Below are 57,258 nucleotides of genomic sequence, written 5' to 3' on the forward strand. Positions count from 1 at the left end.
GGTCGACGCGGGCGATCAGCGTCGCCTCATCCGCCAGATCGGCCACCCGAATCGAGCGGCGACCGACCTTGTCCTCGTAGGCCGGGCCGATGCCACGGCCGGTGGTGCCGATCTTGGTACCTTTGCTGGCGGCCTCTTCGCGGGCGCGGTCAAGTTCACCGTGGATAGGCAGGATGAGCGGTGTGTTCTCGGCCACCATCAGGGTTTCGGGGGTGATGCTGACACCCTGTGCGCGGACGGTTTCGATCTCGTTCACCAGATGCCAGGGGTCAAGCACGACGCCGTTGCCGATGACGCTGAGCTTGCCGCCGCGCACCACGCCCGAGGGCAGCGCATGCAGTTTGTAGACGGTGCCATCGACCACCAGCGTGTGCCCGGCATTGTGACCGCCCTGAAACCGCGCAATCACATCAGCGCGTTCACTCAGCCAGTCAACGATCTTGCCTTTTCCCTCGTCACCCCACTGGGCGCCCACGACGACGACATTTGCCACGGCAGTTCCTCTTCGAATTCCGGATAAACCCGCGCCCGTATACCGGTGCGGCGGCACTTGTGAAACACCTAAATCGCCGGAAGCACTGGACAGCGGTCGGGAGATTTGAACAGTTTGACCTATCGGACAACTAGGAGGCTCAGAATGGGATTCGCGCTTCGCTGGCTGGTAGCGTTTCTGTTGCTGGCCGCAACTTTCAATCCGACCAAGTGGAATTATGTCAGCTGGGCACGGTTAAATTTCGACGACCAGATGTCGATCACCGTGTTTCTGGGGCTGTTGCTGATGGTGGGCTACATCATCTATCTGCGTGCTACACTGCGGTCGATCGGAGGGTTTGGCATGGGCCTTGTGCTGGCGCTTGTGGCGGCATTGCTGTGGGTTTTGTTCGATTTTGGCTGGCTTAGCCTGGAAAACCAATCCTTCAATCTATGGCTTGGCATCCTGGCCCTTTCACTGGTGCTGGGCGTTGGCCTGAGCTGGAGCCATGTCCGGCGCAATCTGAGCGGCCAGGCCGATATGGATGATGTCGACGAATGATCGCATCCAGCGGATTCCCGCTAGTACGAAGCCTTTGATCCTCGCATCATAAACAGAAATATAAGCCATTGATTTTACGAAATATACCCGCCTGAAGTCGACTTGGACTTCCTCACCATCACGCTAAATAACGCGTTCGTTATCGATGTTGAGTTAACCGTCATTAAATATCTGCGTTGAATTAACCGTCTGTTTACCACGCTCGGTGAGTTTCGGCGGGCATCGAAATTTGTATGGCTGATTCAATTATGTCCGACGAGATTTTGTTCAAAAATGCTCCCGTCGGTATCGCCCGTGTTGGAACTGACGGGACATTTCTCCAGGTCAATCAGCGGTTTTGCGAAATTCTCGGGCTGTCCGAGGAAACCTTGGTATGTCTGCGGCTTCATCACATCACCCATCCCGGAGACATAGAATCAGCCGCGTTGCATATGAGACGGCTACTCAGCGAAGATCACGGCAGGTTCAACATGGCGAAACGCTTCATCCGGGGCGATGGCAGCATCCTGTGGACCGATCTGAATGTCAGTTTCCTGCAACGGAATGAGCGTCAGGACGCGCACTTTATCGTCGTGATTCAGGACATGACGAAAACCCGCAGCCATATCGACGTGCTTGAGCACAAGCTGCGTCACGATCCGCTCACGCGTATTCGCAACCGCGCCGGGTTCATCGAACACCTCAGCAGAGCGTGCCGCAGGTATCAGCGCAACGGCAGCAGTTTCGCGCTGGCCTATCTGGATTTGGACAATTTCAAAGAGATCAACGATACGTTGGGCCATGTGACCGGTGATATCCTGCTGCGTGAAGTGGCCACTCGCCTGCAGCGCATGATGGAAAATGACGGCACTGTTGCCCGGTTGAGCGGGGACGAATTTGCTGTTGTCCTCACCAACATCACCACGCCCGAGATGCTGAATGCCGCACTCTACCGCCTTCACTCGGTTTTCGGCGCGCCGTTTGAGGCAAATCAAGCGCAGGTCGATATCTCGGCCAGTATCGGATTGGCGCATTGTCCGATGGACGCCCACACTGTTCGCGGGCTCATGCAACATGCCGACAAGACGATGTATGCCCAAAAGAATGCTTCGGCTTCGGATCGGTCCGACGAACCGCAACAGCGGATGGGCGCCATTCAGTAAACGGCTTACGTTGGACAGCAGATCTCTTCAGAGGCTGATACCGGTCACCCGACCGCGCAGCGCATCATCGCCGGGGGCTGCCACAGCACGCGGATCGCACGAAAGGCGTCACCGAAAACACCGCATCGCGGGCATACCGGCCAATATAACGCCCTATCCTGACGGGATAGGTTGCTATTGGCGGGTTGCGGGACGCGTGCGAATTGCATAGATAGCGCCTTGATCCAACCTAGACAGGCCGCATCCCATGGAAAACGTCGTCCTTACCATCCACCTTCTTCTGGCCCTCGCCCTGATCGGCGCGGTGCTGCTGCAACGCTCGGAAGGCGGCGGGCTGGGCATGGGCGGCGGTGGCGGTGGCGCGATCTCGGGTCGGTCGGCCGGAACCGCGCTTGGCAAGCTGACCTGGATTCTGGCGATTGCCTTTATATGCACCTCGATGACGCTGACAATTATCGCCGCCAAAAACGCGGCAGGAAGCTCGGTTCTGGATCGGATCACCGACGCGCCTGCACCGGCAGAGGCCCCGGCGGTAGATCTGGGGGACGACAACCTGCTGCCACCCTCTGCGGACGAAAACGCGCCCCTGACGCCCACCGCGGACTGACCACTATCGCTTGAGGCCCGAAAGGGTTAACGCAACATCATCTTGCGGCCGTCTTGCGCGATTGCTGCGAATCCTATATATGTCGAGTCCCGTGGTGCTGCGGTCTTTTTGACCTGCTCAGGGCCTCATTTTGAGCTGAATATCACGGGAGTAGCCGCGCCTATGGCACGTTTCATTTTCATTACCGGTGGCGTTGTTTCTTCCCTTGGCAAAGGGCTGGCCTCGGCCGCGTTGGGGGCGCTTTTGCAGGCACGGGGATTTTCCGTGCGGCTGCGCAAACTTGACCCTTACCTGAACGTCGATCCCGGCACGATGTCGCCCTTTGAGCATGGCGAAGTGTTCGTGACCGATGACGGCGCCGAAACCGATCTGGACCTGGGCCATTACGAGCGCTTTACCGGGGTGCCCGCGCGGATGACCGACTCGGTCAGTTCTGGCCGCATCTATTCCACCGTGCTGGAACGTGAACGCCGTGGCGATTATCTGGGCAAAACCATTCAGGTGGTGCCGCATGTCACCAACGAGATCAAGGAATTCATCTCAATCGGCGAGGATGAGGTTGATTTCATGCTGTGTGAAATCGGCGGCACCGTGGGCGATATCGAGGGCCTGCCGTTCTTCGAGGCCATTCGCCAGTTCAGCCACGACAAGCCACGCGGCGAATGCATTTTCATGCACCTGACGCTGCTGCCGTATCTGGCCGCCAGCGGAGAGCTGAAAACCAAACCCACGCAGCACAGCGTCAAAGAACTGCAATCCATCGGTATCGCGCCGGACATTCTGGTGTGCCGGTCCGAACAGCCCATTCCTGACAAGGAACGCGAAAAAATCGCACTGTTTTGTAACGTACGTAAAGAGGCTGTCGTGGCCGCCTATGATCTGGCGTCGATCTACGAGGCACCGCTGGCCTATCATCGCGAAGGGCTGGATCAGGCGGTGCTGGACGCCTTCAACATCTCACCCGCGCCACAGCCCAATCTGAGCGTCTGGCAGGATGTCTATGACCGCATCCACACCACCGATGGTCAGGTCAATGTGGCCATCGTCGGCAAATACACCCAGCTTGAAGACGCCTATAAGTCGATCAAAGAGGCACTGACTCATGGTGGCATGGCCAACCGGGTGAAGGTCAATGTCGAGTGGGTCGATGCTGAGATTTTTGACACCCAGGACCCTGCCCCGCATCTTGAAGGTTTCCACGCCATCCTCGTGCCCGGCGGCTTTGGCGAGCGGGGCACCGAAGGCAAGATCAAGGCCGCCGAATTCGCCCGCACCCACAAGATCCCCTATCTGGGCATCTGTCTGGGCATGCAGATGGCGGTGATCGAGGCCGCGCGCAACGTCGCTGATCTGCCCGATGCCGGATCCGAGGAATTTGACCATGAGGCCGGAGAAAAACGTTTTACACCCGTGGTTTATCACCTCAAGGAATGGGTACAAGGCAATGAAAAAGTCAAGCGCAAGGTTAGCGACGACAAGGGGGGCACCATGCGCTTGGGCGCCTATAACGCCACGCTGACCGAAGGGTCAAAAGTGGCCGAAGTCTACGGCACCACCGCGATTGATGAACGCCACCGCCACCGCTACGAGGTTGACACCAAATACCGCAAGGCACTGGAAAAACAGGGGCTGCAATTTTCCGGCATGTCACCGGATGGTCGCTTGCCCGAGATCGTGGAGTGGAAGGATCATCCGTGGTTCATCGGCGTGCAGTTCCACCCCGAGTTGAAATCGAAACCGTTCGAGCCGCACCCGCTTTTCGCCGATTTCATCCGCGCGGCGGTCGAGACCTCGCGTCTGGTCTAAGAACGCCGCTCAAAACTACAATGCAGCACCCGCTGAGACCTTTATGGTAAATGGATGCAAATCCAAACCAGAGAGCTTGCCGGAAACAATGTTTCCAGATTTCTGGCACACGCATTTTCTCGGATAGGCCTTAGAGCGCCATGCGAGAATTCGTTCCTCCTGGCAAACCCATCAGTGGCAACTTTGCAGACGAAATGGACGTTCGCTGTCGGTACAAAATGAACGATGTTTTCCCAAAAATTCAGTGAATTAGCGTGGACAGATGAAAGTGTGTTAAAAGTTCCATGCCTACGGCAAAAGTGAATGGTAAATTCATGAATTAATATTGGCCACACATTTGGGGGGAAACGTGATGGACGCAATTGGCAAATTTTTTCTAGCTCGTCCGTCTTGGTTATTCGCTCTAGTCGCGAGTGCGTTAGTGGCACTGCCCATTGCAATCTGGCTCGATCTCAAAAGTCTTTCGGACCAGAATATGCTGCGGCAGGCAACAAGTCTGAACAACATTATTACAAGCGTGAGATCCTACTACGCTCAAAATGTTGTCGGTCGGGTTCTGGCGGCTGACGGACAAACCAAATTGCTGCACAACTACGAAGAAGTCGTTGGAGCAATCCCAATCCCGGCAACACTTTCCATCGAGCTGGGAGATGCGATTGGAAACTCCGAAGGTGACGTGAAATATCGTTTTGTTTCGGATTTTCCTTTCAAAAGCAGACCGCGCCACCGGCTTGACCAATTTGAAACAATGGCTCTGGAGAGATTTAGGTCCAATTTTGGTGCTGATGTGCTGGTACAAACGACGGGTAAATTATGGGACCAGACAATCACGCTTGCGACCCCTGTCATCATGTCCGGCGCCTGCGTTTCTTGCCATAACACCCATGTTGAAAGTGCGAAATCCGACTGGAAAGTGGGTGACGTCAGGGGCCTACAATCCGTTACGATACGGCAACCCATCGCTTTGAACATTTGGACGTTCAAATGGGTGCTCGCTTACTTGGCCGTGGCAGGCACGATGGGTATGTTATTTGCGATAGTGCAGTATAGGCTTGCTGGAAAATTTTCCCTATTGAATGACGAACTGGCCGCAAATAACTCGTTTCTTGCCGATGTTTCCGCAAAAATATCAAAGTACCTTTCACCACAAATATACAAGTCGATATTCTCTGGCGAAAAGGACGCGTCAATTTCGACGGAGCGGAAGAAATTGACTGTGTTTTTCTCAGACATCAAGGATTTCACAGCAACAACTGAGCGACTGCAACCGGAAGAATTGACAGATTTATTGAACAATTATTTTACCGAAATGGCAAAGATCGCCGAGGCGCACGGTGCGACGGTCGACAAGTTTATTGGTGACGCAATTGTGGCCTTTTTTGGCGACCCGGAAACCAAGGGAACGGGTGAAGACGCCCGAGCGTGCGTGCGCATGGCATTGGATATGCAACGTCGATTGCAGGAGCTGGAAAAAACCTGGCACGAAAAAGGCTTGGAGCACCCGTTCCGCGCTCGCATGGGGATAAATACCGGCTATTGTAATGTCGGGAATTTCGGATCAACAGATAGGATGGATTACACGATAATTGGTGCCGAAGCTAACTTAGCAGCTCGACTGGAAAGCATCGCTGAGCCCGGTGGAATTGTGCTCAGTTATGAAACCTACGCGCATGTGAGGGACATCGTCAGCGCAACACAATTAGAGCCAGTTTCTTTCAAAGGCATTGCTCGCGAGGTGATGCCTTATCAAATCATATCTGAACACTCCGCACCGTGCATCGGCGCAATCCAAGAAAGCCGCGACGGGAATCAATTGACGGTTGACCTGCAGATTTTGGACGAGAACACCCGTAGAAAGCTGCGCGAGGCAATACAAAGGTTAGTACGCGACGCAAACTCGACCGCGAGCTAGTGATTTGATCCATAGCAGGTCGAACCAAGTCGAGACGGGAAGAAGTTATCAATAGTAAGTCACTGTAAATCTTTTTCCAGGCGGTAACGAGCTTCGTCTGGACAAATTCTTTACTGCCTTTTCGACATCGTTTTAGAGCAACCACTTTCGGATCAAAACGGTCTTTGAACACAGTTCACAGACACAAACGGAGCGTGTTTTATTCCCTGGGTGATGACGAAACTCGATCGATTTATGATGATCGTGTTGCCAACGACTGGCCCTTCGCAGGTTCAGGTTCGTCCTCGATCACGCGTTTCGTGGCCAGGTCGATGGCCGGGCTGAGGATATCGTAGAGCAGGCTGTGGTTCTTTTTCTGTTCTTCCGGCACCTCGATGCGCAACGTGTTCTTCAAGAGCGGCTCTAGAATGTCTGCGTCCAACTGCCAGCGCCCTGAACGCCCTTCGGCATCGTCTTCGGCCTGATAGGCAAGCCATTTATTGATACGTTTGTGATCAGCCAGCATATTGTTGGGGTCAACCAGGTAGAACCCGCTATTGATCCGCAGGCAGATATTATCGAGAAGCCGGACAATCCCGCGATATCCTTCGGGTACGTCCCGCTTGGGCATGTAGTTGAACCGTTCAGGCTCACCGTTCAGAAATGCAGCCAGTGCCGTGCCCAGATCGACACATTTCTGCGCCATAACCCAGCCCAGCACAGTTTCAGGATGCTGGTACCAGTCGTAGCAGCGGGCAAGCGCGCAAAGCTGGCCAGCACTCCCCTGCCGGGCCATCGCCAAATGCTCTTCTGCACTGCCCAACACCCAATCGAAATCCTCGAAATCCTGCATTGCCTGTCTCTGAACCTGTACCATCTCCGCTCTCCGTTACAGCCTGATCCATCATCGGGTACATTCTTGGGTTGAAATGTGACGCTCGCGTGGCGATCCGGCATTGATCGCAGATTCGGCGGAAACCTGCCGTTTCCAGATCGTGAAAAGACCAACATGAAGAGCAAAAAAACCGATGCATGACTTTTAGTTATTTTATTTAATAACAAATGGATACAATCATACCCTGAAGCTCGTTCCAGCTTATATCCAAAACGCGAATTGCCCACACGGGTCACGGCCGAAGCAGGCGCTATCACCGCTCGCTATGATGGCGAGCCCCAACACAAATCCGTCCGGAACCCGTACCAGCACCGGAAAGAGTTTCGGGCGATAAAAATCGCTTGGCCAGAGTACCAAACCCATGCTTAATCTGCGCCTATGCTGTCACGTATCCTCAACGCCTTTTCCACCCCCACACCCGAACCTCTGCCCGAGCCGGATCAGAAGCTGGCCCTTGGCGCATTGATGGTACGCGTGGCGAAATCTGATGATCACTATCAATTCGAGGAAATCAGCCGTATCGACCGGTTGTTGACTCGCCTGTTTGGGCTAAACCCGGTCGAGGCGGCCAAAACCCGCGCCATTTGCGAAAAGCTGGAACGCGAGGCCCCGGAGACCGAGCATTTTGCCCATGTCATTCGCTCTTCCACCACCTTTCAGGCACGAGTCGAGGCGCTTGAGGCGATGTGGGAGGTTTTATTGGCGGATGGCGAGCATCACGAAGCCGAAGAAACGGTGATCGAGGCCACGCGTATAGCCCTGGGGCTGAGCGATTCTGACAGTGCCACAGCCCGCGCCACGGCCGAGGGTTTATGAGCATGCCAGGGCCTGTTCACAAGCCCTAGACCTTTCCAACGACAGACCTATAGTCAGACCTCATGTTCTCTTCTCTGCTCAAGCACCTCATCCAACCTGAACCGAAACGACTGAGCGAGGTGGATGCCCGCGTGGCCCTGTCGGCCCTGCTGGTCCGTGTGGCGCGCAGTGACGGGGATTATGCGACTGAAGAGAAAGACCGCATAGACCGGATCATTGCCGATCGCTACAGCCTGTCGCCTTTCGAAGCAACGGCGCTGCGCGGGCGTGCCGAAGCGCTTGAAAACGAAGCCCCCGATACGGTTGTCTTTACCGAAGCGATCAAGCAGGCGGTTGATTATGATCATCGTCTGGCAGTGGTCGAAGCGCTGTGGAAAGTGGCCCTGGCGGACGGGGAGCGTGACGCGCAGGAAGATGCGCTTTTGCGGCTTGTCTCAAAGTTTCTGGGCGTTAGCGACATGGACAGTGCGCGGGCGCGGCAACGGGTGGCGGGCACGGGCTAACACTGGCGGGAAAGAAGACAATGGCCCCTCTTAGCGATCTCTACGGCAATGCCCTGACCACCAGCAGCGCCCGCGCGGCCGAGGATTATTCAACCGGCCTGCATCGCCTTTTAGCCGCACAATGCGATATGGTTGCCCCGTTTGAGGACGCTATCGCCGCCGATCCGCAATTTGCTCTGGCCCATGCGGGACACGCCCGCGCGTTGCAAAACGTTAATGATGCCACGGGCGCCCGTGCCGCGATCAAGACCGCAAGCGCCCTGTCCGAGGGCTGCACGGAGCGCGAACAAAGCCACATCCATTGCCTTGGCCTGTTGATCACCGGCAAGACCGCGGACGCCTATGCCGCGATCCGGTCACATGTCGAGAGCTATCCACGCGATGCCATGGTGGCGCAGACCTGCAGCTCGATCTTCGGGCTGATCGGGTTTTCCGGCCAGCCGGGTCGCGAGGCCGAGATGCTGGCCTTTAACGCCGCCCTTCTACCGCATTACGGCGAGGATGACTGGTGGTGCCTCAGCCAGTATGCCTTTGCACTTTGTGAAACCGGCAATCTGACCAAAGCCGGCCGGGCGATCGACCGGTCGCTGGCGCTGAACCCGGATAACGCCAACGGCGCGCATATCCGCTCGCATATCTGGTATGAGGCCGGCGAGACCAAGACCGGCACCGATTATCTGACCCATTGGCTATCGGGCTACGACCGTCGCGGCATGATGCACGGGCATCTGTCGTGGCATGTGGCGCTGTGGTCGCTCGAACAGGGCGATACAGCGCAGATGTGGCAGATCGTCGATGCCGACGTCGCCCCCGGTTCCGCGCTTGGCCTGCCGATCAACGTGCTGACCGATACCGCCTCGATCCTGTTTCGGGCCGAAGTGGCGGGAGAAACGGTCGCCCCCGAGCGTTGGCACCAGATCAGTGCCTATGCCAGCCGGTTCTATCCCAAATGCAGCAACGCTTTTATCGACATGCATGCAGCCCTGGCCCACGCCATGGCCGGACAATCCGAACCTCTGCACGAGATCATCCACAACCCCGCCGGACCGGCTGCTGATCTGGTGCCCGACGTGGCGCGCGCCTGCCAGCATATCGCGGCACAGGAGTGGGCTGCGGCCGCGCATCATCTGACGTGCTGCATGGCTGATCATGCCCGCATCGGCGGCAGCCGCGCGCAGCGCGATTTACTGGAACACGCTTTGCTGACCTGTTTGCTCAAACAGGGGCAATCACAGGAGGCGCGCCAGATACTGGCGCTGCGACGGCCCCTGCTGGCCGCGTCGAGCCCGTGGCGCGGTCTGGCGGACGTAAAGGCGTAGCCATCTACCCAGGATCAGAGGAAACAGGTCTGAGAAAGTCTGCTGACGTGTCAGGGCTGAGGCCGGACAGGCAGCGACATCCTTTTCCCGGCGAAGGACGTTTTTCGCAGGTTGAACTGCTTTGATCCGCCATATTGCATTGACGGGCATTAGCGCTTCAAACCCGTTTCTGCTTGAATACACTGCGTGTTGAGGGGTCAAGAAATGACGAAACAGGTTCGCGTTGCGGTTATCGGCGGCGGCGTTGTCGGGGTCAGCGTGCTTTATCATCTGGCAAAACTGGGCTGGAGCGATTGCTGCCTGCTGGAGCGCACGCAACTGACCGCCGGGTCGACCTGGCATGCGGCGGGGCTGTTGCCATTCTATTACCCGAACCAGACGATGAGCCTGATCAACAGGCACTCGATGGATCTTTACGCGCGACTGGAAAAAGAAACCGGTCAGCCGTCGGGCTTTCATCAATGCGGGCAGCTGCGTCTGGCAACCAGCAATGACCGTCTGGATGAATATCGCGCCTATCTGAGCTTTGCCCGCGCCTTCAGGATCGAATGTGATCTGATCACCCGGGAAGAGGCGCAAAAGCTGTGGCCCTTGGCCAGTCTGGATGGCGTGATCGCCGCACTTTATCACCCGGCCGATGGGCATATCGCCCCGGCCGACCTGACTCAGGCGATGGCAATCTCGGCCCGGAGTATGGGCGCGAAAATCCATCTGGAAACCGAAGTGACGGCGATGGCGCAGACGCCCTCTGGGGAGTGGCGGATCACCACGACAAAGGGCGATTTTCTGGCCGAACATGTGGTCACCGCCACCGGCAATTATGCCCACCAGACCGGTGCCATGGTGGGACTGAACGTGCCTTCAATCCCGGTGATGCACCAGTATGTGGTGACAGAAAGCATCAGGGAATTCGAGGATTACAACAAGGCGGGCCTGCCTGAAATGCCGGTTCTGCGCGACGACAAAACCCGGTTCTACCTGCGGCAGGAAAACGATGGGCTGATCCTCGGCCCCTATGAACCCAACCCACAAAGCTGGGCGATCAACGGCGTGCCCGAGGGCTTTGGCGCCGAGTTAATGACGCCAGACTACGATATCCTCGAGCCGTTCATTGAGGGCACCATTGGGCGTGTCGCCTCGTTCGGGAAGGCCGGGATCAAGACCGTGGTGAACGGCCCCATTGCCCATACGCCTGACGCCTATCCGCTGGTCGGTCCCGCGCCGGGGCTGCGCAATTACTGGCTGGCCGAGGGCATGGTGGCGGGCATCTGCTATGGCGGCGGCGTGGGCCGGTACCTGGCCGAATGGATCACCGAAGGCGCGCCGACGATCGACATGTGGTCGGTCGATCCGCGCCGCTTCAATACCCATGCGGGCAAGATCCACACCCATATAAAAAACGAGGAAACTTACGGGCATATCTTCGACATCCACTATCCCAATCTGGAAATGCCCGCCGCGCGCCCGGGCAAGACCAGTCCGTGTTATGACCGGCTGACCGCTGCCGGTGCGGTCTGGGGCGTGGCTGGCGGGTGGGAGCGCGCGCGGTGGTTTGACGTCGACGGCTTCAACGCGCCTGAAACCCTCACCTTCCGTCGTTCGAATTCCTTCGAAGTGATTGGCGAGGAATGCCGCGCCATCCGCGAGGGCCTAGGGCTGATCGACTTCACCAGCTTCGCCAAATGGGAGGTCACTGGCCCGGGCGCGTTGGCGTTCCTGAACCGTGCGCTTGCCAACACCATGCCCACGCGCGATGGCCGCGTGACGCTGGCCCATGCACTTGATGAAAACGGGCGTTTCCGTGCCGAATACACCGTCGCGCGGCTGGCCGGGAACCGGTTTTACCTCTGCGGTCCGGCGTTTTCGGAAATGCATGACGAGGATGTTCTGCGCAGCCGGCTGCGACCCGAGGATGACGCCACCATCACCAATATCAGCATGGGCTGGGGCTGTTTCACCGTCGTCGGGCCGAAATCTCGTGAATTGCTGACGCGCATTGTTGATGGACCGATGGACAATGACAGCTTCAAATGGTTCGACGTGCAGGAGCGCGAGGTCGGCTGGGCCCCCGGCGTGCGCGTCATTCGGGTCAATTACTGTGGCGAGCTGGGCTGGGAACTGCACCACCCGATCGCGTATCAGCACCACATCCTTGATCAGCTTGAACGGTTTGGGGCCGACCTGGGCTTGCGTCATGTGGGCTTCCGCGCCCTCGACAGCCTGCGGATGGAAAAATCATATCGTGCGGTGACACAGGAACTAACCAGCCAGAATACTTTGAGCGAGGTCGGTCTTGGCCGCTTCATCGGCAAGGGCAAGACCGGGTTCATTGGCGCAGAGGCGGTTGCGGCGAATGCCGGGAACGAAACCGTTCGACTAGTCACACTTGAGGTCAACTGCGAAGAAGGCAAAGTTGAACCTGCGATGAACCAGGCGGTGCGCACCGGGGAAGACGTGATTGCTCTGACCACCTCGGGCGCTTACGGCCACTATCTGGGTAAGCATCTGGCAATGGCCATCATTCCAGCGGACTATGCCGCTGAGGGAACGAAACTGACCGTCGAAATCCTCGGTACGCGCTATGAGGCGGTTGTCATCCCGGACAGCCCGCACGACCCTGAAAACCTCCGCCCCCGCGCGTAGGGGGCACATCCAGCCATTTCATAACTGGTTAGAGTAGCTCTTGATCAATGCTAAATGCTGGCTTGATGACAACTCAAACATCCCTCCAAAACGGAATGACCCGGCGTCAATTCGGCAGCTAACTTGGCAATGCATCCGTTTTGCAAGTTGCATTATGCCAAAAATTCGGCCCTATTAACGACCTGACATTATAGAAACCTTCAGGATCGCCCCTTGACAGAACAGACGCCCGTCATCGAAATTCGCAATCTGCACAAAGCCTATGGCGCGCTTGAAGTGATCAAAGGCGTCGATATCACCGCCCACAAAGGCGACGTTGTTTCGTTGATCGGCTCATCCGGTTCTGGCAAATCCACCATCCTGCGCTGTGCCAACCTGCTGGAAGAAAGTCAGCAGGGCGACATCCTTTTCAAGGGCGAGCCGGTCAAATGGCGGGGCGAAGGGCTGAACCGGCATCCGGCGGACCAGAAACAGGTTCTTCGGATACGCACCAACCTGTCGATGATCTTTCAACAGTTCAACCTCTGGGCCCATATGACCATCCTGCAAAACGTGATGGAAGCACCCGTCACGGTGCTGGGCCGCGACCGTGCAGATGTCGAAGACAAGGCCCGCCATTATCTTGACAAGGTCGGCATCGGCGACAAATGCGATGTCTACCCCGCGCAGCTTTCCGGCGGCCAGCAACAGCGCGCGGCCATCGCGCGCGGCCTGTGCATGGAGCCCGAGGCGCTGCTTTTCGACGAACCGACCAGCGCGCTCGACCCCGAGCTTGAGCAGGAGGTCGTCAAGGTGATCAAGGATCTGGCCACCGAAGGGCGCACCATGATGATCGTCACCCATGATATGAAAATGGCCGCTGATGTCTCGGACCACGTCGTGTTCCTGCATCAGGGGTTGATCGAGGAAGAGGGTGCGCCGGACACGTTGTTTGGTGCGCCGAAATCGGAGCGGCTGCAGCAATTCCTCAGCTCGACCATGGCCGCTTGAGGATATAATAAAGTTTCTGAGTAAAAGGGAGAAAACTCATGAAAAAACTGGTACTTGCAACGGCGGCACTGGCGCTTTCGGCCGGTCTGGCCTGGTCGGCCGCGCACGAGAAAACCATTCGCATGGGCACCGAGGGCGCTTACCCTCCGTGGAACTTCATCAATGACGCCGGCGAAGTGGACGGTTTTGAGCGCGAGTTGGGCGACGAGCTGTGCAAACGCGCCGAGCTGACCTGTGAATGGGTCACCAATGAGTGGGACAGCATTATCCCCAACCTCGTCTCTGGCAACTACGATGTAATCATCGCGGGCATGTCGATCACAGACGAGCGCGATGAAGTCATTGATTTCACACAAAACTACACACAGCCTGACCCAACCCTGTATGTGGCGTTGTCAATGGATGCCGATGTCGAGGGTGGCGTGATCGCAGCCCAGACTGGCACGATCCAGGCTGCACATATCGCGGAAAGCAACGCAACTCTGGTAGAGTTTGCCACGCCTGAAGAAACCATCGCAGCCGTGCGCAATGGTGAAGCGGATGCGGTATTTGCCGATGGCTCCTTCCTATTGCCCATCGCAGACGAAGATGACACGCTGATGGTGCTCGACCAGAAAGTCCTGTTGGGCGGCGGTGTTGGCATGGGCGTGCGCGAAAGCGACGGTGAACTGCGGGCCACATTCGATGCAGCCATTCAGTCGATGAAAGACGATGGCTCGCTGAACGAGCTGATCACCAAGTGGGAAATCGGCGAAACCTTCTGATCTAACAAGGATCTGGCGGGGCCCCTTTCGGCCCCGCCGTTTTACTCATGTTTTCATATTGCGCCGACCCCTCCACGCTATCGGGCCTGACATGGCTCAGCTGCTACCTCACCACGGGCAAGCATATGGCGTTCTACCTGTCCTTTGGGACGGTGCTTTTGCTGTTGGCCATTACCGCGCCCACGGCCCTCTTTTTTGGCTATCTTGGCGCCACGGCGGCGCGTTCGGTGGTCGCACCCATCCGCTGGATCGGCAAAACCTATATCGCGATTGTCCGCGGCGTGCCCGACATAGCGTTTTTCCTGTTTTTCGTGATTGCACTGGATCAGGCCATTGAATGGTCGCGCCACAAAATTCTATGTCCAGAATGGGCGGAATCCGTGCGCCAGGGAAATGATTTTGTGGTTTGCGATGCGGCCAAGATGCCGCTTGGCAACGCCCCACAATGGATACACGAGACCTACGGGTTTTTCCTGGCCGTCTTCACCTTCGCCATCGTCTTCGGTGCCTTCGCCGCCAACGTCCTTTTTGGTGCCATGCGCGCCGTGCCGCGCGCCCAGATGGAAACCGCCGAGGCCTATGGCATGAGCCGGAGGCAGGCATTCCGCCGGATCATGGTACCTCAGATGTGGGTTTATGCCCTGCCCGGCCTGGGTAATCTCTGGATGGTGCTGATCAAGGCCACGCCGCTGCTTTTTCTCTTGGGGGTCGAGGATATCGTCTATTGGGCGCGTGAAATGGGCGGGTCCAAAACGACAAAATTCACCGACTACCCGCACGGGGACTGGCGCATGTGGTATTTCCTTGCGCTTCTGGTTTTCTACCTGGCCTTTACCCGTGTGTCGGAAATCTTTCTTGAGCGCACCATGACCCGGCTGACCAAGGGCCAGGCCACCACCGGTGGCGAAGCCCAGAGAAAGGCCGCAGCATGATTTTCGCGCGTTCCGGGGGCATCACATGAGCTGCTGGCAGACAATACAGGATTACGGGTTGCGCGCCGTCGGCATTGGTGAGCGGCTGCTGCCAAAAGAGGATTTCACCCTTTGCCAGCAGTTCACGCTGATCGGCTCGGGCATGATCTGGAACATCTATTTCGGCGTGCTGGCGCTGCTGGCGGGGTTCTTCTTTGCCACCGCGCTGGCACTTGGCAAGGGTTCGCGCAACATCTGGCTGCGCAAATCATCGGAATGGTTCATCTTCCTCTTTCGTGGCTCGCCTCTGTTCGTACAATTCTTCTTTGGGTACTTCCTGTTTCTCAGCCTCAAACAGGTCTTCCCGATTTTCACCCCCTTTACCGCTGCCTGGCTCGGCGCGCTGGTGGTGCTGTTTCTGAACACCTCTGCCTATACCGGCGAGATCTTTTATGGCGCACTACGATCGATCCCCAAGGGTGATGTCGAATCCGCTGATGCCTATGGTTTTTCTGGCTGGCCCCGGTTCAAGAAAATCGTGTGGCCGACCATGCTACGACTAGCCTGGCCCGCCTATACCAATGAGGCGATTTTCCTGTTTCATGCCACCGCGCTGGTCTTTTTCTCGGGCTTTCCGGCCTGGCAGCAACGAGGTGATGCGCTTTATTACGCGAATTACTTTGCCGACAAGACGTTCAACCCGTTTGTCCCCTACCCGATCCTTGCGGGCTATTTCATCGTGTTGACCGTCGTGGTGATCAGCGTCTTCGGTCTGGCCAACCGCCGCCTCAACCGGCATTTGCCGCAGGAAGCGCGCAAAAAACTCAAGCTGAAAGTGAACGTGATCCGCTAACCACGTGAAGCCGCGCATCGACTGCGCGCGTTGACGCTGGCAGGTCACCCCGCCTCGACGATCAGCAGACAGGCCCCGAGCACTTTTCGCGTGTCATCAAACACGGTCGGTTTCTCCCCAATCCAACGCGAATAAAGGCGGCATTCCTGCGGCTGGTTCGTTTCGTAATTGCTGATCGCCAGGCGCACTTCGGATGCGACATTCCCGATCCTGGTATGAAAGTTCCCGTGAAACGTATCGCGGTGCAGCGCCTCCATGCGAAGATGAAAAAGGGAACTCCGCGAGCGTGGAGAAATCTGCATCTCCGCCACTGCCCGCTCGATGGTGGCGTCCCAGATGGATAAGGCTTTGCGAAACAACCCGCTTGCCTTTCCGCCCCGCCCCGCCGCTCGCATCAAGATACCCATGTTGACCAGCACCGTCGCACGACGCGGGTCGGTCTGTGCGAAACACAGTCGGGCGACCCAGGATGCTCTGCGGAAACAGGTCGCAGCCTGACCTTTGTCGCCATCCTTCCAGGCGATATTGCCAGCCACCATCAATTCTTCCCAGAGGATATCCGACCGGCGCCATCCCGCCGCCAAGGCAACGCGCGCCTGCGGCGTGCTGAAATCAGACCCCCAGATACGCGGCGCGAACATGGTCGTTGTCATGTAGCTCATTCGCAGGTCCCTCCAGCGCCATATTCCCCGTCTCCAGCACATAGGCATGATCGGCCAGTTCCAGCGCCAGTTCAGCATTCTGTTCGACCAGTACGACCGACAGGCCTTGTGCATTGATCTCTTCAATGATCACGGCGATTTCTTCGACGATGACCGGCGCAAGGCCCATCGACGGCTCATCCATCAGCAAAAGCTTGGGCGCGGACATCAGGGCGCGGCCAATCGCTAGCATCTGCTGTTCGCCCCCCGACATGGTCTTAGCCATCTGGCGGCGGCGCTCTTTCAGGCGCGGGAAACGGGTGAACACGCCCTCAAGATCGTTTTCAACCGCCGGCTTGTCGCGGCGTAAAAACGCGCCGGTGCGCAGGTTCTCCTCGACCGTCATATCGGGGAAAATCCGACGACCTTCGGGGACATGGGCGATGCCCTTGGCGACCACCTTGTCGCTGCTCAACCCATCCACGCGGGCACCGTTGAAGTGGATTTCACCACCCGCAAGCGGCACCATACCCGACATGGCGCGCAGCGTGGTGGTCTTGCCCGCCCCATTGCCGCCGATGATGGTGACGATTCCCCCCTCGGGCACGCTGATCGAAATATCCCGCACAGCCGAGACCTTGCCATAATTGACGCTCGCGCCTTTCATCTCAAGCAACATGGCGCGCGCCTCCCAGATAGGCCTCGATCACAGCCGGGTGCTTGCGGATTTCCTCGGGGCCGCCTTCAGCGAGGAATTTACCGAAACTCATGCAGGTGATCGTGTCACACAGCCCCATGATCGCCTGCATGTCATGTTCGACAATCAGGATGGTGATGCCATCGTCACGCAGCTTGCGCATCAGGTCCATCATCTGGCGGGTCTCTTCCGGATTCATGCCGGTAAAGGGCTCATCCAGCAGCATGACATCGGGATGGCTGGCATAGGCCACCGCCATCCCCAATGCGCGCTGATGGCCGTGACTCAGATCGCCCGCCAGATCGCTTTTCAGGTGATCCAGCCCGAAGAATTCCAGCGCCTCGCCAGCCCGCGCCTCGGCCCCACGCCGGTCTTCACGGTCCCAGCCGACGATGGCGGCGAAGATGTTGGGGCGGAACGGCATATGCGTGCCGACCAGCGCGTTCTGCATCACGGTGAGTTCCGCAAAGAGCGTCGAGTGCTGGAAGGTCCGCACCACGCCGCGCCTCGCGACCTCGTGCATCTTGAGGCCCGAAATATCCTCGCCACGCAGTCGCACCTGACCTTCAGTGGGTTTATAGAAACCGGAGATCATGTTGAACGTGGTGGTTTTGCCCGCGCCGTTGGGCCCGATCAGCCCGTGGATTTCACCATGCTCGACCTTGAAACTCAGGCCATCCACCGCCGTCAGCCCGCCAAAGCGCATGGTCAGCTTGTCCACTTCCAGAAACGTGGTCATGTCTTGGCCTCCTGCCCCTTGGCACCCTCGGGCACACGGCGACTAAAGAGCCTCTGCACCACGCTTTCCAGTCCCTTGGGCATGAACAGGATCGACAGGATCATGATCGCGCCATAAATGAGCGGGCGCATCTGCTCGAACCCCATTTCGCGCAGCACGATCTCGTTCAGGATGGTCAGCACGACACAACCCAGAATGGGCCCGTAGAAGGTGCCCGTACCGCCGACAATCGCCCATGTGAGGACAAACACCATCACCTCGACATCAAAGGAATTCGGGTTGATCGTGCCCACGTAATGCGCCAGCAGCGCGCCGCTGATGCCCGCAAACCCGCTGGCAATCGCAAAGGCCAGCGTGCGGTAGGCGCGCAGGTTCACGCCCGACGCCTCGGCCAACTTGTCCTGCCAGTGCACCGCGTGAAAGGTCAGACCGACCGGGCTGCGCTCGATCCGCCAGAGCACCCAGAGGCACAAGGCCACTACCGCGCCCGACAGGTAATAGTAGCTGACGGGCTCGAAGAAATCGAAATCATAGATGCCGATGGAAAAATCCGGCATCGGGTCGATCCCCTTGATCCCCTTGGGCCCGCCAAACGGGTCGCGGAAACGCTTCCACAGCAAGCGGATGATCTCTCCGGCGGCGAAGGATCCGATCAGGAAGTAGAACCCTTTCATCCGGAAAAGCGGAAACGACAAAGCCACCGCCAACAGCGCCGCCGTGATCCCGCCCATCAGGATACCGAAGGGCACGTAAACCCCCCATTCCTTGGTGAAAAGCGCGCTGGCGTAGGCCCCCACTCCCATGATCACCACATGCCCCAAAGACCATTCGCCCGTGAGTGTCAGCAACCGGTAGGACGACACCAGCAAAATATTGATGGTCAGGAACACCAGAATTTCCTGCTGCGAGAAGCTTAGGCCATGTGGCAGGGCGATCAGCGCCGCACATGCCATGAGAAAGATCAGGAGATTACGCACGATCCGCACTCCCGAACAATCCGGTGGGTTTGACGATCAGCACCAGCAGCATCAGCGACAGCCCGACGATATCGGCGATCACCCCGTCCCAGAACGTGGTCACGAACGTGTGCACGAAAGCATAGGCGACCGAGGCGACGATCGCCCCCTCAAGCGACCCAACCCCGCCGACGATGATCACGATAAAGGCAGTCACGATCACCGAATGGCCCATATGCGGATTGACCGACACCAAAGGTGCGGTCAGCGCCCCCGCGATCCCCGCCAGACCCGCGCCGATGAACATCGCGATCCGCGCGGTCTGGTTGATCGAGATCCCTTGCAACGCCGCCGCCTCCGGATCCTGCGCCGCCGCCCGCAGGGCCCAGCCGAAGCGGGTTTTCTTCAGAAATATCCATAAGGCCGACAACAGAACCACCGCCGCGATGATCACGAACAGGCGCGCCAGCGGCAGCCGCACCCGGTCCGAAAACTCGATCACATGCTGGGTCACGGGCGGGATATGCTCCATCCGCACGCCAAAGCCCATCACCGCCAGCGATTGCAGGATCATCAGAAACCCGATCGAAGCGACCAGCCCTCCCAGCGGGTTGTCGCGCAGCGGCCGGAACAGCGCCCGTTCCATCGCCAGCCCTAGGCAGCCGACAAAGATCATGCCCACCGCGATGGCCAGAAAGAACGGCATCTGGAAATCAGTGTAAAGCAGCACGACCGCATAGGCCCCGGCCATGTAGAGCTCGCCATGGGCGAAATTCACCACGCCCATCACGCCGAAGATCAGCACAAGGCCCACCGCGATCAGGGAAATGTAAGAAGCGGCATAGACGGCATTCAGGCCGGTCTGCGCAAGGAGGTCCAGCATCATTCGATCTCGATTTGTTGGAGAACGGGGCGGTACGGGATGCTGCACCGCCCCGGTTTAGGGAGGTGCGTCAGCCGCGTTGATCCCACATCTGGTCATAGGCCTTCATGTGCTTGACCAGCAGATCGCCATGCTTGTCATACCAGGCCGGGATGTTGCGGAACTCCTTGATCGTGGCCTTGCCGTTCTCGATCGCGACCACCGGCCAGTCGCCAACCAGGGCGTTGTCGATGCCAAAAAGCTCTGTACCCCACCAATCCGCGTCGCCAAAGGCGTGCTTGCCCTTGCCATCCTTCATCGCGGCAATCACGGCGTCGGGCTCGGCTGACCCGGCTTTTTCGGCAGCAGCCTTCCAAAGATCCATGATTGACGCATATTCCCAGCTCACCGCGCCCCATTGACCGGGGAAGCGCTTGTTGAACTCGAAATAGAAGCCGTTGGGGTCGTCGAAATTAATGTTGTCGGCATTCAGCGCCATGTCGTCGAAATCCGGGAACTGGAAGACGAAACCTTCCATGAACTCTTCCGAGGTTTTCTCGATCATCTGGTCGTAGAAATCCGCGGTGCAGCTGATGATCTGACCCTTGTAACCTTGCTGAAACAGCTGTTCGGCGATCGGGTGCACGTAATCGGAATAGCAGGTATCCAGGCAGACGATATCCGGATTACCCGAAATGAGCTTGGTCACCACCGGTGCGAAATCTGTTGTCGCCGGGTCAAAGAGCAGCGGATCGTCGAGCATCTCGATCCCCGCCGCTTCGAACGCCGCGAGGTATGTCGCGACCGAAGGCAGGCCCAACGCGTCGTCCTGCGCGCACATCACAGCGGTCTTGAGGTCGGGCTTGTTCTCGGCCAGCCATTCGACGCCGGTGACGTTGTAGATCGGATGCACCTCGGCGGGCGCAATCAGCGTCGTGGTGTCGGGACTGAGGTCCGAGGGCAAAAGCGTCGAGAATAGCATGCCGGTCTTGTCTGCCACCGGCTGTACGCCGGGCCAGGTATCGCCGCCCAGCATCATGATGAAACTTACGCCATCCTCTCGGATCAGCTTGGTCGCCCCGGTCCGGGCCTTGGCCGGATCATATTCGTTGTCGTAGCCCACGAACTCGACCATGTAGTCGCCGTCCGAAAGCTTGATGCCTCCTGCGGCATTCACCCGCTCGGCCCAGATTTCGCACCCGTCGAGCCCCGGCTTGCCCCAGGCCGCCACCGGGCCGGTCAGCGGCGCCAGAAAGCCGATCTTGATTACTTTGTCTGCCGCATGCGCCATTCTGGCCATACCGCTTGTAGCCGCCGCGGCCGCTGTCGATTGCAGGAAGGTCCTGCGCGTCAGGCCTGACTTCACGATCTTGGATAACATTGAATTTCTCCCTTGTTGAATAGCCCGTTTTCCGGGCCCCTTATTTTTTGCAAGCCTTTCAATAACCGATTTAATCGCACGAACCAGGGGAACCAATTTCCGAAAATTGGTTGGCTTTACACTTAAGGGCTAGCAGGTAGATCCTAATTTGCCAACCAAAATTGGTTCTTTTCTGGTATTAATTGGTTTTTTGGTATTTTTTTGGTTCTAATTTTGAACCAATTGCGAGCTGAATTCTCGGATGAGACGAATGGCTAAAGAATCTTCCGCTCACGGATCAACCCCGCAAAACCATTGGCATTCTCCGAGATGTTGAGGTGCGAAGACGGTGACCGAACCGGTCTGTACCCACTTGCCGTTCAACCCGAAACCCATCTGATCTGCATTGATTGCAGCAGGCGCCAGCATAATTATCTTGCGCCAAACGCATACTCTGGGTCAGGATTGTACAATATTATTTTTGGGGGATTTATGAAAAGACTTTACGTCGCGGCGTTGGCGCTCGGGTTGCAGTGTCAATCGGCGCAGGCCCAGACCACACTTCAGTCCGAAGATCTGGTAATCGATGAATTCAGGGACGTCGCACTTCAGTTCGATGGGAACTAGTCGGCAAGACTACCCGTCATTGGCGGATTTGATCTTGAGAATGGTGCAACGCTCGAAACTTGGATTGCGCCGAACTGGGCGAAAAGCCCCGAGGAAGACCCATGCATCTTTTCCTTACTTGAGGACGGTGCCACGGTGTTGGCAGTACATGTTGATAACGAGCTCAATTACATCGGGCTTCGTAGTGGCAACAGCTACGGCGGCTATAGTGTCGACATTGATCCGTCGGTATTAAATCATCTCGCTGTGGCAACTTTCGGCGGCTACTGGGACGTCTACTGGAACGGTGAACCTTCGGGCATGATCGCCCTGCCGGTACTTTCGGCACAAGCTGATGAGCTTGTCGTCGGCGGATGCGGCGCTGAGGATCAATCGTATATCGGGTGGATCAGCAACTTCAGACTTTGGAACACCATCGTCTTCTGGGACGACGTTTACGCATTTATGCCCGTTACGACGAACATCCTCGACGAAGGGCATCCGATGCAGCCGTTCATCCGTGCCATGACGCGCATCCACGAGAATGGCACACCGTATATCACAACCTTGAATGGTGTAACCGCGGAGCAAGAACAATGAATTCATCTTCAACGCTTTACCGGGATTTCATGGTCAAGGTGTGGCGACCCGCGCGGTTCCTTTTGGTAACGGTGGCCGTCGCTGGCGTACCCGGTCAGTCCGACGCCGGTCGGAAGAGGACGCAGGCACAGCAAACGCAGTCAGATCTGATCTTCTCCAGAGATCAGGATCTGAATGTTCATAACAAGTCAGAGTCGAAGAGAGAGTTCAAAGAGCAATATAACAAAGTAAATAAAGCAATCACGCAGCTCAAAAAAAACAATAACAACAATAATCTGGATTTCGAGGCATTGCAGCAGGCTGCTGAACAGGCCGACCTTGCGCAGATGCAAGCGGTCGACAGATTCAACGATGCAGCCAGACTGCACGGTGAAAAGAACACCGTCGTAACCCTGCAGGCGGTCAATCAGGCAATCCAGGATGTGATGACTGCAAATCAGAACAAAACGGCAGCAGAAAGCAACCTGTTGAATGTCGGGAATGCATCACAGCAGGATATCAATATCATCCGGCAAGCCCGACAGAGAATGCAGCAGATACGTCTGGAGTTAGGCTTTAAAGTTGATGACCATCTTTGGAACAATTTAGCCCCGCCAGGTTTGAATCAGCAGGCCCAGCAGCAAGCGGCGCAACAGGCCACCCAGCAGGCACAGCAGCAGGCCGCCCAGCAGGCGCAGCAGCAAGCAGCCCAGCAGGCGCAGCAGCAAGCAGCCCAGCAGGCGCAGCAGCAGGCGGCCCAGCAGGCGCAGCAACAGGCCGCCCAGCAGGCGCAGCAGCAAGCAGCCCAGCAGGCACTTCTAATTCATCAGGGCCCACAGCAGTTTGCGGCTCAACTCGCCTTGCAAGCACAGCAACAGGTGCAGGCACAGAATGCGGCCGCCAACAATAACAATAACAATAGTGTCTATGCGAGTTTTTCGCAGGCGCTGGCAGACCAGTATGAAGGTGTCGGTGCCCCGCTAGATTAAATTCCGCCTTTTCAATCCTCATTCCTCTGGAAACATGAAATGACCCGCAAATTTACATTACCACGTACTATCGAGCGAGTTATGTTCGCTTTCATTATCCCCGGCCTCCTACTTGCGCCCGCAATACTCCTTTCTCTTGTCCTGCCAGCACAAGCTCAGGAAGAGTTGGAGTACCGCTGGAAGCAGATACAGGGGCCGAACGTCATCGGGCATATCAAACCAGTTGGTGTCGGTATGGCCGGGAACGGCAAGTGGATTACAAGCCGCGCGTATCTGAACGGCAACAGGTCCGATTTTCGGTCTGGTAACGGCGTTGAAAAACAGCCGGACGTGCCCTGGGGCGCCGATTTCCGAGCTTCGCTCAACGAGCATCGAAGAGCCTTCGATCTGCCAGCCTACAGGAACGGGGTACTGGATAACACGCGGATTTTCGGTGATGCGGAAAGTGTCAAGACAGCCAACGACAAGCACTTTTTCTACTCGCGCAATGCAGAGATCGACAATAGCGGGACGATCTACTCCGTCTTCATTGGCGGAATTACAAGAAAGACGCCGGGCGCCAGCAGCATCGAACCCTTTCTCGGGACAGCTCACCTGACCGGTGACGCAGCTTTTCTAGAGGCTCTGACGGCGGATATGGGCGTCAATGACGATGGCGTTATCTGGCGCATTGGCTGGGGGGAAGTTGACCCGGAGCATGGGGAGATCGTAAGCCCCGAGCATGACTCGAGGGGCGGTTGGCGTCTTCAGCGCTACACCGATGATGGTCGCTGGGAACGAACCTCCGGATGGGGGTTAAGGGTGGACGTGGATCCCGATGGAAACCCCTGGGTCGTCAATAATTTGGGGCATATCTGGTATTGGGACGGCAGCACATGGCATCGGATCGGTGGCGAGGCAAGCGACATCGCTGTCGGCTCGGAAGGCACAGTCTGGATGGTCCAGAAAGAAACCGGCAAGGTCGCCCGGCTTCGTGCCTGGCAGAAGGGATCGACCGAAGCACTGTGGGAAATCTACAGCGACTTTCCCGATGATTTCGAGGCCGTGTACATCGCCGCCGGCGCATCCGGACAAGCGATCGTGTCGGATAACAAGGGCCGCCTCTGGCGCGCGGTCATCGATTTTCGAAAGCCTACTGCAGACATCGAAACGGCGACCACCGCGATCCAGGTCGACAACATGCGCGACATCGCTGCGACCGGCCCGGTGACCGAGCGCACCACAAAGCGCACAAGGCAAAATCTGAGAATGGACGACGGCGGGGCAATCTCAACCTGGTTTCTGGTCGGGAACGCCGCGGCGGCGGGCCTGGATGCACCGCTCGTGATCGACGAGGCGACCCGGAAGATGTTGCAAGGCGAGCTTGGCGATATCGACCTTGAGGCCGAGCTTAACGTCACTGTGGGCGCGGCCGAAGACGGCTGTCTGATCTCGAATTGGGACGGGCAGCGGTCGCAATTCAGCATTTGCCTGTCGGCGGATTACGCCAATCTCTCGCTTCAAATCGGACGAGAGTTAGTCAGCGTGCCGGTCGGAGATGTTGCAGGTAAGCTGCAACACCTGGTGTTGGCGCTTGCCCACGAGGGTGAGGACAAGGAACTGACAGCCCGTCTCTGGCTCAACGGTACGGCCTACGGACCCTGGTTCATGGATGGCGCCGTATCACCGAATGAAGAGCTGCGGATCGACCTGATCGTCGGTGCCCTGGCGCCGGGGCAGAAAGTATTTGGCGGCAGGATCGGCACAACACGCATATGGGCGGATTCACCGGACCCTGAACTGATCAGCAAAGCGCCCTTCGTTGATCAGATCGATCATCCAAGCCTTCCGGGCTACCGCGACCTTGTCGCAGAGGCTGCCATGACGCCGAGTGACGGTACTATTCACATGACCGATCCAAGCTATCTTCCGGCCCGCATGTGGAGCCGAATGGGCGTCGACACGTTCAAACCAGTACCGCGCGAAAACACCAAGCAACAGGAAGGTGGTGGCAATTCACTTACCAAGGCGCTCGATGTGGTCGCGGATTTCGAAATGCCGGATATATTCCGCTTCCGGATAAACGAGTCGGTAAGCGTGGGTCTGCCTCCGACACTGACGATCTTCAAGGATGGTGAAGAAGGCATAAGTGAAACCAATTTCGTTCAGACGGGCCGGAATACGTATCGCGGCCTTGTTTCCCCCGTGGCAGGTGAACAAGGGCCCTTCGAAATTGAAATCGAAACGGCCGCGGTGCAGCAGGCGTTCAACGGGCGGACGCGTGAGATTGAAACCCGGAGCGTTCGCATCGGATCGGAGCGGCTTTATGAAGTGTCGCCCTATCCGGAATTCGGACTGAACCAGCAAGAGTTCGGAACCAAGCTATCGGAACGGCTTGCAAGAATGAAGGTCAATGGAAGCAGTGAGGCGAAAGTTGCGGTCTCTGATAGCTTTGCATTCGAAAACATGGCCTGAAGTGTCGAATACAACTACCACGGCCAAGACATTACGCGCATGTCGCCGATGCCCGGAAGCGGCGGCAAGAAATTTGGCGCGAAGATTTTTCACATGTTCGATCCCGGCGACGAGAACAGCCGCGAATACACCGTGCAGGTGCCTGTAGTGATCCCATGGGGCACCAACTACTACCCCATTCTGTCAGGTGCTGTCCACGAGACCGAGAACGTCGCAAGCACAACGCGCGAACTCAAGGACAGCTTTGGTTTCAGTATCGGGGCGAGCATTTAGATCCCGAAAATTGGCGCGTTTTCAAACAATACCGAAGTTGAGCGGGCCGCAGAAATCATGAAATCCGAAAAGCGGACTGCGATCTATGCTAATGCCAATTATACGTTTTATGCACTTGTCGCGGATCGGTCGCGGCTGTCGCTGGATGTCAAATTCATCAAAGCGGTTGAAGATCTGCGTGACGGTCACCTGACGTTTCCCCGGTTCTTCGAGGATTTCGGCACCCATTTCGCAAACGCGGTCTCCTACGGTCAGAGGTCGCGTTTTCAAACACTCATCTCCGAAACAGGGATGAGAGAAGAAGTTTCGAAACAATGGGAGACGAAATCCGAAGCAGAGGGAGTCATCAAAGCCGTGGCGATTGGCGTCAGTGGCTCCTACAAGCAAGCTGGCAGTCAGGCTATTGAATCCGAGCGGAAGTTCAGGGAAACGATTTCGGTCGTGCAAGGTGCTACGCTTTCAAACTCCAGCGATGAGATAACGCTGGGTGATAATCAGGAAGTGGTTGTGCCGGTGGCCTTTGATCTTCGGCCAATCTGGCAAGTTCTGTCACCGCTCTACTTTGATGATCCGGAAATCTTTGGCCGGTTGCGCAGTGAGATGCAGTTGGAGCTGTTTGACTATGCAATGGCTTCGGTGGATGAAGAGCTCTGGAACGACGAACAATTATTGCCGCAAGTCAGGCGGATCAAGTTGGAAAAACTTGTTCCGAAGGGCGTTAATGGCCGCAAAATCTAGGGAAAAATTGAAGCTAGCATTCACGATTGGGGGCGCGAAAACGAACAGCGTATCGTCCTTTGGGAAAAAACCGAGGCCGAGGCAGTGGAGGCTGATCCAAGCGCTTCGGGCGGCGAACCCCAATACACTTTCACCGGATGGCATGATTTTGCGGGCACCAGTGAGGAGCTGAAAGACCGACGGGTGGAAATCAGTGCAAATCTTCAACTGACGGGTGCAAGCGACGTCTACGAGCCGCAAACTGCTCACTTTTTTGTCAGTGAATTTTCCGACAAGGGAGAGTTTCAGCCACTCACGACCGGTAAGGCCTGCACCTGCTTTGCAAAATGCAAAGAAGGGTACTCGGCGGCTGGCGCCAGTTGCTTGAAGAAATGCCCCGTAAATTTCGAAGCACGCGCAAGCAACACGTGCTACGGGTCCTATGATATGAACTTCGACAACCCAAACCGCGGTGACATGTATTTGGCGTGGGACATGGATGTCTGTGAGCAAGAATGGGGCAAGGGCAAGGGCGAACATCTGCCCGAACTTTTGGGAACGGTCGCAACCAAATGCGAAGAAGGGTTTTTCCGCGAGCGCGGTGCCACCTTTGGGATCTGCCTGCCGGATTGCAAATGGCACGGCCTGAAGAAGTCTGCGTTTGGAAACGCGACTTGTGTCAGGCCATCCCATGACCGGGAGTCAACGGCATTGAAGCCGGGACAGAATTCCTGCCCGACCGACTACGAGCGATCCAACATTCAGTGCCCTCACATTGCGGTGCACTTCAAATTGCTTCGACTGAACTGATCGAAACAAGAAATTCATGTGCTGGCCGTTCGGCAGCAAACACAATGACAGCGTTTAACAGCTCGCCGACATTTGAGCCGTTTGCAGCATTGGTCAAATTGGGCTCAGAGCCGCCTTCTGCACCGCAGCGGGGGTGACCCACTACGGCTCAACGCAAATCCATTTGCTGCATCGTGGCTCCCCGAACCGGGCATTTGTTAACAGCGCAGCATCTTTGCAATTAAATGTCAAAGGAGCGGGCTTTGCTGCTTTCTGGTCGATCCGACACAATGTCCGGATATGCCGCTGATCGTCTGCGCGTCACCGGCTCACTTGGCCATCCATGGCCGTCCCGGCGACCCAATGGCCCTTACCACGCATAACTGCCTGATCGACGAAAATCCGGCAGACGCCGCCGCATGGCGGTTTCGAAAAGACGCCCGAGACATTGTGGTGAAGACTGCCGGAGCCTTCCATGCCAATACACCAGCCGCGATCGCAAATATGGCCATCGCCAGCCTCGGAAACGCCCGATGCCCGAGGTCCTGCTGGATCTGCCATTTTGCCCTCACGCGGCGAAAGTTAGGCTCGTCCGCGCGGAAGACGTTTGGGCGATGCGTAGCAAACGTCGGATTTCACGACTCAACGCCACCACAGCCATAACTTCACCTTAGTATTCAATCTCTGCCAAGAGCATTAGCTATCCTGGAACCGTCAAAGCAAGATTGATGGATAATAAGGCGGATATATATCCTCGTATTTGTACTAATATACTGATTTATAATTTTTGTTTTAATTTCTTGGTGCGGGCGGTGGGACTCGAACCCACACGGCCATTCGGCCTTCAGATTTTAAGTCTGATATGTCTACCATTCCATCACGCCCGCACGGCGCATCGGCCTTTTTGGACCGCAGATTCTTCCTACCGCCACAAGCCGCTGAAAACAACGCAGTTTACGCAGAGAATGTCAGGAGCTTAAGCCTTATGCGCCCACCACATCGATGGCCCGGACCAAGTTTGTCGTGCGCAGGCGTTCTGGCACGGGTGTGGCGCTGATCAAAGCTCTTGTTCGCCCTTTTCCAGGCTCGGCAGGAGTGCACGCTCTGACAGCCACGGATTCAGCGCCAGCGCCTGGCGCAGGCTCAGCGCCGCTTCGGCCTTACGCTCCAGCCCCACAAGCGTGAGTGCCCGCCCCGCCAGCGCCGCAACGTGACGGGGGGAGAGTTCGATCGCGCGATCGAGATCCGGCAGGGCCGTGGCGAAATCCTGGCGCAGGAAATTCACAAAGGCACGCTGATTGTAGCCCTCGGCATAGGCCGGACAGTAGGCGACCAAAGCATCCAGCGCCACCATCGCACCGTCATAATCATAGGCCGCGCGGCGGCTCATACCCTCGTCCAGCAGTTCCTGCGCATAGGTATCCGGCGCATCCGCCCAATATTGCCACATGTCATTAGCGATCTGGCGCGCCGCCATTTCTGTCGGAGCCTGTTGCACCGCCTCTATCAGCCCGCTGAGGGCATCGCTGTGATCGGGCGCATCAGGGCAGGTCTGGGCGAAGGCGGGGCCGGCTAGGATCAGGGCAAATATCGCGTGTCTCATGCCGCTGTATAATGGCGCACGGAAACGTGAGGTCAAATCACATCCGAGACAACACTTTCCTTGACCGACTGCATGGCCACGTGGGTCGAGGTATGTGCCACATATGGCAGGGTCGAGATTTGCTCGCCCAGCACCCGCCGGTAATCGCTCATGTTTTGCGTACGGATCTTCATCAGGTAATCGAAATCGGCAGCAATCATATGCACCTGTTCGATCTCTGGGATCTTGGCCACCGCTGCGTTGAACGCTGATAACGCCTTTTCCCGCGTATCGGTCAGGCGCACTTCGACAAAGCTCACATGGTCCATACCCAGCCGGATCGGGTCGAACAGAGCGGAATAACCGATGATCACCCCTTCGGCCTCGAGACGCCGCAGCCGGGCCTGAGTGGGCGATTTCGAGAGACCGATCTCACGCGCCAGATCGGTGATGCTGATTCGACCATCGCCCGAAAGCACGCGAAGGATCGCCTTGTCGAATCTATCCAGCTCTATCTTTTCACTTTGCATATAAAAACTCCTATTCTCAATCCATATGGCCTGAAAATTTGAATACTTCAGGAAGTTTGGCTGATTTAACACTGCTATAATAGCTAAATCAACCAAATGGGGGTGCATGATGCCTTACGACACTGATATTCGCCGCACGATTGACCACGCCACCTATGCTGACGAGGCCGAGACACTTGCGCGCCTGACCGAAGAAGCCGGTCTCAGCGCCGAAGACCGTGCCCGTATCTGTGCGCGTGGCGCGCAGTTGGTACGCGACATTCGCGGCCAATCCAGCCCCGGGTTGATGGAGGTCTTTCTGGCCGAATATGGCCTCTCGACCGATGAGGGCGTGGCACTGATGTGTCTAGCCGAAGCGCTGTTGCGCGTGCCCGACGCCGAAACCATCGACGCGCTGATCGAAGACAAGATCGCGCCCTCGGACTGGGGCAAGCACATGGGGCATTCGACGTCGCCGCTGGTCAACGCCTCGACATGGGCGCTGATGCTGACCGGAAAGGTGCTGCAGGAAGACCAGAAGGGTCCCGTCGGCCACCTGCGCGGCGCCATCAAACGTCTGGGCGAGCCAGTGATCCGCACCGCTGTCGCCCGCGCGATGAAAGAGATGGGCCGTCAATTCGTGCTGGGTGAGAATATCCAATCGGCAATGGATCGCGCCAAAGGCATGGAGAAAAAGGGCTATTCCTATTCCTACGACATGCTGGGCGAGGCCGCACGCACCGACGCTGACGCCACCCGCTATCATCTGTCCTACTCACGTGCGATCAGCGCGATCGCGCAAGCCTGTGACAAGGGTGATATTCGCGACAATCCGGGCATCTCGGTCAAGCTGTCAGCCCTGCATCCGCGCTATGAGGTCGCGCAGCGCGAACAAGTCATGGAAATTCTTGTGCCTCGCCTGCGCTCGCTTGCCATGCTTGCCAAATCCGCTGGCATGGGATTCAACATCGACGCAGAAGAGGCCGACCGCCTATCGCTGTCTCTGGATGTGATCGAAACCGTGCTGTCAGAGCCCGCACTGGCGGGCTGGGACGGGTTCGGTGTGGTGGTGCAGGCCTTTGGTCAGCGCGCCAGCCATGTGCTCGATTTTCTGCATGATCTGGCCACGCGTCTGGATCGCCGCATCATGATACGGCTGGTCAAGGGCGCCTATTGGGACACCGAGATCAAGCTGGCACAGGTCGAAGGCATCGACGGCTTCCCGGTCTTCACCAAGAAGGCTGCGACCGATATCAGCTACATCGCCAATGCCCGTAAACTGTTGGGCATGACCGATCGCATCTATCCGCAATTCGCCACTCACAACGCCCACACGGTTGCCGCCATACTCGATATGGCCACCGACAAGAAAACCTTTGAATTCCAGCGCTTGCACGGCATGGGTGAAGCGATGCATGATATCGTCCTGAAGGCCGAGGGCACCCGCTGCCGCATCTATGCCCCTGTCGGCGCCCATCGCGACCTTCTGGCCTATCTGGTGCGTCGGCTGCTGGAAAACGGTGCCAACTCGAGCTTTGTGAACCAGATCGTCGATGAGGATGTAGCACCTGAAGTGATCGCCCGCGATCCTTTCGAGGCGGTCAATGACCCTGCCCCTTATCTGCCAAAAGGCCCCGAGCTGTTCCTGCCGGAACGCCCGAACTCCAAAGGGTTTGATCTGAAACATCAGCCGACAATCGACCTGATCAACGACGCCCGCGCGCCGTTTGCCAAGCACCAATGGGCCTCAGCCCCGCTGCTAGCAGGCACTCCACAGCCGCTTGATGCCAAACCAGTCATCAACCCGGCGGACCCAGCCGATACGGTCGGAACCGTTGCAAACACCAGCCCTGCGGATATCGAAACCGCGCTCAGCAACGCTGCCCCTTGGGACGCAAGCCCTGAAGAGCGCGCCAAGGTCCTGAACAAGGTTGCCGACCTCTACGAAGAAAACTTCGGCGAGTTGTTCGCGCTGCTCGCCCGCGAGGCTGGCAAGATCTGGATCGACGAGGTGGCCGAGCTACGCGAGGCGGTGGATTTCCTGCGCTACTACGCCGCTAACGCCCCTGAAACGCCACCCGTGGGTGTCTTTACCTGCATCGCGCCCTGGAACTTCCCGCTTGCGATCTTTACCGGCCAGATGGCCGCCGCATTAGCCGCGGGCAATGCGGTCCTCTCGAAACCGGCCGAACAGACGCCTCTGATCGCGCATTTCGCGGTGTCGCTGATGCACAAGGCGGGTGTGCCGAAACACGTGCTGCAACTCCTGCCTGGCGGCGGCGATATCGGCGCGGCGCTCACCTCGGATCCGCGCGTCGGTGGCGTGGCCTTCACCGGCTCGACCGCGACGGCGATGAAGATCCGCAAGGCCATGGCGGAAAACCTCGCCCCCGGCGCGCCGCTCATTGCGGAAACCGGTGGTCTGAACGCAATGATCGTCGATTCCACTGCCCTGCCCGAACAGGCCGTTGCAGCCATCGTCGAAAGCGCCTTCCAATCGGCGGGCCAACGCTGCTCGGCCCTGCGCTGCCTCTATGTGCAGGACGACATCGCCGAGCCGTTCCTGAAGATGCTCAAGGGCGCGATGGATGCGCTCAGCATCGGCGCGCCCTGGGACATCTCCACCGATTGCGGCCCGGTGATTGACGAAACCGCCCGCAAAGGCATTGCCGACCACATCCAACAGGCCCGCGCCGAAGGCCGGTTGCTGCACGAGCTCAAGACCCCGAACTCGGGCACGTACATCGCGCCTTCGCTGATCAAGGTCGATGGCATCGATCAGATGAAACGCGAAATCTTTGGCCCGGTGCTGCATGTCGCGACTTTTGGATCCGAGGAACTGGACAAGGTGATCGATACGATCAACGCCACCGGCTACGGGCTCACCTTCGGGTTGATGACCCGGATCGACGACCGCGTGCAGCATGTGACCGAGCGCGTGAACGCGGGCAACATGTATGTGAACCGCAACCAGATCGGCGCCATCGTCGGCAGCCAACCCTTTGGCGGCGAGGGCCTCTCAGGCACCGGCCCCAAGGCGGGCGGTCCGCATTACCTGGCGCGGTTCTCCGCCGCGCCGGCGTCACAACAAGGTAGTGAATGGAGTACCAAGATGGGCTCGGGCGACGCCCAATCCGCGCTGGACGCAGCAAACAAGGCCGACCGCAATACGCGGCATGCGCTGGTCCTGCCCGGGCCGACCGGCGAATCGAACCGCCTGACCGCCCATCCGCGCGACGCCTTCCTGTGCATGGGTCCTGGGGTCGAGGCCGCGACGGCACAAGCCAAAGCCGTCACCGATCTGGGCGGTATCGCCGTGAAGGCTACGGGCACCGTACCAGCAGGCGCGCTCAGCACGCTTTCGGGTCTTTCCGGCGCGCTCTGGTGGGGCGACGAGGATGCCGCACGCAGTTATGCCAGGGCGCTTTCCGAGCGCAACGGCCCAATCCTGCCACTGATCACCGGCCTGCCCGATACCGGCCATGTGCTGCATGAACGCCATGTCTGCGTCGACACGACGGCGTCCGGAGGCAACGCGGCACTTCTGGGCGGCCAGGGTTAACGCCACCTCTTGACGCCATCTGTCGGGGCCGCCACGGTGGCCCCGATGATACCTATCCGAGATCATAACCCCTCGGGGCGCGTACCTTACGTGACCTACGCGCTGATCGCGATTAATGTCGCGATCTTCCTCAGCTACTGGCCGTTGTTCAACGATCCACGCGCGCTCAACCAGTTCTTCGACGCCTGGGCAATGACCCCTGTCGGGGTCACCGAACAAGGCGCCTATGCGGGCCTCTTCACCTCGATGTTCCTGCATGGCGGCTGGATGCACCTGGCGGGCAACATGCTGTTTTTATGGATTTTCGGCGATAACATCGAAGATGACATGGGGCATATCCCCTATCTTCTGTTCTACCTTGCGGCGGGCCTCGGCGCGGGTGTGGCGCATGTCCTGTCAGCACCGGGTTCATTTGTACCCACGGTCGGCGCTTCGGGCGCCATCGCGGGCGTCATGGGCAGCTACCTTCTGCTCTATCCCAAGGCCAAAGTCGATATCTTCCTCTTCTTCGTGATCTTCTTTCGCATCCTGCCCATCCCTGCCTGGATCATGCTCGGCATCTGGTTCGCCCTGCAGCTTTTCAACGGTGTCGGCGCAGACCCAACCGGCGGCGGCGTTGCCTACTGGGCCCATGCGGGCGGCTTCATCATCGGCATCGCCCTGACCCTTCCACTCTTCCTGCGCTTGGGCGGTCCCAAGTTCTGGGCTCGCACCGATGGCCATCCGCCCCATCCCGAGGCTGAATATCATATCGGCCGCACCCGCATCCCAACCGTGAGGCGACGCGAATGACCGAGACAACCAAAGCCACCTGTCACTGCGGCGCGGTTGAGCTGCATCTTAGATTGCCCAATGGCATAACAAACCCGCACCGCTGTGATTGTAGCTTCTGCCGCAGGCGGGCCGCCCCAACCATCAGCGTGCCACTTGCCGATCTCGAAGTGGTGCGTGGCGCTGACAAATTGTCGCTCTACACTTGGAATACCGGCACGGCGCAGCACTATTTCTGCAAGATCTGTGGCATCTACACACATCATCAGCGCCGCTCAAACCCAAACGAGTTCGGTGTCAATCTGGGTAGTATCGAAGGGGTAAATCCGGCGGAATACGAGCCGATACCGTGGGACGATGGCGTCAACCACCCGTCCGACCGCTGATCAGCTACCCCGGATCACCTTGGCGAATTTCTCGAAAATCGCCTCATTGGCGCAGATCACGTCGCCATCTTCCAGAATGTCGCCACCCTCGCTGAGCGACTCCACCAGCGCACCCGCTTCGCGGCAGATGATTATGCCTGCCGCCAGATCCCAGGCGTGCAACCGCCGCTCCCAGAACCCGTCATATCGACCCGCCGCTACATAGGCCATGTCCAGCGCTGCCGACCCGAAACGGCGCACCCCGGAACAGGTCGGCATCAGCCGCGCCAGATCCTGCAATGTCTCGGGCAGATCGCTGCGCCCGCCGAAGGGCAGGCCGGTAGCAAAAAGTGCCTCAATCATCTTGTCACGGCCCGATACCCGCAGGCGGCTTTCATTCATCCAGGCACCCTCGCCCTTCTCGGCAAAGAACGCCTCATCCTTGGACGGGTCGTAAATCACCCCTGCCACGACCTGGCCCTTGTGTTCCAGCGCGATCGATACCGCCCAATGCGGCAGCCCGTGCAGGAAATTGGTGGTCCCGTCCAGCGGATCGACAATCCAGCGCCGGGTCGGGTCCTTGCCGTCTTCACCACCGCCCTCTTCGCCCAGCCAGCCATAGGTCGGCCGCGCATTCATCAGTTCCGATTTGATAATCTGCTCGGCGGCAATATCGGCGCGGCTGACAAAATCGCCCGCACCCTTCATACTGACCTGCAGGTTCTCGACCTCGCGGAAATCCTTGGCCAGCGCCCGACCCGCCTTCCGCGCGGCCCTCAGCATAACATTAAGATTGGCACTGCCCGCCATCACTATCGCTCCTCAAGGTTCAGGCCGCGCGTATACGCCCGACATGTTCCCCGCACAAGGGGCAACAGGGCGCCTGCCGCGTACCTACCGTTCCGGGAATACGCCTGTCCGATGCATCCCCGGGTCTCGGCTCCGCAAACCACAGCGTTCAGGCACCCGGTCAGACCCGCGCGGCCCGAGGAGGAAGGCGCAGCCGGACGACGAGACATAAAGCGTGCGCGCCAGCGCACTCAATGTGACAACAGACAAACCGTCAGGCACGCTGCAATCTGATCGGAATTTCCCGCGCCAACTTGATCAGATGCGCCATATAGGGCTTATCCGCATCCTCCGCCCGGATTGCCGCGTAAAGCCGCTTGGTCAGGCCCGTTTCCGTCACCTTGCGGGTCACATAATCGCTGCTGGTACGCACCTCGCGCACCACCCAGTCCGGCAATACCGCCACACCACGATTGGAGGCCACCAACAGCAGGATCACCGCAGTCAACTCGACCTGACGGATTGCCTTTGGCTCCACCTTGGCCGGAGTCAAAAGCTCGGTAAAGACATCCAAGCGCGACCGGTCCACCGGATAGGTGATCAGCATCTCGTCGCGAAAATCCTCCGCCTCGACAAAGTCCCTTGCCGCCAGCGGATGCTGGCTTGAGGCTACGAAAACCGGCTCATAGTCAAAAAGCGGTTTGAAAATCACCCCGGGCAGGTCCTCCGGATCGGAAGACACCACCAGATCCACCTCTTCCTTTTGTAGTGCGGGCAGCGCATCAAAGGCCAGACCGGGCCTGATATCCACATCCACATCGGCCCAGGTCTTGCGAAACCGCTCCAGCACCGGGAACAGCCACTCGAAACAAGCGTGGCATTCAATGGCGATATGCATCCGACCCGCGCTGCCCTCACGCACGCCTTCGAACTCGGCTTCCAATGCCTCGATCTCGGGCAGTACCTTTTCGGCCAGCCGCAAAAGCCGATGCCCCGCCGCCGATAGTTTCAGCGGCTTCGATCGGCGCACAAAGAGCTCCACTCCGGCCTGATCCTCCAGCCCCTTGATCTGGTGGCTCAGCGCCGATTGAGTGATGTGCAGAATATCCGCCGCCCGCGCCAACCCACCGGCCTGATGAATGGCGCGGATCGTCTTCAGGTGGCGAAATTCGATATGCATTATATTAGCAAACCTCATCTTGATCGTGAATATTATGAAATTGTCTCACAACACCTTCAGTGCAACAAGAGGTTAAATCATTTCATCAGGATGCCCGCCATGACTGTCCCCAATATCTCCTTCGAATTTTTCCCTCCGAAATCGCTCGAAGCCTCGTTTCGCCTGTGGGACACGGTCCAGACCCTGGCCCCGCTCGATCCGCGCTTCGTCTCGGTGACCTACGGCGCTGGCGGTACTACCCGCGAACTGACTCGCGATGCAGTGGATACGTTGCACAAATCCTCCGGCCTCAATGTCGCGGCCCATCTGACCTGTGTCGATGCCAGCCGGGAGGAAACCCTTGCCATCGCCCGGGATTTCGCCACCGCTGGCGTCAGCGAGATCGTGGCGCTCCGCGGCGACCCGCCCAAAGGCAGCGGCGCGTTCGAACCCCACCCTGATGGGTTCTCGGATAGTTGCGAGCTGATTTCTGCTTTGGCCGAAACCGGCAAATTCTCGATCCGCGTGGGCGCCTACCCTGAAAAACACCCCGAAGCGTCGGATCAGGCGGCGGATATTGAGTGGCTGAAGCGCAAGATCGACGCCGGTGCGTCCGAGGCGATCACGCAGTTTTTCTTTGAGGCCGATACTTTCTTCCGCTTCCGTGACGCCTGCGAAAAGGCGGGAATCGACGCGCCGATCATCCCCGGCATCCTACCGATCGAAAACTGGACGAACGCGCGACGCTTCTCGCTGGCCTGTGGCGCTAATGTCCCGCATTGGATGGATGACCTGTTCGAGGTCGCCATTCGCGATGATCGTCATGATCTGCTGGCCACGGCGCTGGCAACTGAACTGTGCAGCAAGCTTCTGGACGGCGGCGTCGAAGACCTGCATTTCTATACGCTCAACCGCCCGGAACTGACCCGCGATATCTGCCATGCTCTGGGCGTCACCCCCCAGATCGCACTGCGCGATGTTGCCTGAAGCCATCTGACCGCTTGAAAGCTCCCCTTTCCCCTGCCACACCAGTGAGGGGCAAAAGGGGAGCATCATGGCCGGAAAGACTGCGACATCCTTTGACGAGCTACCCGACTGGGCCGAACTCACCTCCCGCTCGGGCCTTCAGTTCATGCAGGACGTGGTTGCCGGGCAACTTTCCGGACCACCGATCGGCGCAACCCTGGGATTCTGGCCGACCGTTGCCGAAGATGGCCGGGCGGTATTCGAAGGCACGCCCGGGTTCAACGCGACCAACCCGATGCGCGGGTTGCATGGCGGCTGGTACGGCGCCATCCTCGACAGCTGCATGGGCTGCGCGGTGATGACCAAAGTGCCAAAAGGATCAATTTACACAACGCTTGAATACAAGGTGAATATCACCCGCGCGCTGCCGCTGGGTACACACGTTCGGGCAATGGGTCTTGTCAGCCACGCGGGCCGCTCAACCGCCATCGCCACAGGCGAGCTGCGCGGGATCGGCGATGACAAGCTTTACGCCACAGGTTCCACCACCTGCATGATCATGAAGACGCAACCGACTAGTTAATACTCTTTTTTCTTGACGCGCCCCGCGACCGAGGAGTGCAAAAGGAGCCAGTCAGCGGATTAGCACCAAACGCAAAAGTCGGCAAAGAGCCCATAGCGACCAATGCTGCACTGAGTATAAATGTCGCCAAAAAATCACAAAGCAGACACTTCATATTATTTTCAATCCATTCGGGCAGATAGCAATAACGAATTTGGACGGCGGTCACACCCACGAAGCTACGCAGGCTTACTTTCGCAAAACTACTTGCTGATAAACTTTGATACAACACAAGGAAAAGGCGAGTGTTGGGTGTATAGTACTCTCAATGAATTTTGATGGGAGGCACTTATGACATTTCTTAATCCAACCCGAAGAACGTTTCTAAAAAGCAGTGCGGCTGCTCTCGGCAGCACGTCCTTGCTTGGTAGCACATCGCTGGCCAGTATCGACCCCAACTCCTATTCAGACCGCATCTTTCACGCCACACACTACGGCCCGTTTGAGGCGGTCGTGCGCGACGGCAAGCTGGTCGGCCTGACGACGATGACCGAATTGGATTCGCGCCCCACCGAGATGCTCACCTACGGCGTGATGGATCGGACCTATGACAAGACCCGCATCAACTACCCGATGGTGCGAAAATCCTATCTTGAGGGCTGGGAAACCGGAGATATCAAACCCGAGCTTCGCGGCAAGGAAGAATGGGTCAAGGTCGACTGGGACACTGTGTGGAGCCTCACGGCCAAGGCTTTGCTGGATACCGCCACTGAGCATGGCAATGAGGCGATCTTCAGTTCTTCCTATGGCGGCTGGTCCAACGCCGGTGTTTTCCGCCCCAACGTGCTTCAAGGGCGGCTGATCAACCTGATGGGCGGCTGCACCAACACTGCCGGCGACTGGTCGGCCGGGGCTGGTCAAGTATGCATGCCGCATATCATCGGCGACATGGAGGTTTATTCTCCACAATCAGCATGGGAAACCATCCGCGACAATACCGAGTTATTTGTCCTGGTGGGATGCGACCCGATCAAGAACAACCGGATCGAATACCGCGTCGCCGATCATGGCATGTACGCCTATTGGGAGGAAATCCGCGACAATGGCGTCAAGTTCATCTCGATCAACCCACAGCGTACCGCCAGCGATGTCTATCTGAATTCGGAATGGAAGCGTATCATCCCCAATACCGATACCGCGCTCTTCCTTGCCATGTCCTATCACGTGCTTGAAAACGGTCTGGAAGATCGGGCCTACATGGACAAATACACCGTCGGTGCCGACAAGTGGATCGCCTATGTCAAGGGCGAGACTGACGGCACGCCCAAGACGCCAGCCTGGGCCGCGACGATCACCGGCATAGATGCGCAGGAAATCAAGGACCTGGCCGAACTTATCGTGGCCTCGAAAACCTGCATCGCCGGATCATGGGCCATCCAGCGCGCCCAACATGGCGAAATGGCCTATTGGTCGATCGTCAACTTCGCCGCGCTGGTGGGCAAGATCGGCAAACCGGGCGAAGGCATCGGATTCTCCTGGCATTACGGCAATGGCGGTATGCCGCAGGGCGGCAATGCAACACCCGTGGGCATGAGCCAGGGTCGCAACTTCGTGACCAAGGTTGTGCCCGCTTCGCGCATCACCGAGGCGCTGGAAAATCCGGGTAAGGAATTTTTCTACAACGGACAAACCAACACCTATCCCGACATCAAGATGGTCTTCAACGCCGGCAACAACTTCATGTCGCACCAGCAGGATACCAACCGGCTGATCCGGGCGCTGAACAAGGTTGAAACCGTTGTCTGCGTTGACGTCTGGTGGACGGCGGCGACCCGCTGGGCCGATATCGTCCTGCCTGCCGCCTCAACGTTGGAGCAAGACGACATCACCTCGGGCGGCACCTATTCCAACGATCGCGTCTACGCGATGAAGAAGGTGATTGAACCCGTTGAGGATAGTCTGCCCGACTACGAGATTTTCGAGGGTCTCGCCGACAAGCTGGGTCTCTGGGCACAGTTCACGGACAGCGAAGACAAGATGTATCACATCCAGTTGGCCTACGCAGCCTCGGGGGCTGCAAAGCATACGCCGTTCGAAGAATTCTGGGAGCAAGGTTATGCCTTCATGGGCGAGCCACTCATCCCCGAACGAGAGATGAAGCGTAAGCGCAAGCGGAGCGGCCGGACGCACGGCTTTACCAAGCAAGCCCGCAAGTGGGTGCGCCATAACGACTTCTACAGTGATCCGGAGGCCAACCCACTGCACACGACGTCGGGCAAGATAGAGATGTTCTGCGAAACAATCGCCAACATGGAGATCAAAGATTGCCCCGGCATGCCGGTCTGGATGGAGAAACATGAATACCTCGGCAGCGCGAAGGAGGGCCAGTTGCATGTGGTCTCACCTCACCCGTGGTTCCGTTTGCACAGCCAGATGGGAAACTCCGAACGTCTGCGCGATCTCTATATGGTGCAGGGACGCGAACCGGTGAGGATCAATGACCAGGACGCAGCGGATCGTGGCATTGAAGATGGAGATCTGGTCGAGCTCTACAATGATCGTGGTACGGTGATCGCCGGGGCCGTCGTCTCGGACGGGATCATGCCAGGTGTCGTGTCGATCTACGAAGGCGGTTGGCCGCAGCTAGACAACAAGGGTCGCTGCAATTCTGGTCTGGTGAATTTCCTAACCTCGACGCAACCTGCCTCTGGATTGTCGCAAGCCACGTCAGCCAATACCGTGCTTGTCGAAATGCGCAAATGTGAAGATCCAGAAGGTCCCAACATGGCCTATGATCCTCCCGCCATCATAGACGATATCGAGGTGGCAGAGATAAATGAGGACAAGGTGGGCACCGAGCGTCTAGCCGCCCTAACCGAGGCTCTTATGGCGGATATGAGCCCGGGCGAGAAGATCTTCTTCGAGCGCTGCACGGTCTGCCACGCACCGCGTGAAGTCACGCATTACACCCGTCAGCAGTGGAAAGGTATCACGCCTTCCATGTTTCCCCGCGCGGGGCTTGATGAGGAAGAAGCGGCGCTGGTCATGGACTATCTAATGACGAACGCCGCAGACGCAAATTGACGGGCCAGCGCTCCATCAGAAAGTCCTGAGGCTTATTGCTTCAGGACTTCCAGTGCAGACGCGTCAGGATGTTCAGCACAGGTTTCGTCAAACTTCTCGACGAGATCCACAATTGCCTTCGGAGAGGTTTGGGATTGACCGGTCTGACCATTCGCGTAGCCAATCAACATGGCCGTCACGAAAGTTGCGTCATCTTCGGGCAACGTAATCACATCCCAGCAACTGATGCTTTCAATATTGAAGGCCTCGGTTGCCGGTTGTTCTTGCGCCAAGACCAATACAGGTGCCGCAGCAAGTGCTGCTGCTGCCACGCGTCGAAGAAGTTTTTTCATTCCCTGTTCCCTTGAATTGGTCATCCTGTCACCTCCGGCGCATACAATCATCAAATTCCAGCCGGTAGATCCGAGCGGCGCGGCTGTTCGGGCGGTTTGCCCCTGAAATCCCACCTAGCAGTGCGCCGAGTTTTGCAGCCTTTTTGCGGTCTTTCTTGCTGCCGCCCAATATGCCGCTGATTATCGCGCCACCGACTGCACCCTTGACTGCGCCGCCTACGACACCACCGGCTCTGCCTTTGTATCCACTAAGACGTTTAGCACGATCATGGCAGTAGTCGCGGTAAGATTGCGCTTCCGCTGGGGGCGGAACCAAAGATGAAAGCGACATCGCAATCGCAAGAATAATCACGGTTTGCGCTATTTTATTGATAGGTTTCACAATACATCCCCGCCCTGCTTGAACAGACGCTACTGTACCCCTCTACTGCCGGTAAAGCGGAAACCAGTCTGCTAGGCCTTTCGGCAAGATACGACCGGTTGCAGCAGATGATGCACTAAATTAGCGGCTATTGAGGCTATAGTTCACACCAGCGGGTGATGGCACCAGGAGTCAACTTCTATAGGTTGGTGCGAGAAACTGGAGCGCGAGCGAATACCATGCAGATCCTAGTCCCCGCATTTGTTGCTGTTACCTTGGGGTTCATTGTCTTCTTCCTAGGTGCCTTTTTGACCCGCCGGGTGGCGTTCCTGAAGAATTACAATATTCCCGAGCCGGTGTCCGGCGGACTTGCTGTTGCCTTTGCCACTTGGGGATTCTTCCAGTTCACCGGAAAGCAAATCGTGTTTGACCTGCAGGTGCGTGACTATCTTCTTGTTCTGTTTTTTTCGACCATCGGGCTGAATGCGCGCGTCACAGATCTCATAAAGGGCGGTCGGCTGTTGTTGGTCCTGCTCTTTCTGACAGTCGGGTTCATGTTGTTGCAGAACGTTGTCGGGCTGATAGGGACGCTTTTGTTTGATCTGCCCACTGCCGTTTCAGTTCTGCTCGGATCCGCTGCCCTGATCGGCGGCCATGGGACGGCCATTGCCTGGGGTCCGCAAATCGAAGATTTGACGGGGTTTGCCGCCGCAGATGAGGTTGGCATTGCCGCCGCAACATTGGGGCTGGTTCTGGCGGCACTGGTCGGTGGCCCAATCGCAAAGCGGTTGATCGACCGGCATGGGTTGAAAGGTGAAGCTGACGCCGATCCGATTGTCGGGTTGCAATACGAAGAAGAAGGTGAGCCCGCGGATGTTGTTGACCATGTCAATTTGATGCGCGCGATGCTGGCGGCGCATACGGCCATCTTCTTTGGCTACTTCGCCCATCTGACGATCGGCGAGATGGGAGTGAAACTGCCCCTTTTTGTGCCCTGCCTTTTGGTTGGGATTCTAATGTCCAACACTATCCCTTTTGTGTTCCCGAAACTCATCTGGCCCACTGGTAGCCGATCGCTGGCGGTTCTGTCGGACTATAGCCTGTCAGTTTTTCTAGCGATGTCACTGATGAGCATGCAGCTTTGGACATTGGCCGAGCTTGGCGGTCCATTGTTGATAGTTTTAGCATTGCAGGTGGTGGTGACAGTTTGTTTTATCGGCTTTGTTGTATTTCGCGCCATTGGCAGCGACTATACTGCTGCCGTTCTCAGTGCAGGTTTCGCCGGATTTGCCCTTGGTGCCACCCCTACGGCTATCGCAAACATGTCTTCGGTGACAAAACGCTATGGTGCCGCGCCGCTGGCCTTTATCGTGCTACCCTTGGTCTCAGCTTTCTTCGTCGACCTGGCCAATGCCTTCATCATCCAGTTCTTTGTCGGGATGTAACCCGTAATTCAGATTCCTGGAAGAATGGCTCGAATGCGCCACTGAGATTTCGTAAGCACGGATGCGGTAAAAGGCAGCTCCGTCCGCATGGCGACCCGCCAAGTCGAAGCCCGCAACGCGCCGGTGACAACCGCTGAAAGGAAATGTCGAGACTTTTCCGAATGTTCTGAAAATGTCCTGCTAATCTAACAGCAGGAAAAACTCAGATCGCACGCTCCAGCCCTATCTCAACGTGAGCAATGTCTTTCACGCTTTCGTGCAGGCGTTCACTTGGGTCATCGCCGATCTTTCGCGCCGCCCGCAGCAGGAATATCTTACCCCATCCCCGCCAGGTCCCGATTGATGGCGCCCGGACATCCTGCGGAAAACGCTCGCGCCAGCCCTCGGGCAAAGGCAGTCCACAAATCTCAGCCCGCTCCAGCATCCACACGAGCGGAATATTGGCCAACGGTCTTCCCTCGTGAAAGCCGCTCTGCTGTCCGCCCACATCACCATGGGACCCGCGGAACCAGACCTGCTCGATCTTGCCATCAAACCCGGCCGGGCTTTCCCACATGACCGGCTCGAACACCGCGCGCGTCTCGTCCAGCGCCAGCGCGTGATAGCCATGCCGCACGGACGGCCCCAGCCGGTGCGAATGAAACGAATGCGCCGCCTCGGACCAGCGCCACAACACCGGCAAACGCAATCCAAGCGCCTTGACCGTATCCCAGACCCCGACCATCTCGACCGGTGCCTCGGGGTGACAGAATTGCCTCGTAAATACCTTGGCCGCGCGCCCACCTGGATTGCACTGATAATGCCGGTAGGCGGTCATGATGTTGCGTTCCGTCGCATGGTCATCCCGCAAAAGACCAACGGAATCGATCAGCCCGGCCAAAGAGCGCACCGCGTAGGCGCCGCGCGAATACCCCAGCAGGAAAATGCGGTCGCCGGACTTGTAGCGGCTGGCCAGGTAGCCATAGGCGCGCCGGATCTGACGGTTGATCCCCCGCCCCATCATCACATCGGGCGTCTTGCGCCAGTCCTGCCATTGCACGCCGGCTTCGTAATAGAGCGACAAATTAGCGCCTCCCATCTCTGCCAGCAGCTTATAACTCAGTCCGGCATTACTTTCGCACCCCGGTGACAGCGATGACATCGTACCGTCCAGAATGATCACATGGGTGACCTGCCCGCGCGCCCTTGCATAGGCCGAATGGCCGCTGCGCACCCCTGGGCGCAGCAAGTCGAAAAGTGATTTAGCCCATTGCCGCCACGCCATCCTGACTCATCTTTCCAACCAGTTACGACTGATGCCGCCTTATCGTTAGCGCGTCGCCTCTTTATCAACATAGGCACATCCAGGCGGGTCAGGCAAAGCCCCCAACCAGAAATACGCCTGCGACCCGGCACTATCCGGCAATCCTCCATCTTTTTCGTGAAAAGCGGGTTACCGGCGCCAATCCAACCACTGTTCACATCAATTATGCCACTTAATTTATTGAAAATAAATTGCAAAACATGTAACTTGGCCACCCTCAGACAATCAATCAGCGACGCCCCGACACAACCTCAGGTGACCCCATTCAAGCAAAGGTCGCTATTACGCTGGAAATCTTGGGCCCCGGTCAAGAGAGCGTGAGCACATCACGCCCTCGGCTCAAAGCGCCGCAACCGTGACCGGCGCGCCTAATCCATACCCGTTAAACTGCGTACTCAGAGCATGCGAATAGGCCCCCATCCCCGCAAAAAGCACGTAATCCCCCTCTGCGATCGACGCCGGGAGCGGCAACGGATCCGGGAACCGATCGATGCTGTCGCAGGTCGGGCCAAATATCACTCGCGCCTGCGGGACACCGCCGCGCCATGTGCCATCGCCCGCTAGAACAGTGACCCGGTCAGTGCAACCAATGTCGCGCACCTCGAAAAGGCCGCCATATATCCCGTCATTCAAAAACATCGACCCGTCTTCACGCAGCGCCTTGACCCGGGCCACCAGAGTAAAAGCATCCGCCACCATCGCGCGCCCGGGTTCGCATACCAATGCCGGTGGATGGTCGCCGAAACAGGCGTCCACCTCAGCGCGAATGTGGTCAAAAATCGCTTCCAGATCCGGCGCCGCCCCAACACGGTGCGCTGCAAAACCGCCGCCCACGTTCAGGCGCGATAAAGTCACCCCCGCCTCACGGGCAATATCAGCGACCACCCTTATATAGCTGCCCCAGGCAGCCGGGTCGGCACACTGTGTACCGGGATGAAAGGTAACTGAGGGGGTATATCCGCGCGCTAAGACCATGCGCAGCAACGCCGCCACGCGCTCAGGCCCGGCGCCAAATTTCTCACCAAAATCATAAGCGGCCCCAGCCACCGGCAGCGCCAATCGCACCGAGATTTCGGTGCCTTCCGGCACGTCGGCAAGCTTGTCCAACTCACTTTCGCAGTCAATCGAATAAGAGCGCACACCCAACGCCACCGCAACGGCCACCTCTTCAGGTGAGCGCACCGGGTTGTGATAATGCAATTCCGCATCCGGACAGACGGCGCGCACCGCATACATCTCGCGCGGGCTGGCCACGTCAAAGGCGCGGATGCCTGCCGCCACCAGATTTGTCAGAACCTCCTCGCCCGCATTCGCCTTGACCGCATAGGTAACAAGCCCGTCAAAGCCTTGCCGGAACCGCCGCGCCGTCGCTTGCAACACTGCCGGGCAGAAATAAACCATCGCCGTATCGGGGCGATGCCGCAACAGATGTGCCCGTGGGTCAGGCCAGTTCGGAGAGTTATGCATTGGTCTGCCTCAACAGGTTTTTCTTGATTATCGAGTATTTTTTCGTCGATCTCATGCGGCATTTCGTATAATATGAGTTGAATATACAGCAATATGACGAATTTTTCATGAAGATAGACGAAACAGATCAGGCTTTGATCACCCTTCTGGGCGAAAACGCCCGTGCCCCGGTAGCCTTGCTTGCGCGTAAGCTGGGCCTCGCCCGCACCACCGTTCAGGCGCGTCTGGATCGTTTGGAAACATCCGGCACCATCCAGGGCTACAGCGTCCGGCTGAACCCATCCGTCCGCGCACCGCTGCGCGCCACCGCCCTGGTCAGCATCGAGCCACGCAGCGCCCCAGCCGTACTTTCGCGGCTCAATTCCCTGCCTGAAGTGCGCCGCGTACACACCACTTCGGGCCGGTTTGATCTGATTGTCACGCTCGAAGCCGCCACAACCGAGCGTCTTGACGAAACCCTTGACCGGATCGGTGAGGCCAAAGGCGTCCGCAGTTCAGAGAGCCTGATCCACCTTTCGACAAAGCTCGACCGCGGGCAATAACACGTCACCCCGTCGGCACGCGTCCCGAGGAGGCGGCCGGCGACGAGATATACTGCGTGCGCATCAGCGCGCTCAATGTGACAACTTGACGGACCGGCACCAGTCCAGCAGCCAGTCCCGAAACACCCGTGCTGGCGGGCGGAGGGCGGCGCGGTCAGGATAGACCAGATGATACGCTTCCCGCCCTTCGGCAAAGATACCCGGCAGACAGGGCACCAGACCGGCTTCCCGCACGGCCTTGTCACTGGCCGGCGCACGGGCCAGGGCAATGCCAACACCCTCGCTTGCCAAGGCACAGGCCATCAAGGTGCTGTCGGCATAGACATACTGGGCACGGCTCGGCATTATATCCATCTTTTCAAACATATGGGGCCACCCCGCCCGATGCGTCACCACATCGATCAACCGATGCTGCAATAGATCGGTTGGGCCGATGAGCGCCTCGGCCACCGGTGGCAGCGCCACGGGAAACAGCCGCTCTCCCATCAGCCGATCACTGTCCGCGCCAAAAGCCTGCGGGTTACCAAAGATGATCTGCAGGTCGGTAAAGCCGCGCGAGAATTCATAGGGAAGATTGGCCGTTGTAAGGCTCAGCGTGATATCCGGGTGCGCGCGGGTAAAATCCTCATACCCCGGCGTCAGTACGCCCTGCGCAAAGATCAGCACCGATTGAACGAAAAGCTGCTGCGCCCGGGCCGCGCCAAACAACCCCTCGGTCGCGTTCTCAAGCGTCAGCAACGCCTGTTGCACCGATGGCAGATAGGCGCGGCCGACCTCGGTCAATGTGACCGCATGGGCATGCCGCTCGAATAGCGCCATCCCCACCCGTTCTTCCAAAGCCCGCACCTGTTGACTGACCGCCGCCGGGGACATGTTCAACTGCGCCGCCGCCCGCGCAAAGCTCTCACAGCGCGCCGCTGCCTCGAAAACGCGCAACCAGTTAAGGGAGGGGACCGCAACAGACATGCGCCTAGGCTAAGCTGAACTTAGCCCGAGCGTCCAGCACTATCGTGCTGAACTTCTGCTGTCTTGCGCTACGTTCAGACCCACAATGTCAAGACAGGTCACATCCCATGCGCCTCTCCCAATCCAACGGCCACCTGAGCCCCGAGCACGCCGAACAATACTGGCGTGACGGCTATGTCTTTCCTCTTACCGTTTTCTCACCTGATGAGGCCGCCGGGTACCGCACCGAGTTGGAAGCGATCGAGTGCGACTGGCTCACCGCCGATCTGCCGCAGCCGCTCAACACCTACAAACGCGTCAACGCCCATTGCGTGCTACCCCTCGCCGCGCGTCTGGCGCAGGACCCACGCGTGCTTGATGTGGTCGAAAACATCCTTGGCCCCGATCTGATGATCTGGTCCGCCGAGTTCTTCATCAAAGAGCCCCGCACAAACCATATCGTCGGCATGCATCAGGACCTGACCTATTGGGGGCTGGGCGAAACTTCAGATCAGGTCACTGCCTGGATTGCGCTATCACCCGCCACCGTCGCCAGTGGCTGCATGGACTTTGTCGCCGGATCGCATAAGAACCCGATCCTGCCGCATAACGACACCTTCTCAGACAACAACCTGCTGTCTCGTGGTCAGGAAGTTGCGGTCGAGGTCGCAGATAGCGACAAAACCCATATCGAGCTGCAACCGGGTCAGATGTCGCTGCATCATGGGCTGACCATCCACGGATCAGGGCCAAATACCTCGGATGACCGGCGCATTGGCTTTGCCATCCGCTATCTCAACCCAAATGCCCGCCAGCAGGTGGCCGAACGCGACTATGCGATGATGGCGCGCGGCGTCGATTTCAGCGGCAATTTCATTCACTACATGCCGCCCGTCGCCAATTTCAGCCCGGAATCCGTGAAGCTTTACGAAAAAATTCGCGCGGATCAGGCTAAAGCCCTTGCACAAGGGGCCGCCGGCGATGTTTCACTCTATGCCAAAGCCGCTGCGGCGCCGTGAAAAAGGAAAGCCCCCATGGAACGTGTGAATTTCACTCAAATGAAGGATGGCACCAAGGAAGAATATGAATTCCTGACCGCGCATGAAATTGACCACACCAGGCACACCGCGCAAAGACTGCTGAAGGCGCTGGTCGATCTGGATGAAAGCCTCTCGGGTTACCAGATCACCCGGCTGGGCCATTCGGTGCAATCGGCCACCCGCGCCTGGCGCGACGGGGCGGATACCGATTGGGTCGTCTCGGCACTTCTGCACGATATCGGCGACATCTACGCGCCATACAATCACGACGAATACGCCGCCACGATCCTTAAGCCCTTCGTGCGCGAACAATGCACCTGGTGCGTTGCCACCCACGGTGATTTCCAGATGCTCTACTACGGCCACCATCTGGACGGGGCTGATCAGCACAAACGTGACCGCCATCGCGACAGCGCCTATTTCGACGATTGCGCCGAATTCTGCGAACGCTGGGATCAGGCCAGTTTCAACCCGGAGTACGATGACCTGCCGCTCGATTTCTTCGCCCCCATGGTAGAAGAGGTCTTCGCCCGCACCCCTTATGATGCTGCCGTTATCCGCTCGGGAGAGCGTGAACCACTGACCAACGCCGAACGCGCCGCTCAGCGCCAGTAGGGTTATGGGTCGTCAGACCGGCATGTCGTCGCATTCCGACGCTGCACCAATATCGCCAAGCAGGCGCATCAACTCGTCCACCCACGCGGTCCTCACCGAAACCGCCAGTTGCGATAACGGGCGATGTTTCGGGGTGAGCATAGCGTAGTCGTAGCGGATGTCCTGCCTGAGCGGCTTGAACACGATCCCGCCCGACCCGGCATTCATTGCGCCTTCGCTGACCACGGTCAGCGGGTCCACTATTGCAACACAATGGCCGGAGCGGACAAATTGCAGCAGCGGCAGAAAGGTCTGACTTTCGACAAGCTTGCGATATCCCGCCCCGGCTCTTTCAAAGGCTTCAAGCGTCTTTTTGTGATGCGCATGATTTGACTGAAGAACACCGATCGGTTCCTCATCAAGATCACTGATAGCAATGGCTTCAGCGCCTGCCAACCGATGGCCCTGCGGCACGACGCAAAAACACGCGCCGCTGATCCGCTGGATCGTAAATTGCGGGCTGTCGGGCGTATCGACGGGCGCATCGCCGAACCCGAAATCAATGCTTTGCGAGCTGACAAGTTCCAGGATCTGAAGCGAACTGCGCGCCGAAATCGCAAGCTGCACATCAGCATGCGGTTCAATGGTCTGACTGATGAAACGCGACAACATGAATATGCCGCCCGGCATGGCGGATACGTTCAGTGTGCCCGCCTGCCCGCCCGCCAGGCTTTGCATGGTGCGTGATACCGCGGCGAGCCGGTCCAGAATACTTACGGCTTCCTCCAGCAGGTAATGCGCTTCGGGCACCGGGATCAGCTGTCTGCCTCGGCGCTCGAACAGTTTCAGACCCAGCGTGTCCTCAAGCGACCGGATTGCCAGGCTGACCGCAGGCTGAGTCCGGCCGATCTTTCTGGCAGCCTCGGACAGCGATGGCGAGGTCATGACCGCGCGAAAAGTGGATATCTGCGTGAAATTCATCGACTCACATAAGTTATATTTAGTTTTTTCTAAGTTATTCAAATTTGTATTTATTGAAAAGCCAAGGCAAGCTTGATCTGTGAAACCAAGGGAAAAACCCTGGAACCATAAAAGGGAGTATCACATGACCATCCTAACGAGATTTTCCGGCGCCCTGCTGGCGACGGTTCTTGCCGCCGGAACAGCGACGGCGCAGGACCCGACCTTTTTCCGAATTGGCACCGGGAGCGCCGGGGGTACCTATTTCCCCATAGGCGGCACCATCGCCAACGGCATCTCCGCCCCTCCGGGTTCGCGCCCGTGCGACGAAGGCGGTCAGTGTGGCGTGCCGGGGCTGATCGCCATCGCGCAATCCACCACCGCGTCGGTTTTCAACAACACCGCCGTCCAGAATGGCGAGCTTGAGGCCGGGATGGCGGCGGCGGACGTGACCCGCTCGATGTATCTGGGTGAAGGAAAGTTCGATGGCAAGCCGCACGAAAAACTGCGCATTGTCGCCAATCTATACCCCGAAGATCTGCATCTGGTGATGCCCAAGGGATCGAAGCTGGGAGACCTGAGTGAACTCGCCGGTAAGCGCGTGGGCATTGCTCAGGCCGGGTCGGGCACGCAGGTCGCCGTATTGCAGATGCTGGAAAAATGGGATGTGACGCGCGACAATATGGACGAGGCGGAACTGAACAACAGCCAGTCCGCCGAACGTCTGGCCGACGGACAGCTTGATGCCTATTTCTACGCTGCGGGCTGGCCCGTCTCTGCCATGGTGCAACTGGCGACAACCAAGGGCATGGAACTGCACAGCTTCAGCGACGAGGACCTGGCAAAGATCAACGAAGCCGTTCCCGCCTACATCCCGTCAAAGATCCCCGCTGGTGTCTACGAGGGCATCGACTATGAGGTGAAAACGCCTGCGGTGTCGGCGCTTCTGGTTGTTTCGTCCGATCTCTCAGACGAACTCGTGCACGGCATAACCGAAGCACTTTGGAACAAGAATACCCGCACATTGCTGGATAACGGTCACGCGAAGGGCAAGCAGATTACGCCCGAAACCGCGCTTGACGGGATCGCAGCCCTTGGCGTGCCACTGCATCCGGGTGCCGAGAAGTTCTACAAAGAAGCGGGCCTTCTAGAGTAAAGCCACCACTCTTCCGGCTCTTACTCTTACGGGCGGCGGGCAACTCCCGCTCGCCGCCCAACCTTTATTCTTCCACAACCGATACGAAGGGGCTGACCATGGGGAATGCGGCCGAGCATCAGGATCAGGAACTTTCAGCGGAAGAACTGGCTGAGATCGAAAAGAAATATGATGAAGGTGCCGCAACGCGCAGCGTCAGCCCGGGTTTCGCGAGATTTCTTCGCTACGTGGCCCTGACATATGCGGTCTATCACTACCTGACCGCCGGGTTCGGCCTACCGCCCGATTACTGGCACATGGGCTGGCATCTCGCGGGTCTCTTCATCCTGACCTATTCGCTTTTTCCTCTGGTCAAGACCAAGACCGCTTTTGATCTGAAAACCGGAGCGCTCAGGCTGGGCGGTGTGCCCTATCTCGATGTGATCCTGATGGTGCTTGGTACCGCCTCGGCGCTTTATCTGGGTTTTGCCTGGCACGGTGTGCCGTTTCTGGGCATCGAAGAACAGACCTTCCGCATGGGTAACCCCAACGGTTATGACCTGCTGTTTGGCTGCATCCTGATCGTGCTTGTGCTGGATATCGCACGACGGACACTGGGGTGGATTCTGCCGCTGATCATCTGCGTTTTCATGTCCTACGCCCTGTTCGGGCCGTTCTTTCCGGGAATTCTTCAGCACCCCGGCGTGAAATTCAACACCTTCGTCAGCTCGATGTATTTCCCGCAGGAAGGCATCTTTGGCGTCACGCTTTGGGTGGTCTCGACGATCGTTTTCCACTTCGTCCTCTTCGGCGTGATTGCCCAGCGCACCGGGCTGGGCCAGCTCTTCATCGACAATGCCAGCATTCTGGCCGGGCGCTACACCGGCGGTCCCGCCAAGGTGTCGGTCGTATCCTCGGCCTTCTTCGGCACCATCTCGGGCTCCTCGGTCGCCAATACCGTCTCGACCGGCGCGCTGACCATCCCGAACATGAAACGGCTGGGCTACCCGGGCCATTTCGCGGGCGGGGTCGAGGCCGCAGCCTCGGCGGGCGGACAGATCACTCCGCCGATCATGGGGGCCGCCGCCTTCATCATGGCCGAGTTTCTCGAGGTGCCCTACACCACCATCGTCATTGCCGCGATCTTCCCGGCGCTGCTGCATTATGTCGGTGTGTTCACCGTTGTGCACCTGATGGCACGCCGGTTGAACCTGCAGGGGCTGTCGAAAGAGATGCTACCGAAATTCGGCAAGGTCTGGCGCGATGGCTGGGCCAATATCGTGCCGCTTGTGGGCCTGCTCGTCGTACTCTTCTCCGGCTACACGCCCTACATGTCGGCCTTTGTGGGGATTTCACTTTCGATCATCGCCGGAATGAGCCGGATGCGAACTCCGGTCACGCTGATCTATGCCGCCGCCTTCATCGCTTTTGTCATCTGGAAATACATGGGCGACGGGTTTGACCTGCAAATGTCCATCATCCTGATTGTCGGCGCAATCGTCGCCACGCTCAACCCGCAGCAACGGGTTTCTGTCAGGGAAATGGCCGACACGTTTGAAACCGGCGTCAAATACGCGCTGGCCGTGGGCGCGGCCTCGGCGGCAGTGGGCATCGTGATAGGGGTGATCAACACCACCGGCGTGGGCTTCCGCATCGGCTTTATGGTCACCCAAGCCGCGTCCAATCTGGGCAACGATCTGCACTGGCTCTTTGCCTTCGGCACGTGGGAGCTGTTCTCGGTCGAAGACCTGACGCTCTTCATCAGCCTCGTCTTTATCGCGCTCGCCTGTATCCTGATGGGCGCGGGCGTGCCGACCACGGCGCTTTACATCATGCTCGTGTCTGTGGCGCAGCCGGCGCTGGCGCAGCTCGGCATCCCGCCCATCGCCAGCCACATGTTCGTGCTTTATTACGGCGTCGTGGCCGAGATCACGCCACCGGTCTGTACCTCGGCCTATGCGGCGGCGGCCATCGCGGGCTCGAACCCGTTCCGCACCGGCATCTCGGCCTTCACGCTGGGACTGGGCAAGGTGGTGGCACCAATGGCGTTTGTCTACGCGCCGGTGCTGCTTTTCGTGTCATCCACCGGCTTTGATTTCTGGGAGTTCAGCTACACGGCGACCAGCTGCATCGCCGGTGTGATCTGCCTCTCCGCCGCCGTGGTCGGCTACTGGCTGACACCGATGGGCGCCGTGCTCCGTGTCCTGATGGCGATGGCCGGGCTGGTCTTCATCGCACCCTCGCTGCAGGCCGATCTGGCGGCGCTGATCATTGCTTCTCCGGCGGTCATCTCGCAGGTCATCGCCCGCCGACGCCACCTCGCCACGACCTGAAGGAATGGGCGAAGACGTCACCATTCTGGGTGCGGGCATCGTCGGGATATGCTGCGCCCTGTCGCTGGCCGAACGCGGCGCAAAGGTTCGGTTGATTGATAAGGGTGAGCCGGGTCAGGAAACATCTTACGGCAATGCAGGTGTCATCTCGCCCTGGTCGATCATCCCGCAATCCATGCCGGGGCTTTGGAAACAGGTGCCCAAACTGATGTTCGGTCGCTACCGACCGCTCAGCGTGCGCGCCGGTTTCTGGCCCCGCATGGTTCCTTGGGGTCTAAGGTTCCTTCGCAACGGAACCGACCACCGCGTGCGGCAGGTTTCGGACGCAATGGAGCATCTATGCGCCCCGTCGGTCGATCTCTACCGGCGGCATCTGAACGGCACCGGGCACGAAGGTTTGGTGCGTGACAGCCTTTATGTGCACGCGTTTCGCGATGCCACCCGCGCCAACCTCGCCTCGCTCGATTACCGTATCCGACAGGAAAAAGGCGCAAAGCTCGAACTTGTCGGCGCGAAGGCGCTCCGCCGCATTGAGCCCGCCCTGTCGACTGATTTCAAAGCAGCCGTGCTGATCCACGATCAGGCCCGTGCCCTGGCACCGGGCCGAATTGCCACAGTGCTGACCGAGAAGGCCCGGTCGCTTGGGGTAGAGATATTGCGAGCCCGGGTACGGCGCCTGACACCGGTTGACGGCGGTTGGAACATCGACTGCGACACCGGCCCGTTGACGGCAAGCAAGGTGATCGTCGCCGCAGGCGCATGGTCATCACAGCTATTGCGTCCACTGGGCATCAGACTGCCGCTGGTGGCAGAGCGCGGTTATCATGTTGAGTTTTCCAGCCCCGGGGTCGCGCTGAACAATTCAGTGACCGACACCGATGCGAAATTCGTGGCCAGCAGCATGGAGGGCGGTATCCGGGTCGCTGGTCAGGCAGAATTCGGAGACGTGAACGCCCCGCCCGATGGGCGGAAATACCGGCAATTGCAGTGGCAGGCCAAAGCCGTCCTGCCCGATCTGAACGACACTCAGCCTTCGTTCTGGATGGGGCGGAGGCCCTCATTCCCCGACAGCTTGCCGGTTCTGGGCAGGCTGGGCAAATTTAACGGCCTTTACGGCTGTTTCGGGCATTCCCATTACGGACTGATGATGGCCCCGAAATCCGGAGAGGTCCTTGCCCACGATGTTCTGAACCTCAAACAAAACCTTAGTCTTGATGCCTATTCGGCAGCAAGATTCAGCGCCTGAACCATGCTTTTACCGGCCCTGCCGCGCGCCTTACGTTCAACCGTTTTTCGTTACACCCAAGGCTCTTTGCAATTTGACGATCTTCGCGTCGCGTTGTGCTGCCAGTCTATCGACCGGGGCCCCACCGGTTGCTTCGGCAAGACCTTCCGCAAGCATTTCGGCAACTTCGGGCGTCAGTTTGGGTGTGCCAAGATCATCCCACCAGCCATTGAACGTATCCGCGAAATGATCGCAGAACGCAGGCAACCCGCCGGGTCCCGCCCCTAAGCTAAAAAGTGTTGTCGGCCCCATGGCCGCCCAGCGAAGACCGGGGCCAGCCGACACAGCCTTATCCACATCGCCCACGCTGGCAACGCCAGATTGGACAAGATGAATAGCCTCGCGCCAGATGGCCGCCTGTAGCCGGTTGGCGACGTGGCCCGGGACTTCCTTATTGACCCGGATCGTGACCTTACCGATGTCGGCATAGAAGGCCTCGGCAGCGGCAACCACGCCATCGGCGGTCCGTTCATTGCCCATTACCTCGACCAGTGGAATGAGGTGCGGCGGGTTAAATGGATGACCCAGAACAAAGCGGTCCGGGTTTTGCCATCCCCCCTGCATTTGCCCCAGTGTCAGACCCGATGCGGAACTCGCCACAACGGCGTCATCCGCCAGCATCGGCTCGATCTCGGCAAAGGTTGTGTGCTTGATCGGTAGGCGCTCTGGCACGTTTTCCTGCACGAACCCCGCACCCTCAACCGCTTTGGCCGCCGAAGAATAGAACGTCACGCATTCAGCATTGCCCCGATCTGTCAGGCCCAGTTCGGACATGGTTTCCCATGCTTGCTCGATATAGGCGCGCAAGGACGATTCAGCCTCGGGGTCGGGATCATAGACCGCCACTGACCGGCCTGAGGCCAGGAAAAGGGCCGTCCAGCTAGCGCCGATGGTGCCGGCGCCCAACACAGCGGTATGAGAGGTGTCGTTCATCAGAACAGCCCTGTGTTAATGGGCGACGCTGCGGTCATGCCACCGTCGATGGTGAACAGCTGCCCGGTGGCAAATCCGGCCTCGTCCGAGGCAAGCCAGACGGCCATGGCAGCGATATCCGCAGGTTGACCAAAGCGACGGGTGGCGTGACGCGACAGAGCATCGCGGCGGGCAGCTGCAGGATCATCCGACAGACCAAACCCGGCCTCCAGCATGCCCGTCTCTATCCAACCGGGGCAAATGGCGTTGCAGCGAAGACCAGGTCCGTGATCGACAGCAATGGAACGGGTGAGGCCATGCACAAATGCCTTGGACGCGTTGTAAAGCGCCATAGACGGGTCCGCGACATGTCCCGAAATCGAGCCGATATTGATGATCGACCCACCATTGGTCATGAGCGGGATGAAAGCGCGACAAGTGTTGAAGGCGCCACGGCAATTGACCCCGATCACGAGATTCCAGTCTGCATCGGTGCTGTCGGCCACGGTCTTTTCGACCTGCACACCCGCATTATTCACCAGGATGTCCGGCGCCGGACAAGCCGAAGTCAAAGCCTGTATCTGGCCTTGGTCGGACACATCTGCCTGAACCCAGCCGCAGTCTTCAGGCAAGCCGTCGGGCCTTGGCCCGCGCCCGCAGGCGGTAACCGATGCGCCTTCGGCCATGAACGCGTCAACGATGCCACGCCCGATGCCTTGACGTCCGCCGGTGACCAATGCGGTTTTTCCCATAAGTCGCATGGCGCCTCCTATAGTTTCATCTGCTGCACTTGCGCCGAAAGCCCGCCATCAAGCACCCAGAGCTGCCCCGAGGCATAGCGCGCTTCGTCCGAGGCCAGCCAGTTGACCAGATTGGCGATATCCTTGGGCGTGCCATAAGTGCGCATTGGGTGGACATCGCGCACCGCCTGCTGCAGCTGATCGATGCTCTTGCCGCCGCCGCCCGACCCGTCGCCGGTGAAAAAACTCTGCAACATGGGCGTGTCTATATACCCCGGGCAGATAGCGTTCACGCGGATGCCTTCGGGCCCATGATCGCAGGCCATTGCGCGTGTCAGGGCATGCACTGCGCCTTTGGTGGCGCAATAGGCGGCAAGGCCCGGATCGGCGATGAAGCCATCATAAGAGCCGAAATTGATCACGCTGGCGCTGGCGCCGGATTTGCCCGCCCTGCGCAACAAGGGCAGCGCGTATTTTGAGGTCAGAAAAGTGCCCGTCGCATTGACAGCAAAAGAGCGGTTCCATTCCTCCAGCGTGGTATCCTCGATGGTCTTTTCAATCTCGATCCCGGCGGCGTTGACAAGGATATCCAGCTGGCCACTTTCGGCGTTGACCCGGTCCATCGCGGCTATGGCGTCGACCTCTTGGGTAACGTCCTGTTTGATAAAGATGCTGCCATC

At 58.2% G+C, this 57,258-nt stretch carries 55 protein-coding genes and 1 tRNA gene (2 of these 56 running past the window's edge); 34 read left to right on the top strand and 22 right to left on the bottom strand.

The annotated features are described in order from the left end of the window. A protein-coding gene (locus LC334_RS15280) for an adenylosuccinate synthase (protein WP_085801305.1) crosses the window boundary here: on the bottom strand, positions 1-493 show its 5' end (the start). 803 nt of this gene lie to the left of the window's left edge; 493 of the gene's 1,296 nt are visible here — the first part of the coding sequence; the start codon lies at positions 491-493; its stop codon lies beyond the left edge, outside the window. Between the two features lie 144 nt (positions 494-637). On the opposite strand from LC334_RS15280, the gene LC334_RS15285 reads away from it, so the two are divergent. From LC334_RS15285 to LC334_RS15305, 5 genes are all read left to right on the top strand, one after another. Continuing rightward, entirely contained in the window at positions 638-1,033 is a 396-nt protein-coding gene (locus LC334_RS15285; RefSeq protein WP_085801306.1) for a DUF6524 family protein, read from the top strand. Positions 1,034-1,266: 233 nt separating this feature from the next. Continuing rightward, the gene (locus LC334_RS15290; protein ID WP_085801307.1) at positions 1,267-2,175 is read left to right on the top strand and encodes a GGDEF domain-containing protein; all 909 of its coding nucleotides are present in this window, start codon (positions 1,267-1,269) and stop codon (positions 2,173-2,175) included. Between the two features lie 247 nt (positions 2,176-2,422). Continuing rightward, positions 2,423-2,782 (top strand): preprotein translocase subunit SecG, encoded by a 360-nt coding sequence (gene secG / locus LC334_RS15295; protein WP_085801308.1) that lies wholly within the window; start codon positions 2,423-2,425, stop codon positions 2,780-2,782. Between the two features lie 162 nt (positions 2,783-2,944). Continuing rightward, positions 2,945-4,588 (top strand): CTP synthase, encoded by a 1,644-nt coding sequence (locus LC334_RS15300; RefSeq protein ID WP_085801309.1) that lies wholly within the window; start codon positions 2,945-2,947, stop codon positions 4,586-4,588. 352 nt (positions 4,589-4,940) lie between these two features. Next, positions 4,941-6,500 carry an adenylate/guanylate cyclase domain-containing protein gene (locus LC334_RS15305; RefSeq protein WP_085801310.1) on the top strand — a complete coding sequence of 520 codons (1,560 nt, stop codon included), beginning with the start codon at positions 4,941-4,943 and terminating at the stop codon, positions 6,498-6,500. Positions 6,501-6,732: 232 nt separating this feature from the next. Here LC334_RS15305 and LC334_RS15310 read toward each other — a convergent pair whose 3' ends face one another. Further along, positions 6,733-7,356 carry a hypothetical protein gene (locus LC334_RS15310; RefSeq protein ID WP_139836447.1) on the bottom strand — a complete coding sequence of 208 codons (624 nt, stop codon included), beginning with the start codon at positions 7,354-7,356 and terminating at the stop codon, positions 6,733-6,735. Positions 7,357-7,752: 396 nt separating this feature from the next. On the opposite strand from LC334_RS15310, the gene LC334_RS15315 reads away from it, so the two are divergent. From LC334_RS15315 to LC334_RS15350, 8 genes are all read left to right on the top strand, one after another. Next, a complete protein-coding gene (locus LC334_RS15315; protein WP_085801311.1) occupies positions 7,753-8,190 on the top strand; it encodes a tellurite resistance TerB family protein in 438 nt (145 codons plus the stop codon). A gap of 62 nt (positions 8,191-8,252) precedes the next feature. Further along, entirely contained in the window at positions 8,253-8,693 is a 441-nt protein-coding gene (locus LC334_RS15320; RefSeq protein WP_085801312.1) for a tellurite resistance TerB family protein, read from the top strand. A 20-nt stretch (positions 8,694-8,713) separates the two neighbouring features. Next, a complete protein-coding gene (locus LC334_RS15325) occupies positions 8,714-10,012 on the top strand; it encodes a tetratricopeptide repeat protein (RefSeq protein ID WP_085801313.1) in 1,299 nt (432 codons plus the stop codon). A gap of 204 nt (positions 10,013-10,216) precedes the next feature. Then, positions 10,217-12,655, top strand: a complete 2,439-nt coding sequence (locus LC334_RS15330; RefSeq protein WP_085801314.1) for a GcvT family protein — start codon at positions 10,217-10,219, stop codon at positions 12,653-12,655. A gap of 213 nt (positions 12,656-12,868) precedes the next feature. Next, entirely contained in the window at positions 12,869-13,645 is a 777-nt protein-coding gene (locus LC334_RS15335) for an ABC transporter ATP-binding protein (RefSeq protein WP_085801315.1), read from the top strand. Between the two features lie 38 nt (positions 13,646-13,683). Continuing rightward, positions 13,684-14,409, top strand: a complete 726-nt coding sequence (locus LC334_RS15340; RefSeq protein ID WP_085801316.1) for a transporter substrate-binding domain-containing protein — start codon at positions 13,684-13,686, stop codon at positions 14,407-14,409. A gap of 47 nt (positions 14,410-14,456) precedes the next feature. Continuing rightward, a complete protein-coding gene (locus LC334_RS15345) occupies positions 14,457-15,341 on the top strand; it encodes an ABC transporter permease (protein WP_085801317.1) in 885 nt (294 codons plus the stop codon). Positions 15,342-15,366: 25 nt separating this feature from the next. After that, complete coding sequence (locus LC334_RS15350; RefSeq protein ID WP_085801318.1) at positions 15,367-16,173, top strand: ABC transporter permease; 807 nt, start codon at positions 15,367-15,369, stop codon at positions 16,171-16,173. Between the two features lie 44 nt (positions 16,174-16,217). Here the strand turns inward: LC334_RS15350 and LC334_RS15355 are convergent, their stop codons facing one another. From LC334_RS15355 to LC334_RS15380, 6 genes are all read right to left on the bottom strand, one after another. Further along, positions 16,218-16,835, bottom strand: a complete 618-nt coding sequence (locus tag LC334_RS15355) for a tetratricopeptide repeat protein (RefSeq protein WP_223413023.1) — start codon at positions 16,833-16,835, stop codon at positions 16,218-16,220. Further along, positions 16,786-17,493, bottom strand: coding sequence for an ABC transporter ATP-binding protein (locus LC334_RS15360; protein WP_085801320.1), 708 nt, complete (start codon positions 17,491-17,493; stop codon positions 16,786-16,788). The genes LC334_RS15355 and LC334_RS15360 overlap by 50 nt, the downstream gene beginning before the upstream one ends. Beyond that, entirely contained in the window at positions 17,483-18,250 is a 768-nt protein-coding gene (locus LC334_RS15365) for an ABC transporter ATP-binding protein (protein ID WP_085801321.1), read from the bottom strand. Before LC334_RS15365 ends, LC334_RS15360 begins: the two co-directional genes overlap by 11 nt. After that, positions 18,247-19,227: a branched-chain amino acid ABC transporter permease gene (locus tag LC334_RS15370; protein WP_223413024.1), complete on the bottom strand. Its 981-nt coding sequence runs from the start codon at positions 19,225-19,227 to the stop codon at positions 18,247-18,249. The genes LC334_RS15365 and LC334_RS15370 overlap by 4 nt, the downstream gene beginning before the upstream one ends. Beyond that, positions 19,220-20,089, bottom strand: coding sequence for a branched-chain amino acid ABC transporter permease (locus tag LC334_RS15375; protein ID WP_085801376.1), 870 nt, complete (start codon positions 20,087-20,089; stop codon positions 19,220-19,222). The genes LC334_RS15370 and LC334_RS15375 overlap by 8 nt, the downstream gene beginning before the upstream one ends. Before the next feature lie 70 nt (positions 20,090-20,159). Further along, positions 20,160-21,449 (bottom strand): ABC transporter substrate-binding protein, encoded by a 1,290-nt coding sequence (locus LC334_RS15380; protein ID WP_085801323.1) that lies wholly within the window; start codon positions 21,447-21,449, stop codon positions 20,160-20,162. 471 nt (positions 21,450-21,920) lie between these two features. On the opposite strand from LC334_RS15380, the gene LC334_RS23075 reads away from it, so the two are divergent. The 8 genes from LC334_RS23075 (at position 21,921) to LC334_RS23290 (ending at position 28,498) form a co-directional block, all read left to right on the top strand. Then, a complete protein-coding gene (locus LC334_RS23075) occupies positions 21,921-22,055 on the top strand; it encodes a hypothetical protein (protein ID WP_263286531.1) in 135 nt (44 codons plus the stop codon). 18 nt (positions 22,056-22,073) lie between these two features. Next, positions 22,074-22,634: a LamG-like jellyroll fold domain-containing protein gene (locus LC334_RS15385; RefSeq protein WP_139836448.1), complete on the top strand. Its 561-nt coding sequence runs from the start codon at positions 22,074-22,076 to the stop codon at positions 22,632-22,634. Beyond that, on the top strand, positions 22,631-23,602 hold the full coding sequence (locus LC334_RS15390) for a hypothetical protein (protein WP_139836449.1): 972 nt from the start codon (positions 22,631-22,633) through the stop codon (positions 23,600-23,602). The genes LC334_RS15385 and LC334_RS15390 overlap by 4 nt, the downstream gene beginning before the upstream one ends. 39 nt (positions 23,603-23,641) lie before the next feature. Continuing rightward, positions 23,642-26,056 (top strand): NHL repeat-containing protein, encoded by a 2,415-nt coding sequence (locus LC334_RS15395; protein ID WP_139836450.1) that lies wholly within the window; start codon positions 23,642-23,644, stop codon positions 26,054-26,056. Positions 26,057-26,095: 39 nt separating this feature from the next. Further along, entirely contained in the window at positions 26,096-26,329 is a 234-nt protein-coding gene (locus tag LC334_RS15400; RefSeq protein WP_085801326.1) for a hypothetical protein, read from the top strand. A gap of 9 nt (positions 26,330-26,338) precedes the next feature. Next, positions 26,339-27,067, top strand: coding sequence for an MAC/perforin domain-containing protein (locus LC334_RS15405; protein ID WP_223413026.1), 729 nt, complete (start codon positions 26,339-26,341; stop codon positions 27,065-27,067). 84 nt (positions 27,068-27,151) lie between these two features. Continuing rightward, positions 27,152-27,856, top strand: coding sequence for a hypothetical protein (locus LC334_RS15410; protein ID WP_085801328.1), 705 nt, complete (start codon positions 27,152-27,154; stop codon positions 27,854-27,856). Between the two features lie 279 nt (positions 27,857-28,135). Further along, on the top strand, positions 28,136-28,498 hold the full coding sequence (locus LC334_RS23290) for a LysR substrate-binding domain-containing protein (RefSeq protein ID WP_085801329.1): 363 nt from the start codon (positions 28,136-28,138) through the stop codon (positions 28,496-28,498). 138 nt (positions 28,499-28,636) lie between these two features. On the opposite strand, the gene LC334_RS15420 is transcribed toward LC334_RS23290, so the two are convergent. The 3 genes from LC334_RS15420 to LC334_RS15430 all read right to left on the bottom strand — a co-directional run bounded on the left by LC334_RS15420 (position 28,637) and on the right by LC334_RS15430 (position 29,947). Beyond that, positions 28,637-28,722, bottom strand: a tRNA-Leu gene (locus tag LC334_RS15420). 170 nt (positions 28,723-28,892) lie between these two features. Further along, entirely contained in the window at positions 28,893-29,438 is a 546-nt protein-coding gene (locus tag LC334_RS15425; protein ID WP_085801330.1) for a tetratricopeptide repeat protein, read from the bottom strand. Between the two features lie 32 nt (positions 29,439-29,470). Beyond that, complete coding sequence (locus LC334_RS15430; protein WP_085801331.1) at positions 29,471-29,947, bottom strand: Lrp/AsnC family transcriptional regulator; 477 nt, start codon at positions 29,945-29,947, stop codon at positions 29,471-29,473. A 109-nt stretch (positions 29,948-30,056) separates the two neighbouring features. Here LC334_RS15430 and putA point away from each other — a divergent pair, with 109 nt between their 5' ends. The 3 genes from putA to LC334_RS15445 are packed head-to-tail and all read left to right on the top strand — an operon-like array spanning position 30,057 to position 34,645. After that, complete coding sequence (gene putA, locus LC334_RS15435) at positions 30,057-33,488, top strand: bifunctional proline dehydrogenase/L-glutamate gamma-semialdehyde dehydrogenase PutA (RefSeq protein ID WP_085801377.1); 3,432 nt, start codon at positions 30,057-30,059, stop codon at positions 33,486-33,488. A 45-nt stretch (positions 33,489-33,533) separates the two neighbouring features. Next, a complete protein-coding gene (locus LC334_RS15440; protein ID WP_085801332.1) occupies positions 33,534-34,280 on the top strand; it encodes a rhomboid family intramembrane serine protease in 747 nt (248 codons plus the stop codon). Then, the gene (locus LC334_RS15445; RefSeq protein ID WP_085801333.1) at positions 34,277-34,645 is read left to right on the top strand and encodes a GFA family protein; all 369 of its coding nucleotides are present in this window, start codon (positions 34,277-34,279) and stop codon (positions 34,643-34,645) included. Before LC334_RS15440 ends, LC334_RS15445 begins: the two co-directional genes overlap by 4 nt. Here LC334_RS15445 and LC334_RS15450 read toward each other — a convergent pair whose 3' ends face one another. After that, on the bottom strand, positions 34,646-35,434 hold the full coding sequence (locus tag LC334_RS15450; RefSeq protein WP_085801334.1) for an inositol monophosphatase family protein: 789 nt from the start codon (positions 35,432-35,434) through the stop codon (positions 34,646-34,648). Between the two features lie 253 nt (positions 35,435-35,687). Further along, entirely contained in the window at positions 35,688-36,593 is a 906-nt protein-coding gene (locus tag LC334_RS15455; protein WP_085801335.1) for a LysR family transcriptional regulator, read from the bottom strand. A gap of 99 nt (positions 36,594-36,692) precedes the next feature. Between LC334_RS15455 and metF the strand changes: the two genes are divergently transcribed. The 3 genes from metF to LC334_RS15470 all read left to right on the top strand — a co-directional run bounded on the left by metF (position 36,693) and on the right by LC334_RS15470 (position 41,184). Continuing rightward, a complete protein-coding gene (gene metF / locus LC334_RS15460; RefSeq protein ID WP_085801378.1) occupies positions 36,693-37,559 on the top strand; it encodes a methylenetetrahydrofolate reductase [NAD(P)H] in 867 nt (288 codons plus the stop codon). A gap of 67 nt (positions 37,560-37,626) precedes the next feature. After that, positions 37,627-38,121, top strand: a complete 495-nt coding sequence (locus tag LC334_RS15465) for a PaaI family thioesterase (protein ID WP_085801336.1) — start codon at positions 37,627-37,629, stop codon at positions 38,119-38,121. A gap of 330 nt (positions 38,122-38,451) precedes the next feature. Beyond that, positions 38,452-41,184, top strand: a complete 2,733-nt coding sequence (locus LC334_RS15470; protein ID WP_085801337.1) for a molybdopterin-dependent oxidoreductase — start codon at positions 38,452-38,454, stop codon at positions 41,182-41,184. Positions 41,185-41,216: 32 nt separating this feature from the next. Here the strand turns inward: LC334_RS15470 and LC334_RS15475 are convergent, their stop codons facing one another. Beyond that, positions 41,217-41,516 carry an HdeA/HdeB family chaperone gene (locus tag LC334_RS15475; protein ID WP_176237723.1) on the bottom strand — a complete coding sequence of 100 codons (300 nt, stop codon included), beginning with the start codon at positions 41,514-41,516 and terminating at the stop codon, positions 41,217-41,219. Between the two features lie 28 nt (positions 41,517-41,544). Next, positions 41,545-41,898, bottom strand: a complete 354-nt coding sequence (locus LC334_RS15480) for a hypothetical protein (RefSeq protein ID WP_139836451.1) — start codon at positions 41,896-41,898, stop codon at positions 41,545-41,547. Between the two features lie 218 nt (positions 41,899-42,116). Here LC334_RS15480 and gltS point away from each other — a divergent pair, with 218 nt between their 5' ends. Continuing rightward, entirely contained in the window at positions 42,117-43,322 is a 1,206-nt protein-coding gene (gene gltS, locus LC334_RS15485; protein ID WP_085801339.1) for a sodium/glutamate symporter, read from the top strand. Between the two features lie 202 nt (positions 43,323-43,524). On the opposite strand, the gene LC334_RS15490 is transcribed toward gltS, so the two are convergent. Next, complete coding sequence (locus LC334_RS15490) at positions 43,525-44,586, bottom strand: DUF2235 domain-containing protein (RefSeq protein WP_085801340.1); 1,062 nt, start codon at positions 44,584-44,586, stop codon at positions 43,525-43,527. Positions 44,587-44,964: 378 nt separating this feature from the next. Further along, entirely contained in the window at positions 44,965-46,092 is a 1,128-nt protein-coding gene (locus LC334_RS15495; protein WP_085801341.1) for a type III PLP-dependent enzyme, read from the bottom strand. Between the two features lie 107 nt (positions 46,093-46,199). Here LC334_RS15495 and LC334_RS15500 point away from each other — a divergent pair, with 107 nt between their 5' ends. Then, positions 46,200-46,634, top strand: coding sequence for an Lrp/AsnC family transcriptional regulator (locus LC334_RS15500; protein WP_085801379.1), 435 nt, complete (start codon positions 46,200-46,202; stop codon positions 46,632-46,634). Between the two features lie 72 nt (positions 46,635-46,706). Here LC334_RS15500 and LC334_RS15505 read toward each other — a convergent pair whose 3' ends face one another. Continuing rightward, on the bottom strand, positions 46,707-47,600 hold the full coding sequence (locus tag LC334_RS15505; protein ID WP_085801342.1) for a LysR family transcriptional regulator: 894 nt from the start codon (positions 47,598-47,600) through the stop codon (positions 46,707-46,709). A 107-nt stretch (positions 47,601-47,707) separates the two neighbouring features. Here LC334_RS15505 and LC334_RS15510 point away from each other — a divergent pair, with 107 nt between their 5' ends. Then, entirely contained in the window at positions 47,708-48,598 is an 891-nt protein-coding gene (locus LC334_RS15510; RefSeq protein WP_085801343.1) for a phytanoyl-CoA dioxygenase family protein, read from the top strand. A gap of 15 nt (positions 48,599-48,613) precedes the next feature. Then, a complete protein-coding gene (locus LC334_RS15515; RefSeq protein ID WP_085801344.1) occupies positions 48,614-49,234 on the top strand; it encodes an HD domain-containing protein in 621 nt (206 codons plus the stop codon). Positions 49,235-49,246: 12 nt separating this feature from the next. On the opposite strand, the gene LC334_RS15520 is transcribed toward LC334_RS15515, so the two are convergent. Beyond that, entirely contained in the window at positions 49,247-50,194 is a 948-nt protein-coding gene (locus tag LC334_RS15520) for a LysR family transcriptional regulator (protein WP_085801345.1), read from the bottom strand. Positions 50,195-50,318: 124 nt separating this feature from the next. Between LC334_RS15520 and LC334_RS15525 the strand changes: the two genes are divergently transcribed. The 3 genes from LC334_RS15525 (at position 50,319) to LC334_RS15535 (ending at position 54,887) form a co-directional block, all read left to right on the top strand. Then, complete coding sequence (locus tag LC334_RS15525) at positions 50,319-51,329, top strand: TAXI family TRAP transporter solute-binding subunit (protein WP_085801346.1); 1,011 nt, start codon at positions 50,319-50,321, stop codon at positions 51,327-51,329. Positions 51,330-51,427: 98 nt separating this feature from the next. Beyond that, the gene (locus tag LC334_RS15530; protein WP_085801347.1) at positions 51,428-53,641 is read left to right on the top strand and encodes a TRAP transporter permease; all 2,214 of its coding nucleotides are present in this window, start codon (positions 51,428-51,430) and stop codon (positions 53,639-53,641) included. Between the two features lie 4 nt (positions 53,642-53,645). Beyond that, on the top strand, positions 53,646-54,887 hold the full coding sequence (locus tag LC334_RS15535) for an NAD(P)/FAD-dependent oxidoreductase (RefSeq protein WP_085801348.1): 1,242 nt from the start codon (positions 53,646-53,648) through the stop codon (positions 54,885-54,887). Positions 54,888-54,923: 36 nt separating this feature from the next. Here the strand turns inward: LC334_RS15535 and LC334_RS15540 are convergent, their stop codons facing one another. The 3 genes in view from LC334_RS15540 to LC334_RS15550 are tightly spaced (at most 8 nt apart) and all read right to left on the bottom strand, a layout consistent with a single transcriptional unit that may run on beyond the window. After that, positions 54,924-55,859, bottom strand: a complete 936-nt coding sequence (locus tag LC334_RS15540; protein WP_085801349.1) for a 3-hydroxyacyl-CoA dehydrogenase NAD-binding domain-containing protein — start codon at positions 55,857-55,859, stop codon at positions 54,924-54,926. Next, on the bottom strand, positions 55,859-56,599 hold the full coding sequence (locus LC334_RS15545) for an SDR family NAD(P)-dependent oxidoreductase (protein ID WP_085801350.1): 741 nt from the start codon (positions 56,597-56,599) through the stop codon (positions 55,859-55,861). Before LC334_RS15545 ends, LC334_RS15540 begins: the two co-directional genes overlap by 1 nt. Positions 56,600-56,607: 8 nt before the next feature. After that, positions 56,608-57,258: the 3' portion of an SDR family NAD(P)-dependent oxidoreductase gene (locus LC334_RS15550; protein ID WP_085801351.1), read on the bottom strand. It continues 144 nt past the right edge of the window; only the last 651 of its 795 coding nucleotides appear in the window; its start codon lies off the right edge, out of view; it ends in the stop codon at positions 56,608-56,610.

Origin of the sequence: Roseovarius aestuarii (genome assembly GCF_019966515.1) — a bacterium.
Taxonomy (GTDB): Bacteria; Pseudomonadota; Alphaproteobacteria; order Rhodobacterales; family Rhodobacteraceae; genus Roseovarius; species Roseovarius aestuarii.

Coding starts and splice junctions, on each gene's coding strand:
- LC334_RS23075 (WP_263286531.1), top strand. CDS start 21,921: ATGAAAAGACTTTACGTCGCGGCGTTGGCGCTCGGGTTGCAGTGTCAA.
- LC334_RS15315 (WP_085801311.1), top strand. CDS start 7,753: ATGCTGTCACGTATCCTCAACGCCTTTTCCACCCCCACACCCGAACCT.
- LC334_RS15520 (WP_085801345.1), bottom strand. CDS start 50,194: ATGAATTTCACGCAGATATCCACTTTTCGCGCGGTCATGACCTCGCCA.
- LC334_RS15290 (WP_085801307.1), top strand. CDS start 1,267: ATGGCTGATTCAATTATGTCCGACGAGATTTTGTTCAAAAATGCTCCC.
- LC334_RS15445 (WP_085801333.1), top strand. CDS start 34,277: ATGACCGAGACAACCAAAGCCACCTGTCACTGCGGCGCGGTTGAGCTG.
- putA (WP_085801377.1), top strand. CDS start 30,057: ATGCCTTACGACACTGATATTCGCCGCACGATTGACCACGCCACCTAT.
- LC334_RS15475 (WP_176237723.1), bottom strand. CDS start 41,516: ATGAAAAAACTTCTTCGACGCGTGGCAGCAGCAGCACTTGCTGCGGCA.
- LC334_RS15365 (WP_085801321.1), bottom strand. CDS start 18,250: ATGACCACGTTTCTGGAAGTGGACAAGCTGACCATGCGCTTTGGCGGG.
- LC334_RS15545 (WP_085801350.1), bottom strand. CDS start 56,599: ATGCGACTTATGGGAAAAACCGCATTGGTCACCGGCGGACGTCAAGGC.
- LC334_RS15535 (WP_085801348.1), top strand. CDS start 53,646: ATGGGCGAAGACGTCACCATTCTGGGTGCGGGCATCGTCGGGATATGC.
- LC334_RS15430 (WP_085801331.1), bottom strand. CDS start 29,947: ATGCAAAGTGAAAAGATAGAGCTGGATAGATTCGACAAGGCGATCCTT.
- LC334_RS15305 (WP_085801310.1), top strand. CDS start 4,941: ATGGACGCAATTGGCAAATTTTTTCTAGCTCGTCCGTCTTGGTTATTC.
- LC334_RS15345 (WP_085801317.1), top strand. CDS start 14,457: ATGTTTTCATATTGCGCCGACCCCTCCACGCTATCGGGCCTGACATGG.
- LC334_RS15490 (WP_085801340.1), bottom strand. CDS start 44,586: ATGGCGTGGCGGCAATGGGCTAAATCACTTTTCGACTTGCTGCGCCCA.
- LC334_RS15510 (WP_085801343.1), top strand. CDS start 47,708: ATGCGCCTCTCCCAATCCAACGGCCACCTGAGCCCCGAGCACGCCGAA.
- LC334_RS15340 (WP_085801316.1), top strand. CDS start 13,684: ATGAAAAAACTGGTACTTGCAACGGCGGCACTGGCGCTTTCGGCCGGT.
- gltS (WP_085801339.1), top strand. CDS start 42,117: ATGCAGATCCTAGTCCCCGCATTTGTTGCTGTTACCTTGGGGTTCATT.
- LC334_RS15320 (WP_085801312.1), top strand. CDS start 8,253: ATGTTCTCTTCTCTGCTCAAGCACCTCATCCAACCTGAACCGAAACGA.
- LC334_RS15470 (WP_085801337.1), top strand. CDS start 38,452: ATGACATTTCTTAATCCAACCCGAAGAACGTTTCTAAAAAGCAGTGCG.
- LC334_RS15495 (WP_085801341.1), bottom strand. CDS start 46,092: ATGCATAACTCTCCGAACTGGCCTGACCCACGGGCACATCTGTTGCGG.
- LC334_RS15505 (WP_085801342.1), bottom strand. CDS start 47,600: ATGTCTGTTGCGGTCCCCTCCCTTAACTGGTTGCGCGTTTTCGAGGCA.
- LC334_RS15455 (WP_085801335.1), bottom strand. CDS start 36,593: ATGCATATCGAATTTCGCCACCTGAAGACGATCCGCGCCATTCATCAG.
- LC334_RS15325 (WP_085801313.1), top strand. CDS start 8,714: ATGGCCCCTCTTAGCGATCTCTACGGCAATGCCCTGACCACCAGCAGC.
- LC334_RS15285 (WP_085801306.1), top strand. CDS start 638: ATGGGATTCGCGCTTCGCTGGCTGGTAGCGTTTCTGTTGCTGGCCGCA.
- metF (WP_085801378.1), top strand. CDS start 36,693: ATGACTGTCCCCAATATCTCCTTCGAATTTTTCCCTCCGAAATCGCTC.
- LC334_RS15440 (WP_085801332.1), top strand. CDS start 33,534: ATGATACCTATCCGAGATCATAACCCCTCGGGGCGCGTACCTTACGTG.
- LC334_RS15400 (WP_085801326.1), top strand. CDS start 26,096: ATGTCGCCGATGCCCGGAAGCGGCGGCAAGAAATTTGGCGCGAAGATT.
- secG (WP_085801308.1), top strand. CDS start 2,423: ATGGAAAACGTCGTCCTTACCATCCACCTTCTTCTGGCCCTCGCCCTG.
- LC334_RS15530 (WP_085801347.1), top strand. CDS start 51,428: ATGGGGAATGCGGCCGAGCATCAGGATCAGGAACTTTCAGCGGAAGAA.
- LC334_RS15450 (WP_085801334.1), bottom strand. CDS start 35,434: ATGGCGGGCAGTGCCAATCTTAATGTTATGCTGAGGGCCGCGCGGAAG.
- LC334_RS15380 (WP_085801323.1), bottom strand. CDS start 21,449: ATGTTATCCAAGATCGTGAAGTCAGGCCTGACGCGCAGGACCTTCCTG.
- LC334_RS15500 (WP_085801379.1), top strand. CDS start 46,200: ATGAAGATAGACGAAACAGATCAGGCTTTGATCACCCTTCTGGGCGAA.
- LC334_RS23290 (WP_085801329.1), top strand. CDS start 28,136: ATGCCGCTGATCGTCTGCGCGTCACCGGCTCACTTGGCCATCCATGGC.
- LC334_RS15330 (WP_085801314.1), top strand. CDS start 10,217: ATGACGAAACAGGTTCGCGTTGCGGTTATCGGCGGCGGCGTTGTCGGG.
- LC334_RS15395 (WP_139836450.1), top strand. CDS start 23,642: ATGACCCGCAAATTTACATTACCACGTACTATCGAGCGAGTTATGTTC.
- LC334_RS15360 (WP_085801320.1), bottom strand. CDS start 17,493: ATGTTGCTTGAGATGAAAGGCGCGAGCGTCAATTATGGCAAGGTCTCG.
- LC334_RS15515 (WP_085801344.1), top strand. CDS start 48,614: ATGGAACGTGTGAATTTCACTCAAATGAAGGATGGCACCAAGGAAGAA.
- LC334_RS15525 (WP_085801346.1), top strand. CDS start 50,319: ATGACCATCCTAACGAGATTTTCCGGCGCCCTGCTGGCGACGGTTCTT.
- LC334_RS15375 (WP_085801376.1), bottom strand. CDS start 20,089: ATGCTGGACCTCCTTGCGCAGACCGGCCTGAATGCCGTCTATGCCGCT.
- LC334_RS15310 (WP_139836447.1), bottom strand. CDS start 7,356: ATGGTACAGGTTCAGAGACAGGCAATGCAGGATTTCGAGGATTTCGAT.
- LC334_RS15350 (WP_085801318.1), top strand. CDS start 15,367: ATGAGCTGCTGGCAGACAATACAGGATTACGGGTTGCGCGCCGTCGGC.
- LC334_RS15465 (WP_085801336.1), top strand. CDS start 37,627: ATGGCCGGAAAGACTGCGACATCCTTTGACGAGCTACCCGACTGGGCC.
- LC334_RS15355 (WP_223413023.1), bottom strand. CDS start 16,835: ATGAGCTACATGACAACGACCATGTTCGCGCCGCGTATCTGGGGGTCT.
- LC334_RS15300 (WP_085801309.1), top strand. CDS start 2,945: ATGGCACGTTTCATTTTCATTACCGGTGGCGTTGTTTCTTCCCTTGGC.
- LC334_RS15425 (WP_085801330.1), bottom strand. CDS start 29,438: ATGAGACACGCGATATTTGCCCTGATCCTAGCCGGCCCCGCCTTCGCC.
- LC334_RS15540 (WP_085801349.1), bottom strand. CDS start 55,859: ATGAACGACACCTCTCATACCGCTGTGTTGGGCGCCGGCACCATCGGC.
- LC334_RS15390 (WP_139836449.1), top strand. CDS start 22,631: ATGAATTCATCTTCAACGCTTTACCGGGATTTCATGGTCAAGGTGTGG.